The sequence below is a fragment of the Formosa undariae genome, assembly GCF_042427615.1.
GTDB lineage: Bacteria > Bacteroidota > Bacteroidia > Flavobacteriales > Flavobacteriaceae > Formosa > Formosa undariae.
Genome location: NZ_JBHMEZ010000009.1, coordinates 1 through 57671, shown reverse-complemented (window position 1 = coordinate 57671; position 57671 = coordinate 1). Strand labels below are relative to the sequence as shown.

The following is a 57671-nucleotide window of genomic DNA, read 5'->3' as shown; positions in this document are numbered from 1 at the left end:
AGCTATCTGAATAGTCTATCAGTAAATTAAATACAACTTTTTCAAAACCTATAAACATATGATTTTTAGCACACTAATTGTGTTTGAGGTGGTAGTGTAGTGGTTGTTTTTAACACTGTGAGTGTTTTTGTAATAGCACATTTCTTTTCGAATATTGGCTTGCATCATAAATTAGTCTAAAATGTAAATCAACCATACCATGAATCGTAACGAAAAAACAATTAAAGTTCAGAATTTAGAATTAATTTTGAAGAATACCTTTTTAAATAATAAAGTAATATTAAACATAAGGGAAAAAATAGGTTCAATATTATGTTTAGCCTTTGCTTTAACATTATTTAATTGTGGTTCTACTACAACCGCAACAACTCAGAATACCACGGCAACGACCACCACTACAACGGTAGAAGCTAAAGACACCGATATTAGCGACAATTTAGATTTAGAGGCTGTTGCTTCTGTGTTTGGGGAGTCTAAAGATTTAGAAGATTTCGAAAAAAGATTAAACAATCCCGAGACTAAAATTTCTAATTTAGATTTAAACGAAGACGGTAAAGTAGATTACTTAAGAGTTTTAAGTTCAGACAAAGGCGATGAAAAAGTAATAACAATTCAATCTGTTTTAGCTAAAGATAAATTTCAAGATGTAGCGACTATAGATGTTAAGAAAGAAAATACGAATGTTCAGGTCATTGGGAATTCTAGTATCTATGGACCAAACTACTATATTTATCCTGTATATGGAGTTAATCCGTTAATTATGGATTGGTTTTGGGGACCGTATTATTCGCCTTGGATTTCTCCTTTTTATTGGGGGTTTTACCCACCATATTTCCGTCCATGGGGACCATTCTCTCCTTATGCATATCATAATAATATAATTATACATGTGAATACTAAAAATGTGTATCATCATACTAATTTTGACCATCATCATGGTAACGTGGATAATAATCATAACAGGAATGACCATTTTTCAAACGGTGCTAAAAAAACCTTTCAACAACGAAATCCAGGAAACTATAATAAGCATAGCTTAGATTTAAATCGTGGAGGTACGTTTACAAGATCTAATTTTGGAGGTGGATTTCATGGAGGTGGAGGTTTTAGGAGATAATAACTTTATACAACCATTACTTTATTTCTATTTAAAAGGGTGTACCTATTGACTTTAAATACCAAATTCTTATCATATCCATCTAAATTATTTCTTTAAAAGGAACTTTTTAATTTATCTTAAATATGTTAAGAAAAACTTAAAATAGAAGTGTCTTTAATCACGATAATTCAAAAAATAAAAGATTTTTAATGATAAATATTTTTTTAATCAATTGATTATTAAGTTCTTTAATGGAATTGTTTTTTTTGTATTTCAAAAGTAATGCATGTTTTTAATGCGGATCAATCAATAACTATCAACCAATAACCAATTATGAAACTAACGCTATTAAGAGTAATCGTGTTATCTGTATTTTGTCTTGTAACATCAAATTCTTTTGCTCAAGACGCAACCAAATCAACTAAAAAAGAAGCCAAAGAAGCAAAGAAAGCAGCTAAAAAAGCTAAGAAGGAAGCTCCGCCGGAAAAAGGAACTATATACTTTTCGCCAGTACCAGTTATTGGTGCTAATCCTGCCTTTGGATTTATATATGGAGCTGGTGCTTCTGTGAGTGGTTTTCTGGGTGAACCTGAAACGACAAAAATTTCGAATGCCTTATTAGGTGTTGCATTTACCACTAAAAGTCAAACCATTATCACATTAAAATCTACCATTTATGGAGAAGATAATAATTTTATCGCATTAGGAGATATTAGATATTTACAATCTTCTCAACCCACTTGGGGATTGGGAACGGGGCCGCAAACGTCTAAACTAGCTTCAAATGATTTTGGTTTCGATGATGGTTCTATAGAAGGAAATTCTGAAGCAGATATGCTAGAGTTTAATTTCTTCCGTTTTTATCAAACCTATTTAAAGAAAGTGAGTGATAAAGGCTTTTATGTTGGTTTAGGATTACGCCTAGATTTCTTTAGTAAATTTCAAGACCAACTATTAGACCTAGACGCTGAAACCCCAGTAATTACACCATTCTACGCTTACAACGAGCATTACGGATTTGATCAAGATAAAAGTTCCTTAGTCGGACTATCTTTAAATGGAGTGTTAGACACAAGAGATAATGTAAACAATCCGTATAAAGGACGTTATGCTATGGCTACATTTACAGTAAATCCAGAATTTTTAGGGAGCGACCAAAGTTCAACTCAATTGTGGTTAGAATATCGCGATTATATTAATATTAAGGAAACCAATAACGATATCATTGCAATTTGGTCTTATGCTAATCTTACAACTTCGGGAGATTTACCTTATATGAATTTACCTGCAATTGGGTGGGACCAATATTCTAAATCTGGAGAGCCGTATTCTCAAGGTCGTTTCCGCGGTCAAAATCTGTTATACTTAGGTGCAGAATATAGAAAACATCTTTATGGTTCTAAGAAAAACGACAGATTGCTAGGTATGGTGGTTTACGGTAACCTAACAACTGCAAGTGCAAAACAAAGTGACATTGGCTTATTAGAATATATAGAACCAGGTTATGGTTTGGGCTTACGTGTAAACATTAGTAAAAAAGCAAGAACAAATATTGGGATCGATTACGGATGGGGAAGTTATGGCTCTAAAGGGTTGTTTTTACGTCTAAACGAAAATTTCTAATACAATAATTATAACTAACCAATACTAATTATGAAAAATTATTTAAGTCTTTTAACAGGAGTTGCTGTATTATTTGCAGTATCGTGTTCCGACAAAAAGGAGACTCTACCTACAGAAACATCTACCAATCAAACGACAAGCGGAGCTGTATTACCTTTTCCTGCGACGCCTATGGCTAGCGTGACTACAGCAAATATGAAGGACGCAAAAATGAAATGGCCGGATGAACCACAACGCTTGCCTAAAGATGCGCCGAATGTTTTATTAGTACTTCTAGACGATGTAGGTTTCGGTATTTCTGAAACTATGGGAGGTGAAATTCATACTCCTAACTTCGATAGAATTGCTAAAGAAGGATTGTTATACAATACCTTTCATACCACGTCTATTTGTTCGCCAACACGTGCGGCCTTACTTACGGGGAGAAATCATACTCGCGTGAGTTCTGGAACAATTGCCGAGCGTGCCGTGGCTTTCGATGGTTACACCGGAATTATTCCTAAAACAGCAGCAACCATTCCGGAAATTTTAAAAGAATACGGGTACCATACATCTGCTTTCGGAAAATGGCACAACACTCCAGCTACAGAAACAACCATGATGGGACCTAAAAACCATTGGCCAAATGCTTATGGTTTCGAACATTTTTATGGTTTTTTAGGTGGAGAAACCTCTCAGTGGGAACCGCGTTTAACACTTAATTACGATCATATAGAACCGCCTCACGACGAGGATTATCATTTAACCGAAGACTTAGCAAAACAAGCTTTGAATTGGATAGATAACAGTCGTGCATTTTCTCCAGACAAACCATTTTTTATGTACTGGGCTCCTGGAGGGGTTCATGGGCCACAGCACGTTGCTAGTGAATGGGCAGATAAATACAAAGGTAAATTTGACGATGGTTGGGACGCCTACAGAGAACGTGTTTTTAAACGTCAGCTTGAGATGGGAATTATTCCAAAAGGTACAACATTAACGCCTCGTGATAGTACTTTAAACGGATGGGCAGATATTCCAGAAGACCAGCGTGCATTTCAAATTAGGTTAATGGAAGTTTTTGCAGGTTTTGTAGAACATACAGATACACAGGTGGGTAAAATACTTGACGGATTAGAAGACCGTGGTTTAAAAGAGAATACCATTGTTATTTATATTTTCGGGGATAATGGTTCTAGTGCCGAAGGACAGAATGGTTCCATTTCAGAATTATTGGCTCAAAACAATATTCCTAATACTGTGGAGCAACAAATTGCTGCTTTAGAGAAAGTAGGTGGTATCGATGCTTTAGGTTCCCCTCATACAGATAATATGTATCATGCAGGATGGGCATGGGCAGGAAGTACACCTTTTAAAGGAACAAAATTAATGGGAAGCTATTTTGGAGGGACCCGTAACCCCATGGCTATCTCTTGGCCAAAAGGTATTAAGCACGACGGTGCAATACGCACGCAGTTTCATCACGTTATAGATATTGCACCTACTCTATATACTATTTTAGGGATTCCTCACCCTGAAGAAGTTCATGGCTATAAGCAACAAAAAATGGATGGGATTAGTTTAGCATATACCTTTAATGATGCAACGGCGAATGGACAAAAGGAAGAACAGTTTTTCGATAATAATGCCAGCCGAGCAATTTATAAAGACGGATGGATGGCCTCTACTTTTGGTCCGTTAATTCCTTGGAATACGCCTGCTTCGGTAAGCCGCATTAAGAATTGGGACATGGATAATGATGTTTGGGAGTTATATAAACTAGACGACGATTTTTCTCAAGCTCATGATTTAGCAAAAGAAAATCCTGAAAAATTAGAAGCTCTTAAAAAAGACTTTTTAGCTTTAGCAGAAGATAATAAAGATTTTCCAATAGGTGCAGGAAACTGGTTACGTACACATCCAAAAGATATTCGTAAACCACCCTACAAAGAGTGGAATTTTAGCCAAACTACACAGCGTATGCCTGAATTTAATGCTCCTGGTATTGGTAGAGAAAACAATACGGTAACTGTAGATTTGGAAATAGGAAACAAAGCTAATGGTGTGCTGTATTGTGTTGGTGGTGCTGGTGGAGGTATTACCCTTTATATGGAAAATGGTATCTTAAAATATGAGTATAATATGTTGCTTATTGAAAATTATTCAGGGCAAAGTGCTCAGCCACTTGCAAAGGGTAAACATAAACTAGTGATTAATACGCAAGTCAAAGGTCCAGCACAAGCAGGAACAGTCAATATTAGTGTAGATGGGAATGAGGTTATGAATGTGTCTTTAAACCGTACCGTACCATTGGCATTTACTGCTACCGAAACGTTCGATGTTGGCGTAGATTTAGGCTCGCCAGTTTCTTACGATTACTATAAAAAGCGTCCGTTTAAATTTGATGGGATTATTGAAAATGTCCACGTTAAATTAAATTAAGATTGAAACAACAAAAACGATGTATCTCTGGATACATCGTTTTTATTTTATATAAATAATTAATTACATGAGATTTAAAATACTAAAACTAGTCGTTTTTACCATAGTGTTTAGCAGTATAAATAAAGGGTTTTCTCAAGCTGAAACACCCACCACCTTTTTTATGCCTCCTAAAGATTTAATGGCTGTTAATATTCAGTATTTAAACTTAGAATCTAATTTATCACCATCTCAGGATGTGGTGTTGGCTAGTGGTACTATTAATGTAGATGCGTTTATAGTGCCATTTTTATATTCGTTTAATATCGACGGTCGTATTGCTCAAATTTTAGTAACACCTACCTACGGAAGTATGACAGGTACTGCAGATATTTCGAGATTATCGGAAGGACTTCCTGAAGACATTCCTAATGAATTTGAATTTATCAATAAATCGGGTTTCATGGACTCTAGTGTGTGGTTGCGAGTAGGATTACTAAATGCTCCCGCTTTGGATTTAGCCGATTTTAGTCAGTATAATGCCAAATTTCAAATGTATGCCCTTGTTGGGTTTACTGCTCCTACGGGGGAATATAATCAAGGTCGGCGTGTTAATTTAGGAGCCAATCGTTGGGCATTCCGTTTAGGTTTACCTATGGTTTTAGCTTTGAATGAAAACAAAAAAGCATCAGCTCATTGGGAAATAAATCCAAATTTATATCTGTACACTAATAATAACAAACCTTTTGCAGGTGAAACAAAAAGACAGACGCCATTATTTGTATTAAATCAGCATGTGTCAAAATATTTCATGCCAAAATTATGGGGTTCAGTTGATTTAGGCTACCAATATGGTGGAGTTTCTCAAATCGACGATTTACCAAAAGGTGAAATAATCAATCAGTTGGCAGGAGGTATTTCTCTAGGATATAGTGTTACTAGCGCTATTAAAATACAGAGTAGTTATGGTCGTATTTGGTTTAATGAAAGTAACGGACATATGTTTCGCTTTTTAGCAACCATGACCATTCCATCTAAATCCGATCGCGAGATGCTTGCAAAAATGAAACAAAATAAATAACTCATAAACTAAAAATTAAACTTATGCTATTATGAAATCAAAACATATATTATGTCTCGTGTTAATGGTTTTGGGAGGTGCCGTTACAGCACAGCAAATTTTACCATTCCCACCAACGCCATCGGCTTCAAAACCGGGATTAACCATGGAAACCTCAACTTATAAAAAGAGACCTGAAGCGAAGCATTTACCTGCCGATGCACCAAATATCTTAATCATTTTAATGGACGATATTGGTCCTGGAACAGCATCGACGTATGGCGGAGAAATTAATGCCCCAACGTTAAGTCGTGTCGCAGATCTAGGAGTGTCTTATAATCGTTTTCATTCCACAGCCATGTGTTCGCCAACACGAGCATCTTTGCTTACAGGAAGAAATCATACAGGAGTAGGAAACGGACAAATCGCAGCATTAGCAAACGATTTTGATGGTTTTAGCGGGGTTATTCCTAAAACTGCAGCCACTATGGCCGAAGTTTTAAAAGCTTATGGTTATAACACCGCCGCTTTTGGAAAATGGCACAATACACCAGAAGACCAGATTACTAATAAAGGACCATTCGATTTTTGGCCAACAGGATATGGTTTCGAAGAATTTTACGGTTTTTTAGCCGGAGAAGCATCGCAATACGAACCTACTTTAGTACATAATACAACTTACGTTACAGAGGAACGTGAAGAAGGATATCATTTATCTGAAGACTTAGCGAATAAAACCATTAAGTGGTTACAGGAGCAAAAAACATATGCTCCAGAGAAGCCGTTTTTTGTGTATTGGGCACCAGGAGCAGCACATGGGCCTCACCAAGTTCCTCAAGAATGGGCAGATAAATACAAAGGAAAATTTGATGATGGATGGGATGCGTATCGCGAACGCGTTTTTAACCGTCAGAAGAAATTAGGATGGATTCCGCAGAACACAAAATTAACGCCACGCGACGAAACCATGGCATCGTGGGCATCTATTCCTGAATCTGAAAAACCATTTCAAAGACGATTAATGGAAGTTTGGGCTGGATTTGCAGAGCATGCAGATTATCATGCTGGTCGAGTAATTGACCAAATTGAAGCTATGGGAGAATTAGATAATACTTTGGTCTTTTATATTTGGGGAGATAACGGGTCGTCTTCAGAAGGATTACATGGTACAATTTCAGAACAATTAGCTCAGAATGCCATTCCAACAAAGATTTCAGAACATATAGAAGCTTTAAATGAACTTGGAGGTTTAAACGTTTTAGGAACTAATAAAACAGACAACATGTTTCATGCAGGTTGGGCATGGGCAGGTTCAACACCATATAAAGGAACAAAATTAGTTGGTGGATATTTTGGAGGTACACGTCAGCCAATGGCCGTGTCGTGGCCTAAAACCATTAAACATGATAAAACACCTAGACCTCAGTTTCATCACGTTATTGATATTGTGCCAACAGTTTACGACATACTAGATATTGCAGAACCAGAAGTTGTAAACGGTTTTGAACAAGTCGATATGGATGGGGTAAGTATGGTATATTCATTACATGATGCTACCGTAAAAGGAACTCATAAAACACAGTTTTTCGATATTATGGCTAGCCGTGGTATATATAGCGACGGCTGGATGGCGAGTACTATGGGATTAAGAAAACCATGGGTAGGTGGTATTCCTAAAGGCGCTAAAACTTGGAATCCTATGAATGATACTTGGGAGCTTTATAATTTAGATGAAGATTGGAGCCAGTCTACCGATTTATCAAAGGAAAATCCTGAGAAGTTAGAAGAAATGAAAATGCTTTTTATCTCTGAATCTACAAAATATAAAAATTTACCCGTTGGAGGTGGATTGTGGGCTACAGCTATCTTTCATCCAGAAGATGCGCCTGCTTCAGCTTTAACAGAATGGACTTTCGATGCTCCACTAACGCGTATGCCTGAATCTGCTGCACCCAAACTTGGTAAAATGAGTAGTTTAGTAACTATGGAGTTAGATGTACCAAAAGAAGCCAATGGCGTATTATATGCCTTAGCAGGATTTAGTGGAGGCGTTACATGCTATATAATGGATGGTTATTTACATTACGAATTCAATTTATTTGAAATAGAAAGAACCAAAATAAAATCGGAATCTAAACTTCCGGAGGGTAAAGCAACCATAGTTGTTGAGTCTAAATTGGTAGACCGAATTGGAGGAGCTATGGATGTAACGCTTAAAGTTAACGGTAAACAAGTTGCTCAAAAACGCGTACCAAGAGCCATGTCTTTACACTTTACTTCTAACGCTACCTTTGATATTGGAACGGACTTAGATTCGCCGGTAGCTCTGGAATATTTTGATCAAGCACCGTTTGCATATAACGGAACCATAGGAAAAACCGTTATTAAATATACTGACGTTAAAAAATAAAGAAACGTTTTACGTTTCTAATTTCATTAAGAAGCCCGTATCTAATTTATTTTAGTGAACCGAACCTTTTAAATTAAAACAATTGGTAAATCGTGCTAATATTATAAGTAAATCTGACTTTGGTATATGGATCGGATGGTGTTTACACTTTGCTATTGGTTTTGTGTTCTTATTTGGTTATTTACTTTTTAGAGAAATATTACCCAATATTTCGGAGTTATTATATGCTTTAATGTTTGGTTTCTTTGCTGGTTTATTTGGAGTAATCGGTTGGAAATTTATGTTTTCTTTACACGGCAATCCGCCACAAGTTCCAAAATTTCCGTTTTATGTTCAGCTTGTTGGGGCGCATATTGTATTTAGTGGAATTGTGGCTACGATGCTAATTATGTATATTTCTTAGACCTAAAGGTAAGTGTTTATATACTGACCTCTAATTTTTTATATGGTGTTTTAATACTTATTGATACCTGTTGTGCATTTTAAATAATGCTAATTTTAATATTATTAATATTTCTATTGAAAACAAACTTATTGATGAATTGAATTGTTGTTAAGGCAGTTATTTTGGATAGTATTCTGGTTTTAAACCCTTGAAACGATTTAGCATAATTACGTCTTATCATAAACTGATCGCATAGTTGCGAGAATAGTGTTTCTATTCTTTTCCTCTTTTTCCTAAATACATAAGGTTGTTTCTTATACTGCTTTTGATTATTTCTCATAGGCGTGCTTAATGTTATATTACAGGATTCAAATAAATTGAGCTGTATTTCCGCAGATAAATAACCTCTGTCACCAATTAATGTACAATCGCTTATTTGCATTTTAATGTCTTTAAGATAATTGATATCGTGTACTGAGGCAGGACTTAAATCAATGCTCTGAAAAACACCATTTACAGAACAAATTGCATGTAATTTATGTCCATAATAATTAGAATTCTGTGCAGCACAATAACCTTTGTCCGGGAACGCATAAGTATCTTCTTTACAGATCTTTGAACGAGAACTTCTGGATAGTTTACAAACTTCCAATGGCATACTATCTACAACAAAACAATCTTCAAACTCATTAAAATGAGAAGCTAATTTTAATCTAATATCATTGAGATTATTGGCTAATTTTCGTCGTCTTCTGTTGTAAACACTTCGTTCTATTTTTGCTGTTATTGTTTTTGGAAGTTTTCTAAACAGGTCGTTTTCACTATCGATTCCCATAAATTCAGCTGTTAGGCTCAAACAAATTAGTTCTAAATCACTAAGTCTTGGCTGTCGTCTTTGATAAGCTAAAAGTTGTTCTTCTGAAATCTTTCTCAATACTTCCAATATTCTTTCGTAATTTGCATTTAAGTTGTTCATCATTAATGTTTTATAGCTAAAACAAATTACTGATTATCAGTAAGATGAACAACTTTTTTATTCTAAATCATAATGCACAACGGGTATAATACCTATCAAATAATACCCTTTTAAAAATTCAAAAATAGCTAACTTTACTAATGCCTTAACTCGAGACACATGTGCTTCCACACCTCACAAACCGCAAAAGTTAAAACCTTAGAACGAAAGTTCAAGGTAAAAATCAGTAATGTAAACTTAGAGAATTATTTCGATATACCTCAGTACCACTTAAACGGTTTTACACATCCTAATATGCTAGTTATCCCACAACAAAAGTCTGAAGTTTTAGCGCCAGGGGTTTGGGGAATCGTACCCGAAGGTACAAGTAAAGACGAGATTACGGGGTATTACAATGAGTCTTTAAAATTTGGAGGTGGTTTAAACGCAAGGTCAGAAAAGGCGTTTGAGCATTTTATTTATAAACACTCCATTATGGAAAAGCGCTGTGTAATTCCGGTGTCTGGTTTCTATGAACCTCATGAATATAAAGGTAAAAAGTATCCGTATTTCTTTAAAAATGAAGATGAATCTCCTTTAGCGCTAGCGGGATTATATTCTGTAGTAGGTGTCTTTCAACTCACATTTTATGTTCTTAGAATCGATAGGTTTATTTATAATCTAGAAAGCTGTATTTGTAGATGCAGAGACGACATAATTGGTTATATTTAATGTGGTTTGATTACAACTATTAAATCGGATTTAGAAATATAAAGTTGAGAAATAAAATATTATTTGATATAAATTTGTAGATTTGTAATTCGTATGAAGAAAGTATTCCATAAAATAATGTCCATGTTAATGGCTTTTGTAGTGTTATTATCTACAATGTCATTTAGCCTTAATATGCATTATTGCGGAGATATCCTGGTTGAAACTGCTATGTTCCAAAAAGCAGAAGGCTGTGGGATGGAAATGCAGAAACCATCTTCTGATAGTTGCTCTATTACGAAAAAAAATTGTTGTGATGAAAAGCAAGTGGTTGTAGATGGTCAAGATGAATTACAATTTTCGATTGATAAAATTTCTTTTGAACAACAAGTATTTATCACTTCACTTATTTACACTTATATCAATCTTTTTGAAGGTTTAGATAAAAATGTATCTACTTTCGAAGAGTACATGTCTCCACTCGTCATAAAAGATATCTTCAAGATTGACGAGACTTATTTAATTTAATTTTTAAACAATAGACTATTTTATCCTATGGCTACATAATGTCATAAGGATGATTTCTTGCATCCGGTGTTTTTCTAACATCAATGTCTAACTGTTTAATTATTAAATATATGCTTAATAAAGCTATCAAATTTCTTATCGAGAATAAACTCGTTGCGGTGCTGTTATTAGTCCTTTTTGTTGGATTGGGAACCGTAAACGCACCTTTTAATTGGGATACAGGGTTTTTACCTAGTAATCCTGTAGCAGTTGATGCTATACCTGATATTGGTGAAAACCAACAAATTGTCTTCACAAAATGGGATGGTCGTTCGCCTCAAGATATTGAAGACCAAATTACTTATCCATTAACCACATCCTTACTAGGGATTCCAGGTGTCAAAACTATTCGTAGTTCTTCGATGTTCGGGTTTTCAAGCATCTATATCATTTTTGAAGAAGATATAGAATTCTATTGGAGTCGTAGTCGCATTCTCGAAAAACTAAACTCTTTGCCAAGTGGATTATTGCCTGAAGGTGTAAATCCTGCATTAGGACCAGATGCTACAGGTTTAGGGCAAATATATTGGTACACGCTCGAAGGTCGTGATGAAAACGGAAAAGTTACTGGAGGTTGGGATTTACAAGAACTTCGTAGCATTCAGGATTACTATGTAAAGTATGCCTTGTCTTCTGCTAGTGGTGTTTCTGAGGTCGCTTCGATCGGTGGTTATGTTCAAGAGTATCAAGTTGATGTCAATCCAGAGCTAATGCGTCAATATAATATTGGTTTAAAACAGGTTGTAAACGCAGTTAAAAGCAGCAATCAAGATATTGGTGCCCAGACTTTAGAAATAAATCAAGCTGAATATTTGGTGCGTGGTTTGGGGTACGTAAAATCTGTTGAAGATATTGAAAATGCTGTAGTCACTTCTGAAGATTTTACTTCAATTAAAATTAAAGATATAGGTAAAGTATCCCTAGGTCCAGCAACACGAAGAGGTTTATTGGATAAAGAAGGAGCAGAAGTTGTTGGTGGAGTTATAGTTGCACGCTATGGTGCTAATCCGATGGAAGTCATTAACAATGTCAAAGCTCAAATTGAGGAACTTAAGGGGGGATTACCAACAAAAGTATTAGCAGATGGTCGAACATCTCAATTAACAATTGTTCCTTTTTATGATCGTACAGAACTTATTGTTGAAACCTTAGATACGCTAAATGAGGCATTGACATTAGAGATATTAATTACCATTTTGGTTATTATTGTTATGGTTTATAATCTAAGAGCTTCTATTTTAATTTCTGGATTATTACCAGTCGCCGTATTAATGGTGTTTGTTGCCATGAAACTATTTGACGTAGATGCGAATATTGTAGCTCTTTCTGGTATTGCTATTGCTATTGGGACTATGGTAGATGTAGGTGTCATTCTCGCAGAAAATATGATTCGTCATCTGGATGATGATAAATTACGGTTACGAGAAGATGGTACAGAGTTAACAACTAATGAAGTGGTTTATAATGCAACGGCCGAAGTTTCTGGAGCGATTTTAACTGCAGTATTAACCACAATCATAAGTTTTGTTCCCGTTTTTACAATGATTGGTGCAGAAGGAAAATTGTTTAGACCATTAGCATTTACAAAAACGATGGCTTTATCAGCATCTTTGGTTATTGCCTTATTTTTAATTCCTCCATTTGCAGCTTATTTATTCAGAAAAACATCACTAAAAAGTTCATTTAAAAATATTATTAATGGTGCTTTAATAGTTGCTGGGATTGCAATTATGGTTGTTGGATATTGGTTAGGAATTATTTTAATAGGTTTTGGTGTTACTGGTTTACTTGGAGTGTTAGGTAAACTAAACAAGAAGAATAGCAATCTCATTAATATTGTAATCTCTTGTGCTGCAATAATATTATTACTTGCCGAGTATTGGAGGCCATTGGGATTCGACAGAAGTATTATAGTAAACTTGATTTTTGTAGCAATTATTTGCTTCGGAATTTTAGGAATATTTTCAATTTTTAGAAGATATTATGGTCAAATTTTAAAATGGGCTTTAGGAAACAAACTATTGTTTTTAATGATTCCTGCAACTGTACTATTTTCTGGAGGGTGGATTATGAATAATACAGGAAAAGAATTTATGCCATCTTTAAATGAAGGCTCTTTTCTATTAATGCCAACCTCTTTGCCTCATTCTGGTGTTGAAGAAAATAAACGTGTACTTCAGCAACTAGATATGGCTGTGGCTACAATACCTGAAATTGAAACCGTAGTAGGAAAAGCAGGTAGGACTGACTCTGCTCTGGACCCAGCACCTTTATCGATGTATGAAAACATGATTCAGTATAAATCTGAATACATGCGTAATTCTAAAGGGAAAAGACAACGTTACAAAGTAAATGAGCATGGTGCTTTTGAGCTGAAGGATAGTACATTTATTTCTAATCCAAATAATTCCGATAATACTGTTTTTACCAAAGTTAATCATACTCAACTTGTCGAAGATAACGATGGTGAATTTTACCGTAATTGGCGTCCGAAAATTAATAGTCCAAATGATATTTGGAACGAAATCGTAAAGGTAACCAAATTACCAGGAGTTACTTCTGCTCCAAAACTACAGCCCATAGAAACTAGATTGGTAATGCTTCAAACAGGAATGCGTGCACCAATGGGAATAAAAGTAAAAGGGCAAGATTTGAAACAAATTGAAGCGTTTGGTTTGCAACTAGAAACTCTTTTAAAGCAAGCGGAAGGTGTTAAGGTAGAGGCTGTTTTTGCAGATAGAATTGTTGGTAAACCTTATCTACTAATAGACATTGATAGAGAAAAAATAGCACGTTATGGTATATCAATAGAAGATGTACAAGGGGTGTTAAAGGTTGCAATAGGAGGAATGGCATTAACTCAAACGGTTGAAGGTAGAGAGCGCTATGCTATTCGAGTTCGATATCCTCGAGAATTACGTGGAAATCCAGAGGATATAAAAGGTATATACATACCTGTAGAGAAAGGTAATCCTGTTCCTTTAAGTGAATTAGCTACGATTCGGTATGAGCAAGGTCCTCAGGTAATTAAAAGTGAGGATACTTTTTTAGTCGGTTATGTACTGTTTGATAAATTAGATGGATTTGCAGAAGTTGATGTTGTTGAAAATGCACAAGCATTGTTTCAAAAGAAAATAGAGTCCGGAGAATTGATTGTTCCTAAGGGGATTAGCTATAAATTCACTGGAACTTATGAAAATCAGTTACGAGCGGAAAAAACATTATCTATAGTAGTCCCGTTGGCACTTACCATTATTTTCTTAATTCTTTATTTTCAATTTAAATCCGTTTCTACATCACTTATGGTTTTTACCGGCATAGCTGTGGCATTTGCTGGAGGTTTTATTATGATATGGCTGTACGGGCAAGATTGGTTTTTTAATTTCAGTTTGTTTGGTGAAAATATGCGAGACCTTTTTAATATGAAAACAATCAACTTAAGTGTGGCGGTTTGGGTCGGTTTTATTGCATTATTTGGTATTGCTACAGATGACGGTGTCGTTATGGCAACATACCTCACACAGACATTTGAGCGAGAAAAACCTTCTGATAAAAAGAGTATTAGAACGTTCGCATTGATGGCAGCAGAGAAACGTATTCGTCCGTGTTTAATGACTACCGTTACAACTATTTTGGCACTCTTACCAGTACTAACGTCTACGGGAAAAGGAAGCGATATTATGATACCTATGGCAATTCCCATATTCGGTGGAATGGTTATAGACATTACCTCTTACTTTATTGTACCTGTTTTATATAGCTGGAGAGAAGAGTTTAAATTGAAAAGAGCAAACAAATGAAAAGAATAATTTATACACTACTATGTTTATTCACTTTTAGTATTTCTAATGCTCAAAAATTAGAAACTCTTATTGATGAAGCATTAAATAATAGTCCAGAAATTCAAAAATTTGAATTGCAATATAACATTGCTTCAGAGAAAGTGAATGAAGTGAATGCAATACCTAATACTGAATTTGGTTTGGGGTATTTCGCTAGCGAACCAGAGACTAGAACAGGAGCACAACGTTTTAAAGTTTCAGCTAAACAAATGTTACCGTGGTTTGGAACCATTACGTCGAGAGAGAATTATGTCAAATCATTAGCAGATGCAAAGTATGAAGACATTGTTATTGCTAAGCGAAAATTGATGACCTCGGTATCACAATCTTATTATAATTTATATGCCAATAAAGAGAAGCAAGAGGTTTTTATAAATAATATTAAACTGCTTGAAACCTATGAGACATTCGCTCTAACCTCTTTAGAGGTAGGTAAAGCTTCTGCTGTAGATGTGTTTCGATTACAAATGCGTCAAAATGAAATGCAACAACTAAAAGATGTTTTAAATCAACAGTTTTTAGCAGAACAAACTAATTTTAATAAGCTTTTGAATAGGCAAAAGGATGTTCCTGTTATTCTTGTAGATTCATTAAACATACCATCAGAAGAATTTGAAATAAATTCAGAAGATTTAGCATTGCATCCCGAGCTATTGAAATATGATAAGCTTTATCAGTCGGTTGAGCAGTCGGAATTACTGAATCAAAAGGAAAGTAGCCCAATGGTAGGTTTCGGTTTAGATTATATTAATGTAGAACCGAGACCAGATATGGATTTTAGTGATAACGGCAAAGATATTCTAATGCCTATGGTTTCATTGTCAATACCAATTTTTAATAAAAAGTATAAATCCCAAACCAAGCAAAATGAGTTGGAACAGCAAGAAATTACAGTTCAAAAGCAAGAACGGTTAAATACTTTAGAAACACTTTTAAGTAGAGCTGTAACCGATAGAGTTTCAGCAAGAATAAGTTATGTAACTCAAACCAAAAATCTACAACAAGCTATGGATGCAGAAGAAATTTTAATCAAAAGTTACGAAACAGGAACGATTGATTTTAATGATGTATTAGATATACAAGAACTGCAGCTAAAGTTTCAAATGAACCAAATAGAATCAGTTAAGAGCTACTATGTTCAAAATACTATTATTAACTATTTAATACAGTAAATAATGAAAACAGTTAACACAATTATTTTTTTATTCTTAACATCAATTGCATTTGCCCAAGTAGGGACAAATGGAAATGACAGAAAAGAGGAAGGAAGAACTATAAAAGAGTATAACCTCACTATAGAGGAAAATGAATTAACGCTTGCAGGAGTGACTGCTAAGGGGATGACGATAAACGGAAGTGTACCTGGTCCCACATTAGAATTTAATGAAGGAGACCTTGCAATTATTAATGTTACCAACAAAATGGACGAAGAAACCTCGGTACATTGGCATGGATTAATACTTCCTAATTTTTATGATGGTGTTCCATATTTAACTACGCCACCTATAAAACCAAATACAACATTTCAATATAGAATACCTGTCAATCAATCTGGTACGTATTGGTATCACTCTCATACGATGTTACAAGAGCAGAAAGGAGTTTACGGTTCAATAGTTATTCATCCAAAAGAAAAAACACTGGAATATGATACCGATTTAGTCGTAGTACTGTCTGATTGGACAAATGAAAAACCAATGAATGTGCTTCGTAATCTTAAACGAGGAAACGAATGGTATCAAGTTAAGAAAGGAACAGCGGTACCACTAAGTAGAGTGATAAAAGAAGGTGCCTTGGGAGCTCAATTTAAATTTTGGCGTGATAGAATGGAAGGTGCAGATATTGCAGATATTTATTATCCTGCTTTTCTTTCAAATGGTAAAAAAGTGGCAGAATACCCAGAGTTTAAATCTGGAGAAAAAGTAAGACTTCGATTTATTAATGCATCTGCTTCGTCTTATTATTGGATGGATTTTGGAGCAGGAAATCCTATAATTGTTTCAAGTGATGGAGTCGATGTAACACCAGTAAATAAAAGTAGATTTCTCTTTGGTATTGCAGAAACCTATGATGTAATTGTTACCATTCCTAAAGGTAAATTAGAAGTCATAGCAACAGCACAAGATGGCTCTGGTAACACATCAATTCGTTTGGGGACAGGTAAACTTTTTCCAGCAACTGTAATAGATAGACCAGACAAAGTAGTCATGATGAAGCAAATGGCGAAAATGGATATGAAAATGGGAGCACCTGCAATGGTAGGTAATCAAAAGAAAAATTCGCCTGAAGTTTTAAAGGAAAAGTATGGAATGAAAATGAATATGGAAATGAGTAATAAGATGTCGATGAAAGATGCTAAGATGAATGACCAAATGGATATGAAGATGGATGATAAGGATAAGATGGAAATGAACACAGACTCAATGCCTATGAAACATGACATGTCTATGATGCAAAAAGATAGTACTTCGTTTGATTATAATGCACGTAAAACATATTTCAACTATGATTTTTTAGAGGCAAAAGAAAATACTACTTATAAGTCAGACATACCTGTAAATGATGTTTTACTGAATCTAACTGGTAATATGCAACGATATGTATGGAGTATAAATGGTGTGCCATTATCCGAAACTGATAAAATTAAAATTAAAGGCGGAGAGGTAACAAGAATAACCTTAAACAACTTAACAATGATGCACCACCCAATGCATCTTCATGGTCATTATTTTAGGGTAATTAATGAAAACGGAGAGCGCTCACCATTAAAACATACTGTGAATGTACCACCAATGCAGAATGTAATTATTGAATTCTATAATGAAGAATATGGAGATTGGTTTTTTCATTGTCACGTATTATATCACATGATGGGTGGTATGGCAAGAGTATTTAGTTATGACACACCAAGAGATGAAAGAATGGGAGCATATCCTGTTCAAAAGCTCATCAATGAAACAGATCATTATTATTCTTGGGGAAGGGCACGTGTAGGTTCAAATTTCACAGAATTAAACCTTATATCCAGTAACATTAGAAATGAATTTAGTTTACGAACGGAATTGGACTATAACAAAAATATTGAAGCAGAAGTAAATTATAATCGATACCTAAATGACTGGGTGCGTGTTTATGCAGGTGTAAACACCGAAACATCGACACCAAATTCTTATGACTCGTTTAATACTGTAGGATTAATTGGTGTTAAATACTATACACCTTATAGATTTAATGTAGATGTGAGTATGGACCATCAACTGCGTCCTAGAATTCGTATAGATAGGGAGCTATTACTTTTTCCTAGACTTTTCCTAGAGGGCGAATATGAATACAGAGCAGACTTTGGTTGGGTTAATGATTTAGAAAATAATAACTCATACGAAGGTGAAACCCAATGGTTGGTTGGAGCGTCTTATATTCTGTCACGAAATTTTTCAATCCAAGGAAACTATAACAACCGATATGGTTGGGGTGGCGGACTATTAGTAAGATTTTAAACAATAAACATAAACAATTACATAAATAAAAAAACAATGAAAAACTTAAAAGTAATAACAGGAATTTTAGCAATGACATTTTTAACATTAACAGTAATGTCTTGTAAAGAGGCTAAAAAAGAACATAACAATGATGAAGGTCATAATACAGAAATGAATCACGACAATAGTGATGGTCATCACGATAGCGATAATAAAGTAATGACAGTGAATAACAATCAAGACGAAAATGCCGAAATGATACTTAAAGATTATTTCAATTTAAAAGATGCTTTAGTATCTGATGATGAAGCAAAAGCAAAAGAATTTGGAGCAGTATTGAGAAAAAGTTTAGAAAATTTAGATGTTTCTAATTATACAAAGGAGGAACAAACAGAATTAAAAGAGATTATTGAAGATGCAGTAGAACACGCAGAACATATTTCAGAAAGTCCAATGGCACATCAAAGAGAACATTTTAAAGTTTTAAGTAAAGATGTTACAGATATGGTGGCTATTACAGGAACAGTAAATACTTTATACGAGCAATTTTGCCCAATGTACGATAAAGGTAGTGCTTGGTTAAGTAAAAGCGAAGAAGTACGTAACCCTTATTACGGAAGTAAAATGCTAAAATGCGGTAAATTACAGAAAGAGATCAACTAAATGAAAACTGTTAAAAAGATAATGATGGTTTTATTAGTTGCTTTCGTGGGAATACAATTTATTCCCACAGAACGCAACCAAAGCGATATAGTCCCTGTAACAGATTTTATGTTAGTTAATAAAGTTCCAAATAACATTAAAAGTAAGTTGCAAGTATCTTGTTATGATTGTCATAGTAATAACACTAACTATCCTTGGTATAATAAAATACAACCTGTTGCTTGGTTTCTAGAAAGTCATATAGATGAAGGTAAGACTGAGCTTAATTTTAGTGAATGGGATTCTTTGTCAAATAGAAGAAAGGGAAGTAAGCTTCGGTCAATAATTAAGCAAATAGAAAGTGACAAAATGCCATTAAGTTCATATACCATTATTCATAAAGAAGCTGTGTTTTCTGGAACAGAAAAGCAGGATATCATATCGTATATGAAAAAGTTAAAAGATAGTATTTCTAATTAATTTAATATTATGAAACATATATATCACATACAAGGAATGACTTGCAACGGTTGCCGTAGTCATGTAGAGAAAATACTTTCAGAAGTTGCAGGTGTTTCAAAAGTATCTGTAGATTTAGAAAAAGCAGAAGCAACAATTGAAATGGAATCACATATTCCTATAGAAACATTTCAAGAAGCCTTAAAAAATAATGGTGGGAAATACAGTATTCATAAACAAGGTGAACATCATCAGCATTCCGAAGATAAAAAGGAAAGGCAACTAAAAGGTGTAGGCACAGGTACATTTTATTGTCCTATGCATTGCGAAGGCGATAAAACTTATGATAAAGCAGGCGATTGTCCTGTATGCGGAATGGATTTAGTTGAAGAACAAAATCGATCTACAACTTCATCTGAACAATGGACATGTCCAATGCATCCAGAAGTTATAAAAGATGAAGCAGGTGCTTGTCCTAAATGTGGAATGGATTTAGTACCAATGGAAGCAGATAGTTCAGAGGAAGAGAAAACCTATAATAAGTTATTAAAGAAATTTAAGATTGCAGTAGCATTTACATTACCAATTTTTTTAATGGCAATGAGTGAGATGCTGTCCAATAATCCATTGTATGACATCATGGAGCAAAAATATTGGAATTGGATTCAGTTTGCTTTATCCATTCCTGTTGTGTTTTATGCAACATGGATGTTCTTTGAGCGTGCCTATAAAAGTATCAAAACGTGGAATCTCAACATGTTTACGCTTATTGGAATAGGTGCAGGTGTAGCTTGGTTATTTAGTGTTTTTGGCATGTTTTTTCCAGATATTTTTCCAAGTCAGTTCAAGACGGAATCTGGAGCAGTACATGTCTATTTTGAAGCAGCAACCGTCATATTAACATTGGTGCTTTTAGGACAGCTTCTAGAAGCTCGTGCACATAGTAAAACCAATTCAGCAGTAAAAGAATTATTAAAGTTAGCACCCAATAAGGCTATAAAAGTAGTAGATGGCGAAGACGTTGAAGTAACTATTGATGCTATTGAATTAAATGATATTCTAAAAGTAAAACCAGGTGATAAAATCCCTGTGGATGGATCTATAACAGAAGGGGATACAACCATTGATGAGTCTATGATTACAGGAGAACCAATTCCTGTTAATAAAACAATAAATGATAAAGTAAGCAGTGGAACAATAAATGGTAATCAGACTTTTTTAATGAAAGCTGAAAAAGTGGGAAGCGATACACTACTCTCTCAAATCATTCACATGGTTAACAATGCAAGTAGAAGTCGTGCGCCAATTCAGAATTTAGCCGATAAAGTATCAGGTTATTTCGTGCCTGTTGTGGTCATTATCTCTTTACTGACTTTTACGGTTTGGGCAATTTGGGGACCAGAACCAGTTTATGTTTATGCCTTTGTAAATGCTATTGCTGTTTTGATAATAGCTTGTCCGTGTGCTTTAGGTTTAGCAACACCTATGTCTGTAATGGTAGGTGTTGGTAAAGGTGCTCAAAGTGGCGTGTTGATTAAAAATGCTGAAGCGCTTGAAAAAATGGATAAGGTTACTACACTAATTGTTGATAAGACAGGAACAATCACTGAAGGAAAACCAACCGTTGAAACAGTAGGCTCTTTTGATGATGGTTTAACCGAAAAAGACATTCTGAAATATATTATTTCATTAAATAAAAATAGCGAACATCCATTAGCAGAAGCCACTATTAAATATGGAAAAGAACAAAATGCTGAAATATTAAATTCAGAAAACTTTAGCGCTGTTACAGGTAAAGGAGTGGAAGCTACTATTGATAATAAAAAAGTAGCATTAGGTAATCCTAAGATGATGGATTATGCCAGTGCAAAGATAACCTCGCAAATGGAGGAAAAAGCTAAAGACTATCAAAAGCAAGGTAAAACAGTTTCTTATTTATCAATAAATAAAACGGTTACTGGCTATGTAGTAATAGGAGATAAAATTAAAGAAACTAGTGCAAAAGCCATTAAGGAACTTCAAGATAAAGGTATTGAAGTGATTATGTTAACAGGCGATAATCACGATACAGCTCAAGCAGTAGCAACAGAACTAAATTTAACAGATTTTAAAGCCAGTATGTTACCTGAGGATAAGCTTAAAGAAGTAGAGATACTACAGGGAAAAGGAAAAGTAGTTGCCATGGCAGGCGATGGTATCAATGATGCACCAGCATTGGCTAAAAGTGATATAGGTATCGCCATGGGTACAGGGACATCTGTAGCTATTGAAAGTGCTATGATTACTTTGGTTAAAGGTGATTTACATGGTATAGTAAAAGCGAAAAATCTAAGTCACGCTGTAATGAAAAACATTAAACAGAACCTGTTTTTTGCTCTTATCTATAATACTTTAGGTGTGCCTATAGCAGCAGGAGTTTTATTCCCATTCTTCGGCATTTTATTATCACCAATGATTGCAGCATTAGCCATGAGTTTTAGCTCTGTTTCAGTTATAGCTAATGCATTAAGATTAAAAACAATTAAAGTTTAACTATAAAATCAAATTATTATGGAAAATTCAAATCAACACTCAAACAATGGAAACTATAAAACTTTTTTTTTAATGTTAGGTTTGTCATTTATAGCCATGTATATAACGATGTACTTAAATACTTATGCTATAGACCATGTGTATTTTAGCTTAACTCGCTTTTACATGGTTTGCTTAGGGATTTCCGCAATGGCAGTTATCATGCTTTTATTCATGTTGAAAATGTATAAAAACAAGAAAAAAAATTTGGCAATACTTATTGGAAGTCTAGTGCTTTTTATTAGTTCATTGGGATTAGTTAGAGCGCAAGCACCCATTGTGGGGGATATACTTTGGCTAAAAGGGATGATTCCTCATCATTCAATAGCCATCTTAACAAGTGAGCGTGCAGATATTAAAGACCCTGAAGTCAAGAAACTGGCAAATGATATTATTGACGCACAACGTAAAGAAATAGAAGAAATGAAAGCAATGATAAAACGATTAGAAAATGAAAAATAATAAAATAGTTATTTATATTGGATTGTTAGCATCAGGAGTATTGTTAGGATGGTTTATTTTTAGCAATTCATCTACAAAAGAATCTGAACACAACCATGATGTTGCTAAAGAGACAAGTCAATTCTGGACATGCTCAATGCATCCTCAGATTATGCAAACAGAGGCTGGAGATTGTCCAATATGTGGTATGGATTTAATCCCTGCAGAAAGTGGGAGTGATGGCTTATTAGCAAATCAATTCAAACTTACAGAAAATGCTATGGAGTTAGCTAATATCCGAACAACCATAGTAAGTAATGAAAATAGGAAGGATAATGCTATTAAGTTATCGGGGAAAATTGTTATTAATGAAGATGAAACAGGAACACAACCAGCCCATTTTAATGGTCGTGTAGAAAAGTTATATATTAAATCCTTAGGAGAACAAGTTCAAAAGGGGCAAGCAGTAGCCGAAATTTATTCACCAGAATTAATTAGTGCGCAACAAGAATTAATTACAGCTTATCGCATGAAAGAGTCACAACCCAATTTATATGCATCGGTTCGTAATAAATTTAAGAATTGGAAAATTCATGATTCTCAATTATCACAGATAGAATCATCTGGTAAAGTAATTTCACAATTCACAATTTATTCGCACGTCGCTGGGATTGTATCTGAAATTGTAGTTAATGAAGGTGCTCATATTATGGATGGAGCTCCTATTTTTAAGGTAACCAATCTTTCAACGGTGTGGGCAAATTTTGATGTGTATGAAAATCAAATTTCCCTGTTTAAAGTAGGACAAGATGTTTCTATTATCACTAATGCTTACCCGAATAAGCCATTTAATGGAAAAGTAAGTTTTATAGATCCCATTCTAGAAGCCAAAACTAGAACTGTGAAATTAAGAGTAGTACTAGATAATAAACAGAAAATTTTTAAGCCAGGAATGTTTGTTGAAGGAACAATTAAAAGTATGATTTTAAGTAAAGAACAAACAATTACCATTCCAACTACGGCAGTATTATGGACAGGAGAGCGTTCAGTTGTTTATATAAAAACAGACCCTACTCAAACTGTTTTTGAAATGCGGAAGATTACATTAGGTAATCAAATAGGTAATAATTATGAGGTTTTAGAAGGGTTGCAAGTTAATGATGAAATAGTAACAAATGGCACATTTACCGTTGATGCAGCAGCTCAATTACAAGGTAAGAAATCAATGATGAATAAAGAGGGAGGTAAAGTTATGACTGGTCATGAAGGGCATCTTGGTATGGAAAATAATCCTTCAAAGAATAATAAGAATGAGAGAATAAAAGTTTCTGATAACTTTCAAAATCAATTAAAAGTCATTTTTAATGATTATTTAAAATTAAAAGATGGTTTGATTAAAGATGATACTGATAACGTTACTGAAGAATCAATAAGGCTGTTGGATAATTTGTCTAAAGTCGATATGAAGCTCTTAAAAGATAATGAGGCTCATAATCAATGGATGTCATTAGAAAAAAAAATAAAAGCATCAGCCACATCAATCTCAAATATCTCAAATATTGAATCACAACGAAATTATTTTAAGCATCTTTCATCTCATTTAATTAGCACGATACAGATATTTGGTGTCAAAGAAAAAGTCTTTGTAGAGTTCTGTCCGATGGTAGATGACAACAATGGTGCGTACTGGTTGAGTAGGGAAGAAAAGGTAATCAATCCATATTTTGGAGGTAAAATGTTAACCTGTGGGGAAATAAAACAAATTATAGAATAATAAAATCAAATTTTAAAGAATGAAAATAATAGTTTTAAGTGTAGCTATAATAGCAACATTAAGTTATATAGCTTGTAAAATTGAAACTAAAAAAAACAGAAATATCAACTACTGAAATGTCCTTAGGAATGTAAATTTCATGTTTATAATTTTGATTAACAGGTGATTGTGTATTTTGTAAAAGTGCTATTGAGAAGGCTGTAAAGAAGGCTGTAAAGAAGATTGTAGAAGTTACAAGTACAAATTGGGATGTTAAAAAAAAGAAAATTGATGTTTCTTTTGATGATACCAAAACAGAAGCAATGTCAATTTAGAAGGCTATTTCTGCTTCAGATTACGACACCCAAAAAGTTGTAGGAAGTGAAGAAGCCTATAATGGTTTGTCAGGTTGTTGTCAATACGGCCATAATATGGAAATGAATCAACTATAATATAGGGAGCTTTATAAAAATAGATTCCTTATTCTTAAGTTAGCGAATAAAAAGTCTTATTTTAAAAAATAAGGCTTTTTGTTTTTTTTACAGTCTATCAAAACTAACCGTTATTATAGAAGACCTTAATGCATATTTTAGTTGTCTTTATAAAAATTTAAAAAGGGCCTCGCTCCCGAGGCCCATTATGATCTACTTTCCATTGATTATCTTCTTTTACTAATTTAAAAATGCCCGGTTTAGAGTCAGAGCGCATAGTATATTTTATCCACACGATTTCACCATCTATTGCTTGGTCGACAACTTTAAAATTAATATCAGAATTTTTATCTTCTATAAACATCTCCTGAATACTTGTAAGGTTGGCATAGGCAACAGCTGTGGTGTGTTTTTTAAGAGTAGGTTTGTCGTTGTGTAAAAAACTTGTGGCCACTATTTCTGAAGTTTTAGCAGGGGAATAAGTTTTGGTTTCGGAGCATGACAAAAACAAAAGAACGGAAGTAATAAAGATGAGATATTTCATAATTTTATCAATTTGGATGGTTTATAAATCGGTGCGATATTTTTAATTCTATATTGCGTTCGCCTTTCTTCTCGTTTAATTCTAAAATAGCCCTACGGTCATTAGATAATGAAAACTTGGGTAACACATAAACGAGTTTAGTCGTTTCCTGTCTTGCAATTTTTGACGGCATATTCTGAATGTAAATAGGCTCGAAATACAAACGTTGCAGAGATTTTTGTTTTCCTTTTTGTCGCGTTTCAACCGAAAGTTTTAAAAAATTCAAATCGAAATCTAAGCTTGATTTATTTTTAATCTGAATGACGAAATACAATTCTTCAGTATCAAAAACGATGTTATCTACACTTAGCTCAATCCCTTGATACTGTTTGTTAATCTTACCAAGATTCTGTTGTCTTTCTAGTAAATAATCACAGAATCTTTGATAGTAATAATCTCTACTATTAATTTTAGGTTCAACAGAATCAGTAGGTTTTGGATTAAGCGTTTCAGGTCTTTCATTTCCAATGCTATTAGACAATGGAATAAAGTAATTGAATTGAGATAACTCTCTTTTGTACTTTACAATATACGAAAAAATTGAACCGTTTTTATTGATTACCAGTAGATTACTTTCTTTTCCTGGTTTGGCTTGTAACAAGCCTAAGTGATTTTCGGTTTCACGATTGAAGGTAAATATAAAATGATCTGCACCTGTTATGCCCTGACGAATGGGCTCAGGAAAAAAGAGCGCCACGTTTTTAGTATCGTTGGCATAAATGGTATCTACTGCAATGTTTTTGTGAATAGTACCTTGCGCAAATGTGGTTACAGAACTAAGTGAAAACAGGAGGGATGATATGGATATAAATGGTTTCATAGCGTCGGTTTTAGAATGAGTTTGTAATTGTTTAAAACAGTCACCTTTATATTTCTGTTTTTACGTTTCAGCAATTTTGTAATGCCTCCAACTTGAGGTACACTAGGAATATTGAAATCTCCCAAAACATCGTCTAAAACTTCAGTAGAGATTTCGCTTCTGAAATTGTTTTCGATATAAATACCTTCATTGCCGTCTTGAACATCGAAAGCTTTGAGCTGCGTTTGGTGATGATTAATAGTCTTTATTTCAATTAAAGCGCGATTGGTTTGGAAACTTATAAATCCGAAGACAAGCATGTTTTTAGGCATAAGTTTATTGTTGATTAAGGCAGCTTTAGTTAATCGCATACGTAATCTGCTGTTGGTTTTAACCACTTGGTTGCCATCTACAACAACAAAGATGCTAGCATCTGTATTTGCTGTTATATAATTGCTGTTTTGTTGTGGAGCTGCAGCAAAAAATAATTGATGTTCTAAACCGAGTTCCTTGGCTGCAATCTGTTGGTTCTTTTTAATATCTATGGAATCTACAACCTGAACTATTTTTGGCTCGATGCGCTTCTTACCCAAATTTTGATAGCTTACTTCAGAATATTTAATTTTCTTGGAAGCATAAATACTATCTACAATACGTTCTTTCTCTCGATCTGGTAATTCAGGGTCAAAAAAGCCGAGGGAATCTATTAATTTTTCATCGTAAATACTTGGTGCATTAGTTTCGCGAACTTCTTTAAGATCGTTAATAGCGTCTAACTTAGAATTATATTCTTTTTGATTTGCGTCTAATTCGGGTACTTCGGTTTGCTGAAGACTTTTAGTTTCATTGTCGTCTTCTCCCATAATCATGACACCATATGATATGAGGAAGATGACGATTACGGCCAAAACCGTGGCAAAAACGATTTTATTTTTTTCTATTTTCATCATTTAGTTTTTTAAGGGTGTTTTCAAAATAATCTGTTATGAGTAGTCCATGTGGGTTGTTCGGAAAATTTCTATTCACGACCATAAGATTACCCGTGGATATTAGTTCGTAGGTGTCAATTATAGACCCTCTATTAATTTCAAAGATGGTAGTTGTTGTAAAACTGTAAGCGCCATTAGTTTCAATAATATTAGAATTGATACTTAAAACCTTCTGCACTAGTGAATATTGTAATAGGCGATTATACACACCATCTGCTTTCTTTTGGCGGTATAAATTGTCTACCGTACTGTTTCCTAACCAAAGTGCTTTTTCTAAATTACGTTCATAATTACTGGCATCGATATTATAGAAGTAGTTGTGAAATAAATCTAAATGTGCTAAAGCTTCAATCTTGAAATTTTCCTTTTGTGTAACGAGTTTCAGAGGTATAATACTACCATCGGTATTAATAGCAAAGGCGCTATTAAGTGCTTTTTTATTGGTGGTAAATGCTATCCAAACAGAAAATGTGCAGGTTAGAAATGCGCATATAATTACGGCTAAAACAATAAGTCTGTTTAGTTTTAAAATGGTATAAATATTTTTATATGGTGTTTGCATTTTAGCTTGAATTAGTTGGTAAATAATCTAAGGGTGAAGGAGGTTGCGCGTCTGTATAATTTAAATTTCAGAAATACGATGAAGCCTACAGAACCCAGTTGAACTACTGGAGCAAATAAGCCTTGTCCGAAATCTGTTCCAAAAAGATTCGTCCAAAAATTAGCATTGATTTCAGTGTAAATGGCATTTATAAAAACATTGACAAGGAAAAAGGCAGGAACAAGCATATACACAGCGGCATACAATTTGAAAAATGTAAATGCTAGCGAACGAAATTCTTTGAATACCGATAAACTAATCACTAGCGGAAAAAAGGCTTGCATTATTCCTAATAAAAAATAACGTTCAGCTAAGAATAATGGATAAATAAATAGATCTAAAATCCAAAGAAATAGGCTTGTAATAAAAGCTAAAATCTTGAAGCCATACAAAGGAGTTACTAAGGCTTCATAAAGTAAGGTCATCGCATTTTTAGCAACATCAAACAAATCAATATCCTCTTCAATAGGAAGGTCTTGCATTTGTAAAGGTAATAGGGCAGGAGCTGTGCCACGATATTGTCCTTCTATGGCAACAAGTATGCTATCAAAAAAGCCTAGCAGTTGAGTTGAAAAAATAGCTAGAAGTACTATCGCAAAATTTTTCATTAAATCTCCAGGACTTAATCCCCAGGTATACCCCTCTTTATTTGCGACGCCTTCGTTATATTTATCCAAAATATTAACTAGAAAAAACATGACAGCAAGTGTTTTCATTCCGGCAATGGTGTATTGCGAGAAACTACTGCCTTGTATGGTCTGAAACACCGAGTCGATATATTCTAATCCAATTCCTAATAGTATCGTTGCCATTTTTAATACTGTGTTTCACGATTATTGATTTTATCCTGCATTTTTCTAAATGAAATAATATCCTGGTATCGCCGTGTTTTGGTACTCACACTGGCAACCATTTCTTTGGACTCTTCTTCTTTTTGATTTAGAATTTCGGTCCGTTCGGCATCACTCATCTTTAGGTAATCACTAGACAAAATTTCATCTATAAAGTCCATAACGTCTAGAGAGTTTTCTACTATAGCAGTAAATGAATTAGAGACTCGTGCAACTTCCTCAGGCTTTATATAAGGACTATCCAAAATTTCCTTGAGATCGCCTTGAAGAACAGAAATAAGGCGCTGGTTATTTTGTCCAATTTCACGTACAGCTTTTAATTGTTTAACCACATCGTTTACCTTCTCGATGTTCTCTTTTTGGGTTTTTAGAAACTCGACTGTCTTTATAATGTTTGCCGTTTGTTTTCCAGATTCTATAAGCTGTTTTATAAGACTTACAAAATTGGTATTGTCGTAAGTAGGCATACCTTGAGCTTTCATTTGGAAACAGAAAAAAAAGGGTAGGGCTAGAATAAAAAATTTTAGAGTTTTCATAATTTTAGGTTTTAGAGGTGAATGCTTTGATGGCTTTTTGCATATCATGAGTTTGCTCATAAAGCATCATGATTTCTTCATTTTCTTTACCATCGGTTAGGTAGGCTGCGTAAACTTCTTTGGGAACTTCTAATCTGAAAATGTTACTTTCTTTCCCAATTTTAATAAACATCTCGGTATATTTTCGAGCACCAGAAAGATTGTTTTTAATGGATTTTAGTTGATTTAAATCGTGACTTGATAAGTACAGTCTTTTAACTAATTCGTCATAGCCTTTTTCATTATTTAGGCTATAAATAACTTGAGTGTTTTCTAGGATACTAGCCGAAGTTGAATTGTTCGGGAGCTGATTTATGGATTGAAGAATAATACCAATAGCACCATTTTGTTTTCGGATGGCTTGATAATAGAATTCTACGCTTTCTAGTACATTCTCAAATTTTAGTTGTTTGGCAAATTCATCAAATAGAATGATGCCTTTTTCTGCACGATTTTTCCAAATGGTGCGTTGTATCGCTGATTTGATAAGCTTAAGCATCACGGATAAAATTTCCTTATTATCCTTGACTTCATCCAGTTCAAAAACGATTAATCGCTTATCTTCAATTTTATAGGTTTGGTCTTCACTAAGCTCAAATAGAAAACTATATAGACCATCTCCGACATATTCAGACATTATGTGTAAAAAGTTAGTAATGTTGAAGTAGTCGGGATGGATTTTTAGGGTATTCAAAAGGTCTTTTTGATGCCCTTCTATAAAGCTATAAAAATCATCTAGGGAGTGATTGTCTAGGGTGCTATCATAATAATGACGTAAAATCTTTTTAATAGATACAGATTGTGCTTTAGTAACTTTTAAATCTGAAGCAAATAGTTCAAATAAAAACACAGATAAATCCTCAAGGCGTTCCGGTGTGAGGTCGTTCTCGCTACTAATATAAAAGGGATTAATACCAAGGTTTTTACCGCTTTCGTAACGAAGGACGGTGTATTTCTCAGGATACAGCTTAGCGAATTTTGTATAAGAACCACCTAAATCTATGATGACTAATCGTACACCACTTTCAAAATATTGACGTAAAATATTATTAGCTAGAAAGGATTTTCCTTCTCCAGTAGGAGCGAAAATGGCAAAATTTCGTGCTTTAATCCTTTTTTTGTCTTCATCCCAAACATCTTTTAAAACAGGGATATTGTGTTCCCGATCGTTAAAGATGATGCCCGTTTTATCTGATTTATAATTGGTGTTATTAATAAATAAACACAAAGCGTGTTTTAAATCTGTAACATATACATCTGCATTCGAAAAATTAGAGGAGAAGCAGCAGAAACTATTCAAAATATAATTTTTACGTTCTTCGCCACGTGGATAATAGGGTGTGATATCTAGTTCCTTAAACTCTGTTTTAATTTTAGAGGTTATTTTCTCTAACTCAGATACTTTTTTATGCCAATACATAACATTAAAATGACCTCGGATAATACGTGAATTGTCATCTGCATTAATCTGTGCGAGTATGTGCTCAATTTTGCCAAGTATAACTTTATTTTGAGATCCGAAATTTGAACTTTTGTTAAGTTCTTCAACCTTCTTGTCAAGTAGCTTACGCCATTTTTGTTTATCATCTAAGTAAAGGATTTGGTTTACAATATGATTTTCATTTAGCGTAAGTCCTATACCATCAACAAACCCTTGATGAAATACAAAATCGTCAGAAGTGAATTTCTCATTGGTTTTGCTACTTTGTACACTTTCGCCAAAGCACAGTTCGCTATTGATGGCAAGGACATCAAAATAATTTTCGCCTATATGGATGTTTTTTTTATCTAGTAAAATATCGGTGTCAAACCCTTCATTAAAACCATTAAAATATTCAGTCGTGAAATTTTGAATGTCTTGAAGATATAGTGGGTGATAGATTGTTTTTCGATTGTTATTTATAAAGGAAATAGCATCTCTAACAGCATTCCCAAAACTTTTTATCTTTTCATCTAATTCAGGTATTGTATGTTTTGAAACACTTCGAAACGGATTGACGTATTTTGGGTTATTTAAAGCTTTGTTTTTGGTTAAGACAAAAAACAAATAACTTCTATGGTCTAAATGTTCTCGACCTTTAAAATGATTATGAGTTGCTTTTTCTAGGAACGTATTATTAGGCAGTTGACTAGCTGTATAAGTCTTTTTTAAATAGACATCTTGTTTGTGAATAACTGTTCCAATAGGCAATGATTTAAAGGCTTGAAACCAGGTGCCGTGCATATCTTCAAAATCCTTTTCTGAAAGCGAATAAATTTCAGGAAGAGAACCCTCAAAACAAAAGATCACATTGCCATTATTGGCAAGAATGATGTTATCCTGAATATCGGATATGGGATGAAACGCTGAAAGGTTAATCTTATTCATAATCGAAGTCGAAATTTCTTTTGTTACTAATAATTTTAGGAAAAGGTTTTGAGAATTGAAATAAGTTTGGATTAGTACTTATTCGGGTTAAGAGGATATAAAGTGACCCATTAAAAATGAGAACGCCTATAATCATTTTGAAACTCAAAGAGAAAATGATGATAAGTAAGGAACCTACTATAGAGACAATCATTAACGCAAAAAGGGTAATGGGTAGTCCAAAAATTACTGCTCGTTTTCTAATGTTTTTATATACTTCATATTGTCTCATATTACACCACGATTCCAATTAAATAGGTGAATATTCCAACAACAGCCCCGGCAATAAGAACAAACACTAATACTCTTGTTATTCCCTTTTTTAAATCGGCATTCTCTCCGAAGAAGTGACCTGCATTAAATAAAAATCCTACTAGGAATATGACTCCTAATATGATAGGGAAAATGGTTCTAATGGTGTTGGATACATCATCAACTGAAGCTTCAATGCCTCCAATTTGCGCAAAAAGCGATGTGGATAAGAGCGAAATAATGACCGCTAAATAGATTGATTTTTTCATCATGTTTGGTTTTAGAATTAGTAATGATTTTGTTATCAGTAATTTACATATATTTGTTTGTAATTATCTAAAAATCAGATAATTAAATAATAAATTATATTTAATTCTATTTGGTTTTATTCGATGCTATTTGATGCCAAATTTTATGATTTTTGGAAGTATGCCTGTTGAAAACCTATAATTAAAAAATGAAAAAGGGTCTTAAAAACGTCAGTTTTGTGATTTTACTCCTCAACATGTGCATTTGTTTTGGACAAGACATTCATGTTCAAAAACGAATAATAATTGATGTTGGACACGGTGGAAAAGATTCTGGTGCAGTCGCTAGAAACGGCACCCAAGAAAAAGATATCGTTTTGGATGTTGCTAAGGAGATTTTACGATTAAATTCAGGTTTAGACCAACCGAATTTAATTTTCCTAACCAGATATAAAGATTCATTGATTTCATTGTCAGATCGGTCTCGATTAGCAAAGTCTTTACAAGTAGATTTATTTCTGTCTCTGCATTGTAATCATGCTAAAAACTATAGGGCTAGGGGAGTTGAAGTGTTTGCTTATAGATGTCCATCCAAGTATTCCAAGACTGCCGTTTGGATGGCCTACCAGTTGCAAAGCCAATTTAAAAAACAATTAGGATTTGAAAGTAGGGGCGTAAAATTTGCAAATTTTCAGGTTTTAAGAGATACTACCAAGCAATGTCCTGGGCTACTTTTAGAGTTGGGTTTTTTATCTAACCCAGATGAAAATAGCTTTCTGTCTTCCAAAGAAAATGCCACGAGGATAGCTTTAATTATTCTGAAAATTCTAGAAACGTACTAAAAATAAGAACATGAAAGAGCTGGGGTTAGAAATTATAAATTGCTTAAAAGCCATAGCGAAAGCCTTGATTTTAGAATTTTTGAAACGTAAAAGATCAAATAAAAATTTTTAAGAGCGTTTGTCTTTTGAATTTTTGTCAAAAGCAATTAAATTGAATAATTCACGCATTCGACTTCGAACTCGGTTCCCGTAGCGTTCTTCCAACTCTTCAGCATTCAGGTTGGTGGTAGCATGGGTTTTAATCTTGTGTTTGGTTTGCAGATAAAGCTCGTAACGTGATAAAAGCACTTCCCCCATAACATTCAAATCCTTACCATAATACCTGCCTGAAGGCTCAATGCCGAGGTCATCAAAACAGAAAAACTTTGTGTTTCCGTAATCTTCAATAGTTTTAAATCCCAAGTGATTAAAACTGAAAGCGATATTGCGACAGGGAATGATTTCATAAGGCCGTTGCAAGGGGGGGAGGTGTCGAATGAGCTTCATTAGGCTTGTTTTGCCACAGCCTACTGGTCCCGATAGCAGTATGCCTTTGTCTGGATCGATGTTATCTTTTTTGCAATTCTTGTGATCCTTGATCAGATAATGGCATAGCTTACGAATAATCACCAGGTCGTCGTCGTAGATTTTAAAATGCTCTCCGAAAAGTAATTTTCCTTTGGCGTTCAAGTAAATCAAAATCAGGTCAAAATCGTAGATTACACTTTTGCCATCAAATTTTCCTAGGGCATATTCTATGCCGCCTTCAATAATTTTAGAGGGGTTGTCCATAGTCTTTGTCTTTAGTGGTTCGTAAGTTGTCCTTAAAATGGGATACTTGTTTTTTGTTTGATTGTTTTCCTAGGCTGAATAGCTCAGTTCTGTCCATCCAATTTATGGCTATAGATTTCCAATCTCGAATGTCATTTCCATCGCTAGTTTTCCAGTCTCGGTTTTTGTAGTGTTCGAAGAATTTTTTTCCTTCATCAGCATTAAAATCTTTTTTAATAAAAAATAATTTTACCTCCTGCCAGCCCTTTGGCTGTTTTATATTGTTTACTTGTTTAGTAATGTTTATAGTAGATACCAGTGCTTGTCCATTAATGGGACGGTTGTGTACCAATGCTTGTCCTTTCATGGGACTGTAGTGTACCGGAGCTTGTCCATTATTGGGATTGTTGTGTACTTCTACTTGTTCAGATGTGGGACACTCTTGTTCAGTATTATGAGAATCATTTGAGTCCAAAACAGTCATTTTTACCATGCTTCCCTTGTATGGATTATGAGATGGAAAATAGCTTAAATATCCCCAAGAATTTAGGTCGGAAATACATCTGTGATATGTGGATTTTGAGCCGATTTTTGATGCTTGCATCAAATCCCCTCGATTAATGAAGAATACTTCTACAAAACGATTACTATTCCACTCTAGAAACAAGGCCATATATAGGCTGATATGAGTTGGATTCAATCTTGTATCAAGATGGAATTTTTCAAAAGCTGCGTGAAGTAACTTTATGTAATTCATAATCTACATATTTTTATCAATATCTACTTTGTTTTCTATCATAACCGCTTGAATTTCTTCGGCAGAATAGTAGATTATACCGCCAATACGTGTGTACGGAATGGTTCCATTAAGTCGCAAATTTTGTAAAGTTCCGGAGCTTATTTTAAGTAAACTCATAACCTCTGTTGATTTGAGATAGGTTTTTAATTGTCTTTTAGATTGTTCTGTTAACAATCGTTTGATGTCGTCGATTAATTCTAGTTTGAATTCGTGTAGATCGTCGGTGGTGATGATACTTGTTGGCATAATGAATGATTTTTAATTAAACATATAAGCTACAATTTTTAAGAGTGATGTGCTTTGGCGTGAATTGAGCTTCTTTTGACAAATTTGGGGTAGTTTAGTGGAATTTTCACCCTATCACAGCTCTACTAATGCCATATTTTAGCATTTGTCAAAATGGAGGGTTTTGTAATCTTTTCGACAGGTAATCAAGATGAAAATGCAGAAAAACGGATGGTTTTATGGGGATTTCAGTGCATAAGAATATTCACAAGAAAAATACCCCATAGGGTAGTAATAGGGAGGTAATTAAACTATGTGAAATTATTAGTCATTAGGGTCTACGCAATCTTTTTTATTCAGTTCATTTAAATATGCGATTAACATAGCATCGGTAAATTGAGTTGGTCCTTTTGATCTTGTTGCATTTTCATTACGAGTATTATAAAACCCTTTCATTTCAATATCAATAATTTCTTGAAATTTTCGTGCTAAATCTATAATAGTTATATTGTTTTTGGTGTGAAGTCCAGATGCACTAAGTAAAGAGATAAGTTCAACAAAAGCCGAAAAACCAAATGGCCATATTAGTTTAGTGTTTTCTGTATGGTCATTTAAGGGGATAGGGTTATCAATACAGAAGAGTCTCTTTTGAAGATAGGCAACAAAAGCAGAGCATGCCCTAAATTCTGCAAGTAGAGTGCTTTTTGGAGTATTAAAGTCTAAATCTTCATTATATAATTTTGAAATTTCAAAATGGGTATTCGAATTGTGTTTTCTCGTAAAATAATGCTCGTCAAAGTGAGTACTCTCTAATTCTAAATATTGCCCGAAATCTATGTTCCGCAAAAAGAATCGGTTAAAGCGATGCAGTTTAAATTTAATTAATTGACGTTGTGATTCCTTATCACATTTAGGTAACTCGAGTTCAAAACTAAATACTTTTAAAAAGTAAATAAGTTCTTTTTGAGGAACAATTTTAGTGTATTTAAAAAAATCAATTTCGTGTTGAGTAGATTTGAATCCATAGGTTATAACCTCTTTTCTAAGAAGCCGTAATACACGTCTAGATAATTCAATAGAACGCATTGATCTTAATTTAATTCCTGGGGAAGAATTTTGAATATTTAATAGTTCTTCTTTAAATTCAGTTAGTAGTTTCTGCTTCATATTATTGGTTTTAGGTTGTTAATATGAATACGTAATGCATTTAAAAAAATAGTAATGCTTAAAAAAACATGTCTCATTACAGAATACTATTTTTTTTTAAGCTTATATCTTAGTCATAAGATGATTTTCTAGATATTTTTTAGTTTGTTTGGTGTTAAGTATGGTTAATAGTTGTGTAATTGCCTGATAGTCATAAATATAGATAATTTTCTCTAATGGTTAAAAAATAAATATTTTTCATTCTAAGAATTAAAAAAAGAAGAATTTTTAGAGTTTATTTTAAGAATTAATTAAATTTACTCCTTAAAAATTAAGAATTTAATTATATCAGTTTTAAAATGTATAATGGCTACTTTGTTAAATATATGTTTTTTGACTACTAAAGAGATTCAGAATGCTTTCATAAAGTAAATTAATTATTACTTGTGCTCTCGGTAGTCTATTTAAATTTCACCTGCATTACTTACTCAGAATATTGCCTATATATTGCTTCAAAACCATTTTAGGTATAATTTATAATAATGTAGAAGTACAAAAAAAATAGATTTTGGGAACTCAGTCATAAATCCGATATTTCAGAAGGAATATGTGAAGATGGAGAGCACTTTATTATAGAAATATTTGATTTAACTGATAAAAAGGCAAAGTCTAAAAATATTGATTTACCTGACATATCCGCACTACTTTTTGTCATAAGCTGTTTTTTGTTACTTCATGGGAATTCTTTCAAATCGCTTTTTTGTGGCATAATGTTAATACTTTTCAAGGGGCGAAACGTATTAATGATGCGATGAGTTTTGTTTTGAATAGGACTTTGAGTAATTAAAAATTGATCACACTATCTAAGGCATCGTCTGCATCTTTGTGAATAAAGTTAGCTTGATAATTTAAAGTGGTTTTAAGATCGCTATGTCTATATAATTTTTGTAGCATTAAGGGATGTATACTATCTCCTGCTAAATTACCAAAACTATGACGTGCTATGTGATTTGTCAAAGGTTTGTCTAATTCACATAATTTGCCAATTTTTTTTAAGTTAGTATTTAATAATTTAGTAGCGTTTCTCGTCTTTATAAAAATATCTTCTGGATTATCTTTATCTGCCTGGCTTAAAAAAGGAAATACATATCCTTTATTGAATCGTTTAAGCTTCTTGTACTCCTTTAAAATAATTTCTGCTTTTTCAGGAATTTTTAAACTAACAGGTTTTTCATTTTTATTCATTGTATAATACAACCTGTTATCTTTAAAGTCTGTCCATTTTAGTTTTAACACATCTGAAATACGAATTCCAGCAAAATAAAAAGAGGTTAACCATACTTTTTGAGTGTGTCTAATTAAAGAATTTGAAGGAAGTTCTAGCTTTTCAATTTTCTCAATTTCTTCTCTATTTAAACCAATTTTGTTACCTGATTTTATTATGATCTTTTCTTTCTGGTCTGCAAATGGATAATATTTTTTATCCACAATCCCGTTCTTTATGGCAACGTTAAAAAGTGTTCTAATAAAAATGAGCTGATTCGTTATCGTTCTAGGCTTTTGTTTTAAATATACGGTACAAAAGTTTTTATACTTACCAATAAACGATTCGTCGATATCTCGGAATTTTAATTTTTTACTGTTTTTAAAGTGATTAATACTTTCAATAAAGCTATAGTCAGGATTTTTTGACTTTCTTATTCTGTCTAATCTTCTTATTCTAATGTCTTTAATAGACTGTTGTCTTGTGCTTGTTATTTTTAGATTTAAAAATTCTTCTAGATTATTTAAGGTTGAAATTTCAGATTTAGCAACGGAAAACACACCACTGTCATATTTACTTTTAACACGTTCATAAGCTAATTCAAAAAATGATTTAGATCCATTAGACCCCTTAAGTTTTTTCTTCGCTAACTTTGGTGTTATAGATTCTTCTGATTGAAAAAAAATGTTATTAGCTTCATTTAATTTTTTTAAAATAAAATTATTTAACCTAGCATAATTTGGATGAGATTTTTTTGCAAAACCTTTTTTATCATCCCAATCTTTTTCCAATATATATTGTCCTAACCAAGAGTAGTTGGTTTTGTAATTTTCACTTATTCGAATAGCTAAAGGAGCAGTCCCATCTAACTTTTGCTTATTTTTTCTTCTGACAACTTTTAGATTAGGCATAGTTTAATATTTTAAGTGATTATATAATTATAAATGGGTACAGAATAGGTACAGAATAATATGTGTTTATTTGCTAATATAACACTTTTAAATTTATTTATTTTATGTAAATCACTGAATTTTAGTGGTTTTTGGTTAGTTTTGGTTGTCTTTATATTAGGTTCATAACCCAGAGGTCACGAGTTCAAATCTCGTTCTCGCTACAAGTGTTTAAAAGGCTTCACAGTAATGTGAAGCCTTTCTTGTTTTTAATGGGGATAGAATAAGGCCTTGTGGGAGGTTTTATTTATTTTGGTGTTCTAGTTATTCAATATTAAAACTTATGATTTAGTGATGCTTTTATGCCTTTGTAGTTGTATTGCATATAGCTTATGACCACTATATATATAGAATAGGTTCGTTTCTGGAAAGGTTTTCGAAAAAAAGTTGATGCTATCCATGCTACTATTTTTCAAATTCTCCTCTAATACTTAGAAGTTAATTATTGGATTTAATTCGGGCTCTCTATATTTTTTTAAGCATTGTTGGTTGTCTTTAGAATACTGTATATCCTAATATTAGGGCTAATGTGTTATACTCTGATTTCCATGATGAATTCTCGCTTAAAAGATCTCTATTTGTTTGATATCTCATCTCCAAACTGTATTTATCTTGGAATTTATATCCAATTCCAAATGCCCAATTTATCCGACTTTCAATTTCTAAAGGTTGAAATATATAAGGAATACTATCGTCTATTTCATAATCAGGAGGCGAAGGGATATTATAATAATTATCAGTAGTTACATCAAATTTAATTGAAGAATCTAGATTTATCTCAAATACAGAGGATACATTGACGAAAATTTTTGATGTCTTGTTCAGAAAAAAGTAATACCTCAAACTTAACGGAACCTCAATTGATGCGTAATCAACTTCAATAATTATTTCACTATCTTTTGTTACACCTCCTCCAATGAATGCAGCAGAAATGTTTGATTCTTTTTCAGATTTAAAGCTTTGGTAAGTTGGCTCAATTACAATGGCTAATTTATTTTTGTTAAAGGGAAGAATAAATTCTGCTTCCACACCAAATCCAAACCTTATCTCATTATCGAAATCAATATCTTCAAAAACAGCACTGTTAAAATCTGAATTATTTAAACCCGATCCCTCACTATTAGGATTTAGTGTTAACGATGAGCTATTTAAGCGTGGTCTTAGAGTCAGATTAAATAAATCTTTCTTTTGCTTTTCTTCAAAATTTATAACTTGTTGATTGTAGCACGCGTTATAATCAATAAAGAAATTAATCAAATCACTTTTTTTATAGTCCAAACTCTCGATTTTAGTCATTTGGAAATTTGGACAATTTAAATCAGTCCATAACTGCTGTTTAAATTTATTGTTTTTTCTAATTTGATTTTCATTAGTTTTAAAACTTTTAAATATTAATTGTTCAATATTAGAGTGCTCTATACTATAAAAGTATCTTTTTAAATTAGTATCAATATATTCATATAAACTAGCTTTACCTTCTATCAACACTTTTAAAAAAAGTTGTTCCTCTTTGAAAGATGGGTTTTTGTCATTGTTTAACTTGTTGATATTCTCTGTCGACCTATCTATATTCACTGTATTTCTAATGTACTTTGAAATATTATCAACACCAAATTCTTTAACTGATTCCAATGTTGCATTTTTAGGCTCACTTTCTTCGGATAATTTGTATTCAAATTCCGTAGGATTATTTTTCCAATCAATATTCTTTATTAGACAAGTCGTTTTTTGATTAGTATTATCAATGTAATATCCTTTTTCAAAGTAAATTTGTGAATAACAATGATTGCTTATAAAAGCAATTAAAATGATGAAAATTTGGGTTTTCATTAGGCTTATAATTTTGGTTAAGTATTGTTATTTGTACCAGAAATAAGACATGTCTTGTCCCATAATATGGCTACAGGTTAAAATTGAATTTACACTGATAATTAATATATTATTTTTGGTATTTGATACATCTAAAGATAAATAAAATGGTATTTCGTTGTATAGATTAATTGTGTTTTTAGTGAATCTCTTAGTGTGTGATATTAGTAAAATAAGTACATCAAGGTGTTTTAACACGCTTAAAACTATTCCAGGAATTGGTCCAAAAACATCTCTAATGCTGGTGGTTTTACCAGCGGTAGTGAATTATGTAGTTATGCCGGATTAACCCCTGTAATACGACAAAGAGGAAGTAATGTAAAAGAACTCCCACGAATCAGTAAAACAGGCAATCAAAAGCTTCGGAATTCAATATTTATGTGCAGTTTTAATGCTTGTAAACCTGCCTACCGCAGGTAGGTATAACTATGCTTGCAAGCAATATACGACCGATTAGTAGCCAAAGGAAAGTGTAAAAAGTTAGCATTAATAGCTGGTTGTAATACCTTATTGAAAGATGCATTTGCTATTGCGAAATTAGGGTTATTATATGATGATGCTCATAGAAGTGCTTTAGTGAAAAATTAATGTAGTTTTACTTGTTTTTTACCACAGTACTTTGTTGGCAACTGGCTTTTATTTTGTCCGTTTTGTTTTTGGTGGATTTTGTCGTGTATCAAAAACGTCAGCGATTTTTATAAATCCGTTTTCCGGATCCACAGAATAAATCAGTTTATAGTTTTTGAATACTAAATATCGGTAATGAATTTCTCTTTGTTTTAGTAATTCTTCTTCTCCAATTAATGGTGTTCTTATCAACTTTTTTGGTTCGTTGATAATTCCTTTCAGAAGTTTTTTTGCAATTCTTGTACTGGCTTCTTTTTTGTAATATTCGTAGATTTCGTCAAGTTGAGTTTCAGCAAATTCAGACCAAATAATTTCCAATATCATTATTCGTATTTTTCCAAAAGTTCAGAACTGTTTTTAAATCGATTGTTTCGGAAATCAGATTCCGATTTGTCAATTCTTGTATTCAGTTCCTCTTGAGTCATAGGTTTAAATATTCGCTCGTCTGAAGCATTTTTTTCTTTTCTCAATATTTTTTCGAGAGGTGAAACCGCTTCTTCGCTTTGAAGTTTTAAAAATTCTTGTACAAATTCTATTTTTCGAGCTTCTAAATTCATTTTATTCAGCTTTTATCCAAGATACAAAATTATCATTTTAACCATCTGTTTTTCTTTAATTGACGAATTTCACAGCTTGTTGCCAACGGTTTGGGTATGGAGCATGTCCCGAAGAGCATGCACTATACCTGTTGTTGTAGGGCGTTTTTTATTTTGTTTTTCTCTTCGTTAGTTATGTTTTCCCATGTTGCTTTTTCATCAATCAACAATTCTAAGTTCAATCCTGATTTAACAATGTCCTTTATATGAAAGAACCAATCATATACAGTCCATTCTCTAATTGGCGTGGACTTAAAAGCTATTTGATTTTCATCCCAATATACTCCTACTGCTTCTCGATAAACGTATTGGTAAGTTGGACTACCTTGACCAATTAATTTTAAGAGTAGCTCATTTTGGTCATTGACGACTATTTTATTAATGACTTCATTTTTCATTTCATTTCTGGAATTTTCAATTTCAAAAAAATCTTCTTCATAAACTCAGTCTGCGAAATCTCAATAGTTTGTTCTTCTCTTCCGTCAGCTTTCCAATGTGTCACAGCGTTGACTGTAAATTCAAGAGTATCATTCATTCTTGGTGGCGAAAAAGCGTTCTCGAAGTCAGTCCAAATAGTTGTTTCTAAATTCTCCAATTTGGTCAAGTCGCAGTTTTGATTAGTAAAGTGGTCTGGTAGCCAATCCAAGTAGTCATTTAATAACTGTCTGCTCTCTTTGGAGTCAGCTTTGTCGGGGTGAATAGTCTTATTTATAAAGTCAAATGTTGTCTTAGTCTCAAGTCCGAGATTATACAATTCAATCAAGACATTCACGGCAAGTCGTCCACTTTTCATATAGTCAACGCTTATGAAAGAGTGAGTGAAATTGTGAATTGCCGATTTATAATTCTTGTACTTCATTGTCTTTTTTCAAATGTCTTGTCCTGAAATATGGCTACAGGTTAAAATTGCTTTTAGGCAGATAATTGATATACCATATTTGGTGTTTTATAATCTAAAGATAAATGTAATGGTATGTCGTTGTATAGGTTAATTGCATTTTTTGCGGCTCTTTTAGCATGTTTCACGTCAGTAACGATCTGGTCCAGGTAAAACTCATTTTTCAGGATTCCGTTTACATGTTCGGCCATGGCATTTTCTTAACAATGATTTTCTTCAGTCATGCTAATATCTATCTTTTTTCTTTTTAGTATTCGTGTATTCACATTACTACAGTATTGTATTCCTCTATCATAATGATGTAATCAAAAAAAAAAATTTTCAATTTTAATATCAGTTTTTAGCTGTAATTATTGCCAATATTTCATATAAGCAAACAAAGCACAAACCTTTTGATTCAGGATTAAAAACAGTATTTTTTTAAACCTTGTTAGTGATTCGTTATCTTTTAAATTTTCCAGCTAGATGCTAAACCCATTACAAATAGACTCATTATGCCTGTTGCAATTAGTAATATTATTGAAATAATCAGTATTATTTTGGTTAATACACTTTTCTTGTTAATTAAAGAGAGTATTAATGGAATAAAAAATAATAAAGGAAGTAATAATACTGAATCACCTGGAAAAATTCGCCAACTTAATGGGCTATCATTGCTAATCAATAAAACAAACCATAATAAAATTAATATAGTTAGTATCGATATGAAATTTAATGTCTTACTCTTGTTTTTTATCATATCAGTGTTTTATTAATGTCTTGTCCTGAAATATGCATGTTTGGTGTTTTATAATCTAAAGATAAATGAAATCGTATTTCATTGTATAAATTAATTGTGTTTTTGTGAATCTCTTAGTGTGTGATAAAAGTTAAAGAAGTCTATCAAGATGGATTAACTCGCTAAAAAATCATAACAGATATTGCAGCCAAAGGAAAGCGGAGAACCAGATTAATTACAGTTTGTAATACCCTATTAAAACAGGCTTTTGCTATCGTAAAATCAGGGTTATTATATGATGATGCTCATAGAAGTGCTTTAGTGAAAAATTGATGTAGTTTTACTTGTTTTTTACCACAGCACTTTGTTGTGGGGAGTTTTTATTTAAAGACATAGCTTGTCAAATTCCAAAATATGTGAAATATTATAGAAGGTACAATTGATTTCGATTTATAAAATAGTATTCCAGATAGCAATCCTCCAAATATTGTTATATAAGTTTGGTGAAGGCTAAAGTCAAGGAATTCATAAAACAAGGAAATGAATGGGATATGAATAAAGGCAAACATTAAGGATGATAGAATTATCGCTATTATAGGTTTGTAGTTCTGCAATAATCCACGAAGTATATAATTCCGAAAGAATAATTCTTCTGTGATAGGTACTACAAATATGGATGCTATTACACTCAAAGATGTTAATGGTTCAAGAGTGAAGTCAATATCAAATAATTCAGATGATATTTCTAGATGATAAAAGATATTTAAAATTGATTGAAAGAAAACAAATCAAATTCCTGATATTAAGGCAATAAAATAATATTTGGGTTCTGTTTTATCTAATTTTAGTAAACCTGATTGCTTAAATGATTTGAATACAAAGATTAAAAAAGCTAAAGTAATAATCGAGTTAACAAAATGGGATGCTTTTATCAAACTTACACTCTCCATTTCAGCAGGAATTAACAGAATCCAAAATCCGATAAATTCTAAAAAAAGAATAAATAAAAAGATGTGTAAAATTGCTTTCTGTAACTTCATTTTCAAATGTAGTCCAACGTTCTCTACTATGAGTAGTTGCAGGGGTTACCACTTAACTTTATAAGTACACACCAACAAGCAATTACTTATAGCTATAGTGGTGTGTTGTTTTTAATTTTTAACTTCTAAATTCAATCGACTAGGAAGGGATTTATGTTCAAATTGAGTTGTATATATCAACTAAAATATTTGAGATTTTAGACATTGAAGGGTCTTGTTCTTGAAGTGTATGCGGTCCTTCAATTGTGATTATTTCCCAATCCCTTGCTTCTGCTTTTTTTGGGGCACTTATTGTTCTCATATATCCAAATATTGACATAGCTTCAGTGGCAAGGATTATAGTCCCGTCCGTTTTAACGTCATTCATGATTTCTACGCGCTCCACATATGATTTTAAGGGATGTTTAGACATTGTTGGAATGGGTTCTCTTAATGCGTCCGCTGTTATAAGCCATCCATCGCCATTTTCTTCTGCAGATTCCATTGAAATTCGCGCAACCTCAGGTCCAAAAACATCCAACGTGTTTTCTCCATGGTCAGCTGGCGCACAATCAATATAAACTTGATGTTTTATCTTGTTTCCAACTTTGTCAACAACCCCTGAAATAACTGGTCCACCATAAGAGTGAGCTACTAAAATGATATTGTCTAAATTATTCCATTCTATTAAATTCACAATGTCATTTATATGCGTGGTTATACCAGTCTCTTTTGATAATAAGTGATTCCTTTCCCCCAGACCTGTCAAAGTGGGATTATATACTAAATAACCTTTTGAAACAAGGTCTGATTTGAGCAAATTCCACTGTCCTCCCCATTGAAAGGTGCCATGTACTAAAACAAAAACAGGTTTATCAGGATCCTCTTGTGAATAAATGTTTGAGGAGCTAAGACAAATAGTGATTAGGCAGAGCAAAAAGGTTTTGATTGGTTTCATGTTAAAGGTATTTATTTGTTACAATTTTTTAAATGTCTTGTCCTAAAGTATGGCTAAAGGTTAAAATTGAATTTACGCTAATAATTAATATGCCATATTTAATGCTTAATAATCTAAAGATAAATGAAATGGTATGTCGTTGTATAAATTAATTGTGTTTTTTGTGATTCTCTTAGTGTGTGATATTAGTGAAGGAAGTCTGTCAAGATGTATTAGCTCGCTTAAAAAAGATACCGTGAATTGCAGCCAAAGGAAAGCGGAGAACCAGCTTTTGCTATCTAAAAATTATAGTTAATACATGATGACGTGAGTAGAGGGGCTGTGGTAAAAGGTTAATGCATTCTTAATAGTTTTTTATCATGTTACTTTGTTAGTAAGTGGCTTAATCTTGAGTTTGTTCAATTCGATAAGTTCATTTTTGGTTAAAATTTTATCTATTGAATTCCAATCATTATTTTCTATCAGCGTTTTAATTTTTGTCCACTTTTTTAATTCCAATTCATTCTCGAAACGCATGCTGACTTCAATTAATTTATCAAGAATCTCAATTGATTTATTTACTTTATGCTGTTTAATTTCTGCGAACAGAATTAATAAATGACCGTTATAAGTATCAAATGTCAAATGTGAAGCTTGATATGGAAAAATATAGGGTTGATTTGTTATTTTTTTTGTCGAATTGTATTTTTCAAAATAGGGTAGAACGTTCCTAATAATTCTTTCAGATAGGTAATCGGCTAATAATAAGTATTCTTGCGATATTCTAAAGTGTTTTCTAATGGTTTTGTCGATTTCTTCAATTTTTTTCGAACCAACTAAATAATATTCTTTTGTAAGCCCTTCCCAACAGTATGGTACTAATCCAATTCGGATTTCAATAGTGTCTTTCGTTCCAGACCAACTTCCACGATTATCGACGTCTATAATTTCCAATAAATCATTTGTTAGTCGATAATGTTTTCTGCCTTTCTTTTTAAACCCGTATTCTTTCAGGTTTGCGCCAATTATTTCATTAAGTGCATTGAAAGCTGGTTTCCATTCCTCTTTTGGCAAGCTTTTAAAAACTTTGATTTTCTCGAATTTCGATATTTTAGATTCACAATTAAAGCTCTGTTCATCTGTTTTTCTGAAAATTCTGAATTTTTTCCAAGTCATTTTTTAACTTTTTACCAACAGCTAATATAAGAATTGTAGGGTGTTTAATGGCTGAAACCTTTTACGTTATCCCTAAACTTAGCATAAAGATACCACTTTATAGTTGTGACTAAAGCCGTTATTGTTTTTAAACTTTGTGCTCTGTAGTTTGCTTTCAATTGTTTAATTTATAAATGGAAGGCGATTGTTTATTAGTGATTTTTTTAGGTATTACTCTCATTATATTATTTCATGAATATAGTAGAAATAGATTTTCCAAATGCACTGTTTTCCCAACAGACCAACTTATGTTTACAATGTTTTTAGCATTCTTTTTTCTTGTTTTTTCAAGTTTTTAGAATGCTAATGGTATGTTCTTTTCATGGGCCAAACACTCTGTTATTATATAAGCGCTTTCAATAACTTGACAAGCACCTTGTCCTAAATTTGGAGTTGTAGCATGCGTCGCATCTCCGATTAAGCAAATGTTTTTATAATACCAACTTGGAATTGGTTTCAAGTCCACAATGTCATTGAAAATGATACTGCTTTACTCAGTTTCTGAAATTATCTTTTTTACTATCGGACTAAAATCAGATAATAATTCTTTTAAATTAACATCAGATAATTCTGCTTTATAGTCCGTTTTATAATTCGCAAGCACGCACCAATACACTTCATTTTCATTAATAGGAACAAACCCAAAACGCCTTCCTTTTTCCCATAATTCATTTAATTCGGTTTGATACTTTTTTAGAATCTCTATTTTTACGATTCCTCTACAACATACTTGTTTTGCAATACGCAGTGTGGTATTTTTTGTGAGTTATTGGCTTCTTCTATTTCTAATTATTGAAAAGGATCGTTCGGTTTTGGATAGCAATCCATAATTAAACACAATAGGAATCAGCATTTTGAAGAGAAAAAGTGTTTTGTCCATTTAGAAAGTCCTTTGGTTCTAGTTTTGTTTGTTTTCTGAAAGCGATTAAAAACAAATTACACGAGTTAAAACCTACTTTTTTTGATAATTCTTCCACTGTTATATTATCGAAATATCCTTCTTCAATAAGTCTTAGCGCGTCTTTTATTCTACAATAATTTATATATTCTTCAAAAGTAACTATCGCATGATATTTAAAGATATAGCATAAATGACTTTTAGGTATATTTATTGCTTTTACAAAATCATTCATTGAGAAATTAGGATTTCTAAAGGGATGTTTTTTATTAACAAAATATTCAATATTAGACACATAAGATAATGCTTTTTCCTCCACATTATTATCGTCTTTGTGGTCCTTAAGGTTTATAACATCTATTGAATTAAATATCCAAACATGATCATTAATGTTTATTTGGTTTTCTGCATCTATGTCTCTTTTCTTCATATCTGGATAACCATATAGAATTTCAGGATGAATCAGAATTTTGCCATAAATTAGAAACCATGGGATAATCACTAAGGCAGAATAGTGTTCTGCTCTAAATAATTCATTAGAATTTTTTTCATAATAGATTGAAAATAAAATTCTTATAAATAAAAATGAAGAAATGATAAAAATAAATTGTGTCCAATTTTTAATAACTAGATAATGTCTTTTTTCAAGGGAGTTACTTACATCTAAATTCCACAACTTAGTATATAGAATGTTAAAAGATAGTAACCAATACGCAAACACAAATACATTTAAACCAATGAAAAGTGAATTTTCAATAGACTGGTTTTTTAGGGTAGGGAAATGTTCTTGAGCTAAGGAAAAAATTAAAATAAATACAGGGTATAAAAAATGTAAGAACTGATTTTTATTAAAGTAATTATAGTCTTTTATTAAGGATTTAAAGTACAGATATAAAGAGGGGACTGCAATGATGTATATTGGTAAAATATATCTTGATGTGAATATTGACTGGGTATCTATAATTTCAAAAAAGCCAATGGTAATTGTCCTAATAGAACATAAAGTGAAAATTATCACTAAATAAATATTTACGAATATATTAGATCTATATGAAAATAGTAGGAGTGATATTACGAATAATCCAATAATTCCTACCAAAATCAAGGTAGAATTCACTAAAAAATGATATTGAGGCATTTACTTTTTTTTAAAGAACAATTAAATAGGTCGTTTAAATTTAATAAAATAACGATGATAGTCTAAGTAAAACTGCTGTTTTTTGATTTAATTTTTTCCTTTTTCTAATAGAATATGTTAATATGTTGTTTTATAGATTTTTAAATTTTTATCAATCAATTCAATATTTCGATAGAATGAATGGACTCGACACCAAAAACCGGATAATTAGTTAAATGACTCGGCGACTAGTGCATGATTATATATATAAATAATTGAAATTTGTAATAGATGTAAAACTTTGGGAGACATATTTACACCTTTATAAGAATGTATCGTTTTTTACTTGATGACCAAGTTTAAGACAAATGATAAATCAAAAAGTGCGGCAATATTATTGAAACATTATATTTTCAGTTCGTAAAGAATATCGATTGTAGCATGTCTGATCTGGAAGACTTAAATGATGTTTTAAAATTATTGGCAAATATTTATTGAACGATCAGACCTAACTCTTTTGACTCGCATTTTTTACCTAATTTTATTCAAATCCTGGAAAAAAATGAGAAGATTAAAATGCACTATATTAAATTAACGATACAAATGGAAGAATCGTTTTGGATGCTTTTAACCTGTTAATTGAAAGTGAAATTATGCGGGAAGAAATTTTACCAAAATGAATGTAAAATTTGTATAAATATTTTTAAATATCAGGTTGTTTTTGGATTTCTGATGTGATAATTAGGAATGCATTATTTACAAAAAAATACAGGGTTTAAATCAACAGTGTCACATAAGCTATTTTCCTTACTTGAAAACAGAAGGTTAAGAGAAACATCAAGTCGTAGTATCCGATGTTTTTTAATTTTCGTCAAACTTTAATTTCTTATTCTCCATTGCATGCTGCCAATTATTAGGGAAAATTCCGTGATTGTTTTCAGTTATGCTTTCCATTATTTGATGGACTCTATTTTGTATTCCTTTTGGTAGATCATAATACAAATTGTCTACTTTAGTCTTTCTTTCAAAGTCAAGTGTTCCATTTTGATGTCTAATAGCTTTTTTTATCCCCTTGTGATATGCTAATATTTTTATTCTCCCATCACTTGTTCCATTCATCCCAAAGGTTCCGTAAACCATTATCGGGTCTACGATGCCATCATCATTGTAGTCTTTCAGTTCAAAATATTTAGTCCAAAAAGAAATCGAATATTCTTTAGATACTTCATTTCCTTCTGGCAAAATAAAGTCTTTTAAGCTCCAGGCAAGTTTATATAGTCCATCTTTATAGGAAAAGCAGAAGGCCTCTATCGCGTTAAAATATTGTTCTTTTTCATTACATTCAAATTCATTTTCTGTCATTACGATAAAGTGTTTTCCTAATTTATCGTTGTACTCGTAAATGCTATAAATGGAATATTTGATTTGTAGCTTGGTCTTTAAGACATCCGTAAAAACAGAGTCGATCTCTTGTTCATTCAACTGTTTGCTAGATATTGTCGAGTCTTGGCCAAACCCTAGAAGGGAAAAGAGTAGGGTTAATAATAATATTAATTTTTTTTTCATCTTTTTTTAATGGCTACCATTGGTTTTTGGATAAGAATAGTTGTGTGTTTGCGTGTGAGGAATTTGGAAAGGAGATTGCGATACAGCACACGTAATTGCCTTTATTTTGCAAGAAATGCCAATTATTTTTTTTGGTGTTGTGGAACGTTTTTACAATCTTATAATATTAAATAATCCTTAACGTTTCTTATGAGTGTTATGTCCTTTAAATCATATAAATTTCAATTGCTTTTAACAGATTAACAACAATCTTTTCTGTCCGTTTTTTTCCTTTGGTGCGCGATGAACACTGGGGAGGACTTTACTCTGAGGGTGCTCAATAGCTAAGCGGTATAAATGGCCTAGACCTAATTTTATTGGTTGTGCCTCAGGCTTGGCTAAATAGTGTAAATCGAAGAAATTTTCACTTAAAAATGATTTAAAACCGTCCTCTGTTCCATGATATATTTTTTTAAGTTCATTACGTATTTCGGGAACAAGAATTTTTTGTTTGGCTTGAGAGTTTGGTAATATTTCACTTGACTCTCCATAATAAGTACACAAAAAGGTGTCGACAGGTACAGGAGATTGATCTACATGAAAAGAATAAACATCCGTTGGAAAAAACGGGTAGCTATCATCCCTATCATAGAAGTTAATCAGATTAAGTGTTGGCGACGCTCCTAGAGCTTTTAGGGTTTTTAAATCATTTAAAAGAACTTCACGTGCAAGCTGACCCTGTTCACTTAACTGAAGTTCTAGAAGGTCATTCGGATGAATTTCAGCTATATTCTCATGTAATTCTAACTTTTTAACAATCTCAGAAAAATCACCTACTAGTTTACGATTCCAACAAATTGCATTAATTTTTTCATGAAAAGCATTGGAAACAAAGTCTTGAAAATTAGTAACGAATTGAATTTGATTAAGTGTATGAGATATATTTTCCATGATGCGTATAAGTCTAAACTATTTGATAAAAGTAATAGTATTCTTTTGTGTTAATGTCCTACAGTGGTTTTGAGCGCGAGTTTTTTCCATAAGAAAAATGAGAAATAAGCAAACAAAGTTATGCATGAATTATTGAACTAAAATAAGTAATGTTTTTTGCACGTTTTTTATGCGTTTCTAATTTTATAAATCTGAATGTACATTATGGTCGCTAAAAACAGAATCAATCCGTATAATATAGATATCACCAGTATCCACATTAGAAATATAGAGATAAAATGTAAAATGAAATATTCGATCTTGATTAATGCCTAATTATATACTCTTTGAATTTAAATTTTGGTTTATTATAAAATTTCGAGTTGTTTTTTCAAATAGGCAGCGTATAGTTGCTCTTATATAATTGAATTTATCCATTTTAAGTTCTGCTAAAATTTGGGTCCGAACACCATCTAATTACTTTTTTATTCTTGTACTTAATGTTTAAGATTATATAGTCTCTATTTAGGAGGGAGCAAACTTAAATATAATGGTTTGTGTAAATGGAGTAGTGGCCATTAATATTTTACACTTTGTTGGAAGTCATTTTCTTTTTTTCAAGAATATAAAAAACTTGTGAATTTAATTGGTCTGACAAATTTTTATAAGGAGAGGTTTCTCTTTTTGTTATTTGAAAATATTTTAATATTAAGTTTTCAAACTTCTTATGATTGAAGCCAAGGTGAGAATCAATGAAACCCTCTAAGTTTCTAATCTCAGGGATTTCTTTTCCGAAGAAACATTTAATACTATTTTTTATATCTTGATAGCTGTTTTTCCCAACAGTCACTCTCCTTATATTTTTAATTAAGGAAGGGAAACCTATTTCAATGGGCACAGATATTATAACTATTCCATCGTTATTTAATCTATTATAAAATTCTTTCAGCATTATTGATTGTGTAAATTCGTTGAAATGCTCAAGAGTTTCAAAACAAGTAATTACATCAAACTTTTTATTTTTAAATTCTGTGAGCTTTCTGAAAACTTCAATGTTGTCGGATGATTTAATTTCCATAATTGGTTCAAATGCAAACAAATTGAGATTGTCTCTTTTTAAACTAAGTTCTGTTAGAAATTTATTATCCCCAGCTCCATAATCTAAAATACTTTTAAATTCTTTTTCCAAGACAAGTTCGATCGCAACAGAAAATCTTTTTCTATGTGAAAACCTTGCAATCAGATTTTTGCTATTATAAGTATATTCGGAGTAAACGTATTCTTTTTTCATTACCTCCAGCGGTTGTTATTTGTAACTTAGTGTTAACATGCACAGAATTTTCGGATTATAGACGTGCTAAATTTTTACGAACTTGCAAATATACCGTAATTTAAATTAAATAACTAGTTGTCTATAAGTTATATGTATTGCTAGGAAACGTTAATTTAATATATCAAATATTTGATTAAAAATTTCATTTGCAGTCCTATTTGCTTGATTTGTGAGAATAATAATTCCCCATTCTTTTTCTGGATTGTAGGCAAGAACACAAGATTGTCCTAATGTATCACCGGTTTTAGCAAAAACGACAGTATCATTTTCTCTCAGAATATTTAATCCCAATCCCAATTCGATAAAGGTATTCTTAAAGTAAGTGCTTTCCAATTGATTATTAATTGCTTGATTATTGGGCTTCAAAAGTAATCGGATAAACTTTAACATATCTGTTGCATTTGACTTCAATAGTCCAGCAGGAGCAATGACACTATTCCAATTAAAGAAATCTTGTAATTCACCTTGAGCATTATATCCCATAGTTACCTCATTACCCGCGTAGTCTAATGTTTTTGTTTTGCTCATATTAAGAGGGATAAGAATATTATTTTTTATAATATTCTCGTAGTTATCTTGAACGATGTTTTCTAAAATGTAACCTAATAGGACATAGGATATATTTGAATATTGATAACTACCATATGATTTGAGGTTTGAAGTGTTCATCAACACGGAATCTACCATTTCTTTTGTTACTTCATTTAATGGTTGCTTTGGATTAACTTCCATCAGTTCCTGAAAATTAAAATCAGGTAATCCAGACTGATGGGAAGCTAAATCACTTACCTTAATTTTGTTTTGTAAACCTGTATTCAACTCAAAGAAAGGAGGTAAATAATCGTCTATTGTGTTGTCTAAATCTATTTTACCTAATTCTACTTGTCGAGCAATTAAGTGGGCTGTAAAAAGTTTTGTAATTGACCCTATTTCAAAAATAGAATTCTGACTGATTTTTGTACTATCTGTTCGGTTTAAATTTCCATAATTAAAAAAGTGCTCTTCATTATTCTTTATAAAACCAACACTTATGCCAATTTTTTGGTTAAGATTGGAATTAACTTTAATGATCGAATCAATTTTGGTTATCATCTCTTGAGCAAAACAGGTGTTTATAAATATTAGAGATAACGCTATTGTAATATATTTTATCATTTGTGTTTTTTAAGTTCAATAATAAGAAGATACACCTTATGTGTGTAATATTATTTGTCTGTAGTGATGGATTATGTATAGTTAGGTTCTTTTTTAAATACCTAATTTAACAAATAAACATCAGATAAAATATCCATAACTTCAAAAAGTTAGACACTATTAGAGGGGCGTTTATTGCGTGATAGTGTTTTGCGATGCAAATCTGGTGTAGGCAAACAAAGATACTTACAATGATTAAGCACAATGTAGCAGTTATTTTTATACTGTGTACGGCAATGTATTTATACCTCGTAATTAAATTATCTTTTATACTATCCATAATAAGGATAAGTGTCCATTAATCTAAACATCTCTTTTTAAATAATTGTAATAACGTTTTCTGTATTACTCGAATAAATAAGAGGCTATAGAATTAAATGTTTTAACGACTACTTTTTTATTTAACATTTTTTTAACGCAAAATCAAACAGACCAGTCTGTTTGATTTTGTAGGTTTGTATTCAACTTTAAAATTAGAAGAATTATGTACGACATGAAACAATTGAATAAATTAGGAGCTTTAGGAAAAGGCGCACCTGCTACAATGGAAGCTTTTCAAGCATTAGATAAAGCAGCTATGGGAGAAGGCGCAATTCCTAAAAAATATAAGGAATTAATCGCTTTAGCAGTAGCACTTACTACGCAATGTCCTTATTGTCTTGAGATTCATAAGAAACATGCAATTGAAGCAGGAGCGACAGAAGAAGAATTAGCAGAAACAACTTTTATTGCAGCAATATTAAGAGCAGGTGCAGCAGTTGTTCATGGTACTCATCTTATGAAATAATTATTGTAATTATTTATAATGCGCAAGTCTCCCAATGGGAGACATTTGTGTTAAGTATCTATAAATAGTTGTAACCAGTTTCCCTACAAGAAAAAACTTATATTTATGAGTTTAAAGCTTTAACCAATAATAAAAAACCGATGTCGATAACTAGAAGAGATTCAACGCCACGTATGAGTAGAATTGTTGAGCATAATAATACCATTTATCTTTGTGGTCAAGTAGCAAAAGATGCTACTAAAGGCATCAAAGAACAAACGATAACAACATTAGAAAAGGTTGAAGAATTGCTTAATAAAGCGGGTTCCGACAAAAAACATATGCTTTCGGTAACCATTTATGTAAGAGATATGAAAGATTTTGCTGCAATGAATGAAGTTTGGGATGCATGGGTAGCGGAAGGTCATCAGCCAACACGCGCATGTGTTGAGGCGCGTATGGCTAGACCAGAATTGCTTGTAGAAATGTCTGTAGTTGCTGCAAAAATAACAGCCTAAAAATCCTAAAATAACTTTATACTTTTTGTCAACTTAAATTTTTAAAATCATGCCATCTAATAAATACCAATTTAATAAAGTATTAGAACGTAAAGGAACCAATGCTATGTCTGTTGAGGGGTATAGAGGATATCTTTTTGATCCAGAAGAAGATCTTAGTGGTAAATACTCAGAAGAAGATTTTATTAAAATGTGGGTGGCAGATATGGAGTTTGCTATCGCTCCAGAAATTATTAATGCTATGAAAGAACGCTTAGAACATCCGTTGTTGGGATATTCTATGGTAGCCGATCCTTCTTATGCGTTAAGTTTTCAGAAATGGTGTGTAGATCGTTATCAATGGCAGTTTAATACAGCACATTTAGTACACGCAAAAGGTGTTATTCCTGCTTTATATGATTTGATTGGTTATCTCTGTAAACCAGATGAAAAAGTATTAATAGTTACGCCTTCTTATGCCTTTTTTAAGCATGGAGCTGATTATAATGGCATAGAATTGGTGTGTTCAGATTTGAAAGAAGATCATGGTGAATTCCATATTGATATGGAGGATATTAAAAAGAAAGCATCCGATGAGAAATGTGTTTTGGCAGTTTTTTGTAATCCTCATAATCCAACTGGGAGATTATGGTCTACAAAAGAATTAGTTGCGTTTGGAGATGTTTGTTTAGAAAATGGACTGACTATTATTTCTGATGAAATTCATTGCGACGTACTTCGTAAAGATAAAATATTTACGCCTTTGGCAAGTCTTTTTCCTAATTCGGATAAGATTATTACGTGTATGGCGACAAGTAAAACATTTAACCTTGCAGGTAATTTGTTTGCGAATATCATTATTCCTAACGATACATTGAGACTTAAGTACAATGAGTTTTATTTACCTGTAGAAAACCCATTGAGTGTTGTAGCTGCTAAGGCTGCTTATTCAGAAGGTCATGCTTGGCTTATGGAGTTAACAGATTATTTAGATGCTAATTTTAAGTATTTAAAAGAACAATTAGACACACATTTACCCCATACAAAGTTTACAATTCCAGATGCAACCTATTTAGCTTGGGTAAACGTTAGTGCCTATTTTTCTGATAATGAAAACCTGACTTTGTATTTTGCAAGAAATGCTGGTGTTTTATTGGAAGGTGGAAATATGTTTGTCGCTAACGCTGATGGTTATATTCGATTAAACCTTGCTTGTCCTAGAGTAATACTAGAAGAAGGTTTACGTAGAGTTATAGAAGCTATTTTAGAAAAATAGTTGATTTTATAATTTGATAAAAAAAATGAAAATGTTCTAATTAGGATTATAAACTCTTTTAATCGCTTTAGAGCCAAGTTCAAAATAATATTTTAAATCGGACTGTAATTATTTACAGTCCGATTTTAGGTTGTTTTTATGGAAGTGATTTTTTATTTTAATAGTAAAGAACACAAATCTTTTGCTTCCTTAATTGGCCAATTTGTTTGATGTAAATAACTTTCGACTACTGCACCTTCGTAGAGTACATATATTTTTCGCGATAGAGACTTAATTTCTGCTTCTTTAATATGGTCTAAGTTATCTGTTATCAATTTAGAAATAAATTGAAGAAACTTATTTTTTTGATTTTGTATTTCAATTTTAATGTTCTCATGACCTCCTGAGAGTTCTGACACTGTTTTGATAGACCAACACCCATTAAAATCTTCGGAATGGTAGAATAATTCAAGAAAATCGAAAATAGCTAGTATTTGTGATTTTCCTTTTGGTTTGGAAGCGGTAAATTCTTCAATTTCTATATTAAAATTTGTGTCTTTGAAACGCAGAAAGGCAATACAGATTTCTTCTTTAGATCTAAAATGAGCATAAAGTGTCGATTTAGCAATACCAGCTTCAGAAACAATTTCATTTATTCCTGTAATATTATAACCATTCTTATAAAATAAGGATGATGCTGTCTCAATGATTCTATTTTTTATTTCGGAGTGTTTCACTTAGCAAATATACAAAACATTATAAAATAAGACAGGTCTGTCTGCTGTCTAATAATGCCTAACGCTTAATTTACGATACATTTTGTTAAATGTTTCAATATTAATGTTGTTTTGCCTTCCTTCCGCAACTACATAACCCGTTAAACTTTCCAGTTCTGTATTTTTTTTTCTGTTTCGAAAGTCGGAGTGCATAGAAGTGGTCGCGTCATCTGGAAGTGATTTAAGTTTCTCTATAACTAGCTCTTCCTGATTTTTATCAATATTAATTTGCTTTGATATAGCCAAATTCGTGACCTCGTTTATTAAACTGATTAACAAATCAGACTTTTCTTTACTCTTTAAAATAGTACCAATCTCTGTATCAAAGTACGCTGTAGCCGTAGCAATAGACGATAAAAAAATAAACTTCTCCCAAGTGATTTTATTAATGTCCTTAGATAAATTAGATTTTATATTTGATTTTAAAAGCGCATTCTGAAGAAATTGTAGTTTTTCATTTCCTCCAGTATCCATACCAAAGAATAATGAATGAACATGCCCTCTTTTTATAATCAATCCAGGTGCTTCTAATCTTGAAACAAGATACACACAACCCTTTGCAGTACGGTTCTTAGGCAGTTGCTTAGAGATCTTATCTTTACTATCAACTCCATTTTGTAAAGGTATAATTATGGTGTCATCATTAATAGCTGGCAATAGTTGTATTACAGTTTCCTTCAAGTCGTAGGTCTTGGTACATATTAGAATATAATCAACAATACCAAAATCACTTACGTTATCCGAAATTAGGTTTGGTTTAACAATCGATTCAACTTCATTGTCATTAATTCGTAATCCTGATTCTTGAATTTTTGTTAAATTATTTCCTCTAGCAAGAAAAAAGATATCAACCTCATTACTATCATAGTATGCTTTTGCTAGTAATCCTCCAAAGTATCCACCTATACCTCCAATTCCAGCTATTAATATTTTCTTTTTTGACATTTTTAATTTAATTGAGCTTAACCGTGTTTGTAAAAGATTAGTTGCGTGGTTTAAGTACTAAAGTTAGCAAATAAATCACAGATAGAAAGTCCGCGAGGAATTTCGTAAGTAGGCAAGAACTAGCAATTATTTTTATACGGCTTAAGTTAGCATTTTAATAAAAAGCACTAAATTAAGACCTATAAAAAGAAAGCACAAAAGAGAGGAATAAGGTTAATTTATACGCAGAGACTACAGATCTCGTCAACATTGAAAACCCCCTCTCTTTTTATTTCTTCTTTTCTATTTATTTTAAAAGGTATTCATGAACCTCATTCTTCGGTTTCTACACAGATTTCGTACAGTTCTATGAGGCTTTAAGACCTCGATTTTAAGTCGTTGAAACTCGCGTAGCTAGTCCTTTCAAATACTATATTGTTATGAATAA

Annotated in this window: 53 protein-coding genes and 2 pseudogenes (1 of these 55 running past the window's edge); 24 read left to right on the top strand and 31 right to left on the bottom strand. The window is 32.5% G+C overall.

Going from position 1 to position 57671, the window contains the following annotated elements; translation table 11 throughout:
• From ACFFVB_RS08465 to ACFFVB_RS08435, 7 genes are all read left to right on the top strand, one after another.
• Nucleotides 1-30: the end of a tetratricopeptide repeat protein gene (locus ACFFVB_RS08465; RefSeq protein WP_382382292.1), read on the top strand. It extends 1590 nt beyond the left edge of the window; 30 of the gene's 1620 nt are visible here — the last part of the coding sequence; its start codon lies off the left edge, out of view; the stop codon is at nt 28-30.
• A 169-nt stretch (nt 31-199) separates the two neighbouring features.
• Entirely contained in the window at nt 200-1117 is a 918-nt protein-coding gene (locus ACFFVB_RS08460; protein ID WP_382382291.1) for a hypothetical protein, read from the top strand.
• Between the two features lie 315 nt (nt 1118-1432).
• On the top strand, nt 1433-2722 hold the full coding sequence (locus tag ACFFVB_RS08455) for a BamA/TamA family outer membrane protein (RefSeq protein ID WP_382382290.1): 1290 nt from the start codon (nt 1433-1435) through the stop codon (nt 2720-2722).
• 30 nt (nt 2723-2752) lie between these two features.
• Nucleotides 2753-5143, top strand: coding sequence for an arylsulfatase (locus tag ACFFVB_RS08450; protein WP_382382289.1), 2391 nt, complete (start codon nt 2753-2755; stop codon nt 5141-5143).
• Between the two features lie 67 nt (nt 5144-5210).
• A complete protein-coding gene (locus tag ACFFVB_RS08445) occupies nt 5211-6203 on the top strand; it encodes a transporter (protein ID WP_382382288.1) in 993 nt (330 codons plus the stop codon).
• 31 nt (nt 6204-6234) lie between these two features.
• A complete protein-coding gene (locus tag ACFFVB_RS08440; RefSeq protein ID WP_382382287.1) occupies nt 6235-8592 on the top strand; it encodes an arylsulfatase in 2358 nt (785 codons plus the stop codon).
• 82 nt (nt 8593-8674) lie between these two features.
• Nucleotides 8675-8995 carry a hypothetical protein gene (locus tag ACFFVB_RS08435; RefSeq protein ID WP_382382286.1) on the top strand — a complete coding sequence of 107 codons (321 nt, stop codon included), beginning with the start codon at nt 8675-8677 and terminating at the stop codon, nt 8993-8995.
• Nucleotides 8996-9074: 79 nt separating this feature from the next.
• Here ACFFVB_RS08435 and ACFFVB_RS08430 read toward each other — a convergent pair whose 3' ends face one another.
• Nucleotides 9075-9953, bottom strand: coding sequence for an IS982 family transposase (locus ACFFVB_RS08430; protein WP_382382302.1), 879 nt, complete (start codon nt 9951-9953; stop codon nt 9075-9077).
• A gap of 159 nt (nt 9954-10112) precedes the next feature.
• On the opposite strand from ACFFVB_RS08430, the gene ACFFVB_RS08425 reads away from it, so the two are divergent.
• The 10 genes from ACFFVB_RS08425 to ACFFVB_RS08380 all read left to right on the top strand — a co-directional run bounded on the left by ACFFVB_RS08425 (nt 10113) and on the right by ACFFVB_RS08380 (nt 24418).
• A complete protein-coding gene (locus ACFFVB_RS08425; protein ID WP_382382285.1) occupies nt 10113-10664 on the top strand; it encodes an SOS response-associated peptidase in 552 nt (183 codons plus the stop codon).
• Nucleotides 10665-10757: 93 nt separating this feature from the next.
• Complete coding sequence (locus ACFFVB_RS08420; RefSeq protein ID WP_446685092.1) at nt 10758-11171, top strand: HYC_CC_PP family protein; 414 nt, start codon at nt 10758-10760, stop codon at nt 11169-11171.
• A 110-nt stretch (nt 11172-11281) separates the two neighbouring features.
• Complete coding sequence (locus ACFFVB_RS08415; protein WP_382382283.1) at nt 11282-15010, top strand: efflux RND transporter permease subunit; 3729 nt, start codon at nt 11282-11284, stop codon at nt 15008-15010.
• Complete coding sequence (locus ACFFVB_RS08410) at nt 15007-16224, top strand: TolC family protein (protein ID WP_382382282.1); 1218 nt, start codon at nt 15007-15009, stop codon at nt 16222-16224. Before ACFFVB_RS08415 ends, ACFFVB_RS08410 begins: the two co-directional genes overlap by 4 nt.
• Nucleotides 16225-16227: 3 nt before the next feature.
• Nucleotides 16228-18549 carry a multicopper oxidase domain-containing protein gene (locus tag ACFFVB_RS08405; RefSeq protein WP_382382281.1) on the top strand — a complete coding sequence of 774 codons (2322 nt, stop codon included), beginning with the start codon at nt 16228-16230 and terminating at the stop codon, nt 18547-18549.
• A 36-nt stretch (nt 18550-18585) separates the two neighbouring features.
• Complete coding sequence (locus ACFFVB_RS08400) at nt 18586-19194, top strand: DUF3347 domain-containing protein (protein WP_382382280.1); 609 nt, start codon at nt 18586-18588, stop codon at nt 19192-19194.
• On the top strand, nt 19195-19653 hold the full coding sequence (locus tag ACFFVB_RS08395; RefSeq protein WP_382382279.1) for a heme-binding domain-containing protein: 459 nt from the start codon (nt 19195-19197) through the stop codon (nt 19651-19653). It begins immediately after the preceding gene.
• 9 nt (nt 19654-19662) lie between these two features.
• Entirely contained in the window at nt 19663-22164 is a 2502-nt protein-coding gene (locus tag ACFFVB_RS08390) for a heavy metal translocating P-type ATPase (RefSeq protein WP_382382278.1), read from the top strand.
• An 18-nt stretch (nt 22165-22182) separates the two neighbouring features.
• Nucleotides 22183-22665 carry a DUF305 domain-containing protein gene (locus ACFFVB_RS08385; protein WP_382382277.1) on the top strand — a complete coding sequence of 161 codons (483 nt, stop codon included), beginning with the start codon at nt 22183-22185 and terminating at the stop codon, nt 22663-22665.
• Entirely contained in the window at nt 22655-24418 is a 1764-nt protein-coding gene (locus ACFFVB_RS08380) for an efflux RND transporter periplasmic adaptor subunit (protein WP_382382276.1), read from the top strand. The genes ACFFVB_RS08385 and ACFFVB_RS08380 overlap by 11 nt, the downstream gene beginning before the upstream one ends.
• Nucleotides 24419-25006: 588 nt before the next feature.
• Here the strand turns inward: ACFFVB_RS08380 and ACFFVB_RS08375 are convergent.
• The 8 genes from ACFFVB_RS08375 to ACFFVB_RS08340 all read right to left on the bottom strand — a co-directional run bounded on the left by ACFFVB_RS08375 (nt 25007) and on the right by ACFFVB_RS08340 (nt 32154).
• The gene (locus ACFFVB_RS08375) at nt 25007-25282 is read right to left on the bottom strand and encodes a hypothetical protein (RefSeq protein ID WP_382382275.1); all 276 of its coding nucleotides are present in this window, start codon (nt 25280-25282) and stop codon (nt 25007-25009) included.
• A gap of 97 nt (nt 25283-25379) precedes the next feature.
• Nucleotides 25380-26231 carry a DUF4138 domain-containing protein gene (locus ACFFVB_RS08370; RefSeq protein ID WP_382382274.1) on the bottom strand — a complete coding sequence of 284 codons (852 nt, stop codon included), beginning with the start codon at nt 26229-26231 and terminating at the stop codon, nt 25380-25382.
• Nucleotides 26228-27157: a conjugative transposon protein TraM gene (gene traM / locus ACFFVB_RS08365; RefSeq protein ID WP_382382273.1), complete on the bottom strand. Its 930-nt coding sequence runs from the start codon at nt 27155-27157 to the stop codon at nt 26228-26230. The genes ACFFVB_RS08370 and traM overlap by 4 nt, the downstream gene beginning before the upstream one ends.
• Nucleotides 27138-27761: a conjugal transfer protein TraK gene (locus ACFFVB_RS08360; RefSeq protein ID WP_382382272.1), complete on the bottom strand. Its 624-nt coding sequence runs from the start codon at nt 27759-27761 to the stop codon at nt 27138-27140. Before ACFFVB_RS08360 ends, traM begins: the two co-directional genes overlap by 20 nt.
• A gap of 11 nt (nt 27762-27772) precedes the next feature.
• Complete coding sequence (locus tag ACFFVB_RS08355) at nt 27773-28612, bottom strand: hypothetical protein (protein ID WP_382382271.1); 840 nt, start codon at nt 28610-28612, stop codon at nt 27773-27775.
• Between the two features lie 2 nt (nt 28613-28614).
• Nucleotides 28615-29187 carry a conjugal transfer protein gene (locus ACFFVB_RS08350; RefSeq protein WP_382382270.1) on the bottom strand — a complete coding sequence of 191 codons (573 nt, stop codon included), beginning with the start codon at nt 29185-29187 and terminating at the stop codon, nt 28615-28617.
• Nucleotides 29188-29191: 4 nt separating this feature from the next.
• Nucleotides 29192-31594 (bottom strand): TraG family conjugative transposon ATPase, encoded by a 2403-nt coding sequence (locus ACFFVB_RS08345; RefSeq protein WP_382382269.1) that lies wholly within the window; start codon nt 31592-31594, stop codon nt 29192-29194.
• A gap of 272 nt (nt 31595-31866) precedes the next feature.
• On the bottom strand, nt 31867-32154 hold the full coding sequence (locus ACFFVB_RS08340) for a hypothetical protein (RefSeq protein WP_103192100.1): 288 nt from the start codon (nt 32152-32154) through the stop codon (nt 31867-31869).
• 236 nt (nt 32155-32390) lie between these two features.
• Here ACFFVB_RS08340 and ACFFVB_RS08335 point away from each other — a divergent pair, with 236 nt between their 5' ends.
• Nucleotides 32391-32975, top strand: a complete 585-nt coding sequence (locus ACFFVB_RS08335; RefSeq protein ID WP_382382268.1) for an N-acetylmuramoyl-L-alanine amidase family protein — start codon at nt 32391-32393, stop codon at nt 32973-32975.
• A gap of 108 nt (nt 32976-33083) precedes the next feature.
• On the opposite strand, the gene ACFFVB_RS08330 is transcribed toward ACFFVB_RS08335, so the two are convergent.
• The 6 genes from ACFFVB_RS08330 to ACFFVB_RS08305 all read right to left on the bottom strand — a co-directional run bounded on the left by ACFFVB_RS08330 (nt 33084) and on the right by ACFFVB_RS08305 (nt 39939).
• Nucleotides 33084-33746: a P-loop NTPase family protein gene (locus ACFFVB_RS08330; RefSeq protein ID WP_382382267.1), complete on the bottom strand. Its 663-nt coding sequence runs from the start codon at nt 33744-33746 to the stop codon at nt 33084-33086.
• The gene (locus tag ACFFVB_RS08325; RefSeq protein ID WP_103192098.1) at nt 33730-34482 is read right to left on the bottom strand and encodes a hypothetical protein; all 753 of its coding nucleotides are present in this window, start codon (nt 34480-34482) and stop codon (nt 33730-33732) included. Before ACFFVB_RS08325 ends, ACFFVB_RS08330 begins: the two co-directional genes overlap by 17 nt.
• Before the next feature lie 3 nt (nt 34483-34485).
• Entirely contained in the window at nt 34486-34770 is a 285-nt protein-coding gene (locus ACFFVB_RS08320) for a helix-turn-helix domain-containing protein (RefSeq protein WP_382382266.1), read from the bottom strand.
• A 303-nt stretch (nt 34771-35073) separates the two neighbouring features.
• The gene (locus ACFFVB_RS08315) at nt 35074-35916 is read right to left on the bottom strand and encodes an RteC domain-containing protein (protein WP_382382265.1); all 843 of its coding nucleotides are present in this window, start codon (nt 35914-35916) and stop codon (nt 35074-35076) included.
• Nucleotides 35917-36738: 822 nt separating this feature from the next.
• Nucleotides 36739-38070 carry a tyrosine-type recombinase/integrase gene (locus ACFFVB_RS08310; RefSeq protein ID WP_382382264.1) on the bottom strand — a complete coding sequence of 444 codons (1332 nt, stop codon included), beginning with the start codon at nt 38068-38070 and terminating at the stop codon, nt 36739-36741.
• Nucleotides 38071-38604: 534 nt separating this feature from the next.
• Nucleotides 38605-39939, bottom strand: a complete 1335-nt coding sequence (locus tag ACFFVB_RS08305) for a porin family protein (protein WP_382382263.1) — start codon at nt 39937-39939, stop codon at nt 38605-38607.
• Between the two features lie 238 nt (nt 39940-40177).
• Between ACFFVB_RS08305 and ACFFVB_RS18710 the strand changes: the two are divergent.
• A pseudogene (locus ACFFVB_RS18710) lies at nt 40178-40566 on the top strand (transposase); the annotation flags it as partial.
• 48 nt (nt 40567-40614) lie between these two features.
• Here the strand turns inward: ACFFVB_RS18710 and ACFFVB_RS08290 are convergent.
• From ACFFVB_RS08290 to ACFFVB_RS08270, 5 genes are all read right to left on the bottom strand, one after another.
• On the bottom strand, nt 40615-40929 hold the full coding sequence (locus ACFFVB_RS08290; protein WP_382382261.1) for a type II toxin-antitoxin system RelE/ParE family toxin: 315 nt from the start codon (nt 40927-40929) through the stop codon (nt 40615-40617).
• On the bottom strand, nt 40929-41162 hold the full coding sequence (locus ACFFVB_RS08285; RefSeq protein ID WP_382382260.1) for a hypothetical protein: 234 nt from the start codon (nt 41160-41162) through the stop codon (nt 40929-40931). The genes ACFFVB_RS08290 and ACFFVB_RS08285 overlap by 1 nt, the downstream gene beginning before the upstream one ends.
• A gap of 122 nt (nt 41163-41284) precedes the next feature.
• Nucleotides 41285-41599: a hypothetical protein gene (locus tag ACFFVB_RS08280; RefSeq protein ID WP_382382259.1), complete on the bottom strand. Its 315-nt coding sequence runs from the start codon at nt 41597-41599 to the stop codon at nt 41285-41287.
• Nucleotides 41596-41994: a hypothetical protein gene (locus ACFFVB_RS08275; protein ID WP_382382258.1), complete on the bottom strand. Its 399-nt coding sequence runs from the start codon at nt 41992-41994 to the stop codon at nt 41596-41598. Before ACFFVB_RS08275 ends, ACFFVB_RS08280 begins: the two co-directional genes overlap by 4 nt.
• 119 nt (nt 41995-42113) lie before the next feature.
• The gene (locus ACFFVB_RS08270; protein WP_382382257.1) at nt 42114-42290 is read right to left on the bottom strand and encodes an integrase core domain-containing protein; all 177 of its coding nucleotides are present in this window, start codon (nt 42288-42290) and stop codon (nt 42114-42116) included.
• A gap of 303 nt (nt 42291-42593) precedes the next feature.
• On the opposite strand from ACFFVB_RS08270, the gene ACFFVB_RS08265 reads away from it, so the two are divergent.
• On the top strand, nt 42594-42854 hold the full coding sequence (locus ACFFVB_RS08265) for a hypothetical protein (protein ID WP_382382256.1): 261 nt from the start codon (nt 42594-42596) through the stop codon (nt 42852-42854).
• A 164-nt stretch (nt 42855-43018) separates the two neighbouring features.
• Nucleotides 43019-43150, top strand: a pseudogene (locus tag ACFFVB_RS18705) (IS110 family transposase); the annotation flags it as partial.
• 47 nt (nt 43151-43197) lie between these two features.
• Here ACFFVB_RS18705 and ACFFVB_RS08260 read toward each other — a convergent pair.
• From ACFFVB_RS08260 to ACFFVB_RS08220, 9 genes are all read right to left on the bottom strand, one after another.
• A complete protein-coding gene (locus tag ACFFVB_RS08260; RefSeq protein WP_382382255.1) occupies nt 43198-43509 on the bottom strand; it encodes a CPBP family intramembrane glutamic endopeptidase in 312 nt (103 codons plus the stop codon).
• A 505-nt stretch (nt 43510-44014) separates the two neighbouring features.
• A complete protein-coding gene (locus ACFFVB_RS08255) occupies nt 44015-44794 on the bottom strand; it encodes an alpha/beta fold hydrolase (RefSeq protein WP_382382254.1) in 780 nt (259 codons plus the stop codon).
• Between the two features lie 357 nt (nt 44795-45151).
• On the bottom strand, nt 45152-45949 hold the full coding sequence (locus ACFFVB_RS08250) for a hypothetical protein (RefSeq protein ID WP_382382253.1): 798 nt from the start codon (nt 45947-45949) through the stop codon (nt 45152-45154).
• A gap of 334 nt (nt 45950-46283) precedes the next feature.
• The gene (locus ACFFVB_RS08245) at nt 46284-46448 is read right to left on the bottom strand and encodes a hypothetical protein (protein WP_382382252.1); all 165 of its coding nucleotides are present in this window, start codon (nt 46446-46448) and stop codon (nt 46284-46286) included.
• Between the two features lie 370 nt (nt 46449-46818).
• Nucleotides 46819-48024, bottom strand: a complete 1206-nt coding sequence (locus tag ACFFVB_RS08240; RefSeq protein WP_382382251.1) for a helix-turn-helix domain-containing protein — start codon at nt 48022-48024, stop codon at nt 46819-46821.
• An 840-nt stretch (nt 48025-48864) separates the two neighbouring features.
• Complete coding sequence (locus ACFFVB_RS08235) at nt 48865-49569, bottom strand: M949_RS01915 family surface polysaccharide biosynthesis protein (RefSeq protein WP_382382250.1); 705 nt, start codon at nt 49567-49569, stop codon at nt 48865-48867.
• A 231-nt stretch (nt 49570-49800) separates the two neighbouring features.
• Complete coding sequence (locus ACFFVB_RS08230; protein WP_382382249.1) at nt 49801-50499, bottom strand: hypothetical protein; 699 nt, start codon at nt 50497-50499, stop codon at nt 49801-49803.
• Between the two features lie 565 nt (nt 50500-51064).
• Entirely contained in the window at nt 51065-51769 is a 705-nt protein-coding gene (locus ACFFVB_RS08225) for a class I SAM-dependent methyltransferase (protein ID WP_382382248.1), read from the bottom strand.
• 150 nt (nt 51770-51919) lie between these two features.
• Entirely contained in the window at nt 51920-52903 is a 984-nt protein-coding gene (locus tag ACFFVB_RS08220) for a serine hydrolase domain-containing protein (protein ID WP_382382247.1), read from the bottom strand.
• A 586-nt stretch (nt 52904-53489) separates the two neighbouring features.
• Here ACFFVB_RS08220 and ACFFVB_RS08215 point away from each other — a divergent pair.
• The 3 genes from ACFFVB_RS08215 (at nt 53490) to ACFFVB_RS08205 (ending at nt 55544) form a co-directional block, all read left to right on the top strand.
• Nucleotides 53490-53792, top strand: a complete 303-nt coding sequence (locus ACFFVB_RS08215; RefSeq protein WP_382382246.1) for a carboxymuconolactone decarboxylase family protein — start codon at nt 53490-53492, stop codon at nt 53790-53792.
• Nucleotides 53793-53965: 173 nt separating this feature from the next.
• Nucleotides 53966-54289: a RidA family protein gene (locus ACFFVB_RS08210; RefSeq protein ID WP_382382245.1), complete on the top strand. Its 324-nt coding sequence runs from the start codon at nt 53966-53968 to the stop codon at nt 54287-54289.
• Between the two features lie 49 nt (nt 54290-54338).
• Entirely contained in the window at nt 54339-55544 is a 1206-nt protein-coding gene (locus ACFFVB_RS08205; protein WP_382382244.1) for a MalY/PatB family protein, read from the top strand.
• Between the two features lie 152 nt (nt 55545-55696).
• Here ACFFVB_RS08205 and ACFFVB_RS08200 read toward each other — a convergent pair whose 3' ends face one another.
• Nucleotides 55697-56260, bottom strand: a complete 564-nt coding sequence (locus ACFFVB_RS08200; protein ID WP_382382243.1) for a TetR/AcrR family transcriptional regulator — start codon at nt 56258-56260, stop codon at nt 55697-55699.
• Nucleotides 56261-56308: 48 nt separating this feature from the next.
• A complete protein-coding gene (locus ACFFVB_RS08195) occupies nt 56309-57244 on the bottom strand; it encodes a ketopantoate reductase family protein (protein ID WP_382382242.1) in 936 nt (311 codons plus the stop codon).
• Nucleotides 57245-57671 lie beyond the last annotated feature (427 nt).

What these genes read in the sequence shown, in the direction of transcription:
- ACFFVB_RS08430 (WP_382382302.1), bottom strand. Translation starts at nt 9,953, where the DNA reads ATGAACAACTTAAATGCAAATTACGAAAGAATATTGGAAGTATTGAGA.
- ACFFVB_RS08320 (WP_382382266.1), bottom strand. Translation starts at nt 34,770, where the DNA reads ATGCCAACAAGTATCATCACCACCGACGATCTACACGAATTCAAACTA.
- ACFFVB_RS08225 (WP_382382248.1), bottom strand. Translation starts at nt 51,769, where the DNA reads ATGAAAAAAGAATACGTTTACTCCGAATATACTTATAATAGCAAAAAT.
- ACFFVB_RS08270 (WP_382382257.1), bottom strand. Translation starts at nt 42,290, where the DNA reads ATGGCCGAACATGTAAACGGAATCCTGAAAAATGAGTTTTACCTGGAC.
- ACFFVB_RS08195 (WP_382382242.1), bottom strand. Translation starts at nt 57,244, where the DNA reads ATGTCAAAAAAGAAAATATTAATAGCTGGAATTGGAGGTATAGGTGGA.
- ACFFVB_RS08420 (WP_446685092.1), top strand. Translation starts at nt 10,758, where the DNA reads ATGAAGAAAGTATTCCATAAAATAATGTCCATGTTAATGGCTTTTGTA.
- ACFFVB_RS08450 (WP_382382289.1), top strand. Translation starts at nt 2,753, where the DNA reads ATGAAAAATTATTTAAGTCTTTTAACAGGAGTTGCTGTATTATTTGCA.
- ACFFVB_RS08335 (WP_382382268.1), top strand. Translation starts at nt 32,391, where the DNA reads ATGTGCATTTGTTTTGGACAAGACATTCATGTTCAAAAACGAATAATA.
- ACFFVB_RS08370 (WP_382382274.1), bottom strand. Translation starts at nt 26,231, where the DNA reads ATGAAACCATTTATATCCATATCATCCCTCCTGTTTTCACTTAGTTCT.
- ACFFVB_RS08210 (WP_382382245.1), top strand. Translation starts at nt 53,966, where the DNA reads ATGAGTAGAATTGTTGAGCATAATAATACCATTTATCTTTGTGGTCAA.
- ACFFVB_RS08220 (WP_382382247.1), bottom strand. Translation starts at nt 52,903, where the DNA reads ATGATAACCAAAATTGATTCGATCATTAAAGTTAATTCCAATCTTAAC.
- ACFFVB_RS08310 (WP_382382264.1), bottom strand. Translation starts at nt 38,070, where the DNA reads ATGCCTAATCTAAAAGTTGTCAGAAGAAAAAATAAGCAAAAGTTAGAT.
- ACFFVB_RS08285 (WP_382382260.1), bottom strand. Translation starts at nt 41,162, where the DNA reads ATGAATTTAGAAGCTCGAAAAATAGAATTTGTACAAGAATTTTTAAAA.
- ACFFVB_RS08445 (WP_382382288.1), top strand. Translation starts at nt 5,211, where the DNA reads ATGAGATTTAAAATACTAAAACTAGTCGTTTTTACCATAGTGTTTAGC.
- ACFFVB_RS08405 (WP_382382281.1), top strand. Translation starts at nt 16,228, where the DNA reads ATGAAAACAGTTAACACAATTATTTTTTTATTCTTAACATCAATTGCA.
- ACFFVB_RS08215 (WP_382382246.1), top strand. Translation starts at nt 53,490, where the DNA reads ATGTACGACATGAAACAATTGAATAAATTAGGAGCTTTAGGAAAAGGC.
- ACFFVB_RS08415 (WP_382382283.1), top strand. Translation starts at nt 11,282, where the DNA reads ATGCTTAATAAAGCTATCAAATTTCTTATCGAGAATAAACTCGTTGCG.
- ACFFVB_RS08305 (WP_382382263.1), bottom strand. Translation starts at nt 39,939, where the DNA reads ATGAAAACCCAAATTTTCATCATTTTAATTGCTTTTATAAGCAATCAT.
- ACFFVB_RS08460 (WP_382382291.1), top strand. Translation starts at nt 200, where the DNA reads ATGAATCGTAACGAAAAAACAATTAAAGTTCAGAATTTAGAATTAATT.
- ACFFVB_RS08410 (WP_382382282.1), top strand. Translation starts at nt 15,007, where the DNA reads ATGAAAAGAATAATTTATACACTACTATGTTTATTCACTTTTAGTATT.
- ACFFVB_RS08340 (WP_103192100.1), bottom strand. Translation starts at nt 32,154, where the DNA reads ATGAAAAAATCAATCTATTTAGCGGTCATTATTTCGCTCTTATCCACA.
- ACFFVB_RS08325 (WP_103192098.1), bottom strand. Translation starts at nt 34,482, where the DNA reads ATGAATTACATAAAGTTACTTCACGCAGCTTTTGAAAAATTCCATCTT.
- ACFFVB_RS08315 (WP_382382265.1), bottom strand. Translation starts at nt 35,916, where the DNA reads ATGAAGCAGAAACTACTAACTGAATTTAAAGAAGAACTATTAAATATT.
- ACFFVB_RS08275 (WP_382382258.1), bottom strand. Translation starts at nt 41,994, where the DNA reads ATGAAAAGTGGACGACTTGCCGTGAATGTCTTGATTGAATTGTATAAT.
- ACFFVB_RS08355 (WP_382382271.1), bottom strand. Translation starts at nt 28,612, where the DNA reads ATGGCAACGATACTATTAGGAATTGGATTAGAATATATCGACTCGGTG.
- ACFFVB_RS08230 (WP_382382249.1), bottom strand. Translation starts at nt 50,499, where the DNA reads ATGGAAAATATATCTCATACACTTAATCAAATTCAATTCGTTACTAAT.
- ACFFVB_RS08350 (WP_382382270.1), bottom strand. Translation starts at nt 29,187, where the DNA reads ATGAAAACTCTAAAATTTTTTATTCTAGCCCTACCCTTTTTTTTCTGT.
- ACFFVB_RS08205 (WP_382382244.1), top strand. Translation starts at nt 54,339, where the DNA reads ATGCCATCTAATAAATACCAATTTAATAAAGTATTAGAACGTAAAGGA.
- ACFFVB_RS08395 (WP_382382279.1), top strand. Translation starts at nt 19,195, where the DNA reads ATGAAAACTGTTAAAAAGATAATGATGGTTTTATTAGTTGCTTTCGTG.
- ACFFVB_RS08240 (WP_382382251.1), bottom strand. Translation starts at nt 48,024, where the DNA reads ATGCCTCAATATCATTTTTTAGTGAATTCTACCTTGATTTTGGTAGGA.
- ACFFVB_RS08235 (WP_382382250.1), bottom strand. Translation starts at nt 49,569, where the DNA reads ATGAAAAAAAAATTAATATTATTATTAACCCTACTCTTTTCCCTTCTA.
- ACFFVB_RS08425 (WP_382382285.1), top strand. Translation starts at nt 10,113, where the DNA reads ATGTGCTTCCACACCTCACAAACCGCAAAAGTTAAAACCTTAGAACGA.
- ACFFVB_RS08345 (WP_382382269.1), bottom strand. Translation starts at nt 31,594, where the DNA reads ATGAATAAGATTAACCTTTCAGCGTTTCATCCCATATCCGATATTCAG.
- ACFFVB_RS08280 (WP_382382259.1), bottom strand. Translation starts at nt 41,599, where the DNA reads ATGAAAAATGAAGTCATTAATAAAATAGTCGTCAATGACCAAAATGAG.
- ACFFVB_RS08360 (WP_382382272.1), bottom strand. Translation starts at nt 27,761, where the DNA reads ATGCAAACACCATATAAAAATATTTATACCATTTTAAAACTAAACAGA.
- ACFFVB_RS08380 (WP_382382276.1), top strand. Translation starts at nt 22,655, where the DNA reads ATGAAAAATAATAAAATAGTTATTTATATTGGATTGTTAGCATCAGGA.
- ACFFVB_RS08265 (WP_382382256.1), top strand. Translation starts at nt 42,594, where the DNA reads ATGCCTGTTGCAATTAGTAATATTATTGAAATAATCAGTATTATTTTG.
- ACFFVB_RS08255 (WP_382382254.1), bottom strand. Translation starts at nt 44,794, where the DNA reads ATGAAACCAATCAAAACCTTTTTGCTCTGCCTAATCACTATTTGTCTT.
- ACFFVB_RS08250 (WP_382382253.1), bottom strand. Translation starts at nt 45,949, where the DNA reads ATGACTTGGAAAAAATTCAGAATTTTCAGAAAAACAGATGAACAGAGC.
- ACFFVB_RS08400 (WP_382382280.1), top strand. Translation starts at nt 18,586, where the DNA reads ATGAAAAACTTAAAAGTAATAACAGGAATTTTAGCAATGACATTTTTA.
- ACFFVB_RS08330 (WP_382382267.1), bottom strand. Translation starts at nt 33,746, where the DNA reads ATGGACAACCCCTCTAAAATTATTGAAGGCGGCATAGAATATGCCCTA.
- ACFFVB_RS08290 (WP_382382261.1), bottom strand. Translation starts at nt 40,929, where the DNA reads ATGATATTGGAAATTATTTGGTCTGAATTTGCTGAAACTCAACTTGAC.
- traM (WP_382382273.1), bottom strand. Translation starts at nt 27,157, where the DNA reads ATGAAAATAGAAAAAAATAAAATCGTTTTTGCCACGGTTTTGGCCGTA.
- ACFFVB_RS08455 (WP_382382290.1), top strand. Translation starts at nt 1,433, where the DNA reads ATGAAACTAACGCTATTAAGAGTAATCGTGTTATCTGTATTTTGTCTT.
- ACFFVB_RS08390 (WP_382382278.1), top strand. Translation starts at nt 19,663, where the DNA reads ATGAAACATATATATCACATACAAGGAATGACTTGCAACGGTTGCCGT.
- ACFFVB_RS08385 (WP_382382277.1), top strand. Translation starts at nt 22,183, where the DNA reads ATGGAAAATTCAAATCAACACTCAAACAATGGAAACTATAAAACTTTT.
- ACFFVB_RS08440 (WP_382382287.1), top strand. Translation starts at nt 6,235, where the DNA reads ATGAAATCAAAACATATATTATGTCTCGTGTTAATGGTTTTGGGAGGT.